Raw genomic sequence first — 57,110 nt, forward strand, 5'->3', positions numbered from 1 at the left:
GCGAAATGTTGCCCCGCGCGTGGACATACATCAGGCCGTATTCGGGTTCGACGGAGGGGAAGAATTCAATGCCCGCACCGTATTCGCCATAGAAGTGAATGATGCCGCCAAGCAGCGCGATGGTGAGAAGCAGAACGGTTTTGGGAAAGCGCACCGCCTGCTTGACGAGACCCATATACCAGCCGTCCGGCTTCTCCTCTTCCTCGACATGCGCCTTGGCGAAGAGCGCGCCGAGCGTGGGCGTGAAGATCAGCGCATAGATCATCGAAGCGCTCAGCGTCACGATCAGCGTGATCGGCAGATATTTCATGAACTCGCCGACAATGCCCGGCCAGAACAGAAGCGGCGAGAAGGCGGCGATGCGGGTCATGGTGGCGGCGATCACCGGGCCGGCCATGCGCTTGGCGGCCAGCTCGAAGGCCTGCGCCTTGTCCATGCCTTCCGACATGCGCCGCTCTGCGAATTCGGTCACGATGATGGCGTCGTCCACCAGCATGCCGACGGCCAGAATGAGGCTGAACAGCACCACCATGTTGACGGTGAAACCGCCCAGAGAAAGAGCGTAGATGCCCATCAGGAAGGACGCGGGAACGGCAAGGCCGATCAGCAGCGAGGCCCGCCCCGACAGCGTGTAGAGAACGACGATGAAGACCAGGATCACGGCGATCAGCACGTGGTTCTGCAGGTCTTTCAGCATGTCGCGGATCATCACCGATTTGTCCTGGCTGTAAGACACGGTGATGTTGGCGTCGCTGCCTTCCTGGAACGTCGTGGCGATGGCTTTCACCGCGTCCACGGTCTCCACCAGATTTGCGCCGACGCGCTTCTTGACCTCAATGGCGATGGCGTTCTGGCCATTGAGACGGGTGATGGTGCTCGCATCCTTGAAGGTGGAGCGAATGTCCGCCAGATCGCGTGCGCGCACTACCGCGTCGGGGCTCGAGACGATGGGCAGATTGGCCACGTCTTCCACCGTTTCGATCAGCGAAGGCACTTTCACGGCGTAGCGTCCGGCCTGACCTTCCAGCGAGCCGGCGGCAACAAGGCTGTTGGACGCGCCGACACCGGCGATCATCTGGTCGAGCTGAAGATTGTAGGAAGAGAGCTTCATCGGATCGATGAGCACCTCCACCAGCTCGTCGCGCGAGCCCTGCAGCGTGCCTTCCAGAACGCCTGGAATTTCCTCGATCTGGTCACGCAGTTCGCGGGCGGCCGTAGAAAGAACGCGCTCCGGCACATTGCCGGCCAGCGTCACGACGAGGATCGGGAATTCCGAAATGTTGACCTCGTGGACGGATGGTTCGTCAGCGCCCTGCGGCAGCTCGCGCCGCGCATCGGCAACCTTGGCCCGCACGTCCTCGATGGCGTTGGAGAAGTCGTAGCCCGCCTGAAACTCGACCAGCACGAAGCCGCCGCTCTGGAAGGCGGAGGAGCGCATCTCCTTCACGCCTTCAAGGCTTTTCAGCCGCGTTTCGATGGGGCGCAGCAGCAGGCGCTCGGAATCCTCCGGCGAAATGCCCTGATAGCCGAGGCTGACATAGATGATCGGGATCGGAACGTCAGGCTCGGCTTCCTTCGGGATGCTGACATAGGCAAGCGCGCCGGCGATCACGAAGAAAAGCAGGATCGATAAGGTCAGCCTGGCGTTTTGTATTGCAATGCGGACGATGTCCATCGGGCAGTCCTGTCTTGTCCCGTCGGAGCGCAGCCATCAATCTGCGGCGTGGGTGCACCCGGTCTTGTTGTTCCTGCAGTCTCGGGCGGAGATTGCCTCCGCCAACGGGGCTGCCCTAACGGCCGGTCATCTCGGAAGCGAGGACGTCCGCCCATTGCTCGATAAGCTTCTTGTCCGCCGGCTCGGGCTTCACGATATCGCCTTCCGTCACCAGATCCTGTCCGGACACGATGATGTTGGCGTCGGCGGGAATGCCGGCGAGGAAGAGCGCGCGCGGCGTGTCGTCCAGCAGGTCGATGGGATAGAAGATGACCTTGCTGTCCCCATCGACGGCGCGCACGCCCAGCTCCCCGTGCCGGTTCAGCGTCACCACTGAACGCGGCAGCGCAACAGCCTGCACCGGCTCGGCGTGAATGCTGATCTCGGCGGTCATGCCGGCGGGAATTTTCCTGTCGGGGTTCGGGATCGCCACTTCCACGCGGAAGGTGCGGGTCTGCTGCGATGCCTCGCGGCTGACAAAACGAACCGTTCCCTTGACCGTGGAGCCGTTGACCAGCCGCACATCGGCTGCATCGCCCACGTCCACCGAACCCAGATTGTTTTCGCTTACCTCGCCGACCGCGATCACCGGATCGAGCTTGATCAGCGTTGCAATCTCCTGCCCCTGCTGAACCGATGCGCCGAGCTCCACATCGACCCTGTCGATGATGCCGGCAAAGGGGGCGCTTACGGTGATGCGGGCAAGGTCGGCTTCTGCCGCTTCAAGCTGTGAGCGCGCCGTGGCCAGAGCAGAGCGTGCGCCATCAAGCTGAAGGCGGGCCAGATTGCCGGATTTGGCGAGCCGGTCTGCGGCTTCGGCTTCAGCCTCGCGCTGCGCCAGAACCTGGCGCGCTGACTCAACCGCCGATTCCTTGCCCTCGGTCTCAAGCCGCAGGATCAGGTCGCCGGTGGAAAGCAGGTCACCCTTGGAAACCGGCAGTTCGGCAACAATGCCGCTCGCCCTCAGGGCAAGCTCGGAACGCTTGTCCGCCGCAGTCCGTCCCGAAATGCGGATGGTGCGCGAATGATCGACCTGTGGTGCGGACGCAACGATCACGACCTGGGCTTCCGCCGGTTTGTTTTCGGGCCTCTCGGCAACCGTCTGTGCTTCTTCGCTTGCGCTGCCGACCGACGAGAATTTGCCTGTGGCGACCCATGCTGTCGTCGCGACCAGAACGGCAATCGCGGCAATCTTATGCAACCTGAACTTCGGCATGTTGTTTTCCGATGCGGTAAGCCGGCCCGTCGATGAAGGACTGGCGCGATAGTGAGACGATCCGCGCAGAGGTCAATTCACAAAGGCAGTTCCTTGCGGCAAAAGCACGCTCCTATATCGCACGCACGGGCTTTACAAAAGCCAAACGGCTATTGCTCCTGACATCAACGAACGTCGGTCTGGAGCCGAAAAGCACGCGCGCACGACAGCTCTGGCGAGCTGGGTGCGCACCAATTGGGACATGTTGACAAAATTCGTAATTATGTCAACAGTGAAAGAAAAATGAGAGAGCGCAGGCAATGAATCTGATCGCCGGATGCACGGAAGACCCCAAGCGAGAGCGCATCCTCAATGGCGCCATGAAGGTCTTTCTCGCCTATGGTTTTGCGCGGACGACCATGGATGACATCGCCCGTTCGGCAGAGGTTTCGCGCCCGGCGCTTTATCTTCTCTTCCGCAACAAGGCGGATATCTTCCGGGCCATCGGCGTCTGCATTCTCGAGCAGTCGCTTGAGGGCGCGCGTGCCGGGCTGAAGGAAGAGGGCACTTTCGGCGAGCGGATCATGGCGTCGCTCGAGCGCGCCCTTTTCGGCCTGATCGAGATGGTCGACCAGTCGGCGCACGGTCAGGAAATTCTGGATATCGAGAACAAGCTTGCCGCAGACATCATCGCCGAATGGCGTGAAAGGCTGAGTGGCATTGTCGAGGCTGCGGTGGCCGAGGAGGCGGAGCGCTCCAAAGCGGATCTGGAGGCGCTTGGCCTTTCTGCGCGCGGGCTGGCCGATATCCTGCTCGATGGCCTTGACGGCATGCGGGTGCGTGGCATCTGCGGCAAGCCGGCGATTGACGGTGCGCGCCGGCTTGTACGGGTGATGGAGATTTCCCTTCTGGCAGCGCGCCCGGAAGCGCGCATCTGACGAAAGAATTCGGGTTACTGCGCCGTCCACCCGCCATCCATCGGCAGGGCGGAGCCGGTCATCTGGCTTGCATTATCGGACGCAAGAAACACCACGAACGCGCCCAGCTCCTCAACGGTGACGAACTCACGTGTCGGCTGTTTGGCGAGCATCACTTCGCGCACCACCGTATCGCGGTCCATGCCGTGCACCTTCATCTGATCGGGGATCTGCGCCTCGACGAGCGGTGTCAGCACATAGCCCGGACAGATGGCGTTACAGGTGATGCCCGTCTCGGCCAGTTCAAGCGCAACCGTCTTGGTCAGGCCGACAACGCCGTGCTTGGCGGCCACATAGGCCGACTTGAACGGTGAGGCGCGCAGGCCGTGCGCCGAGGCGATGTTGACGATGCGGCCCTTGCCGGCGGCTTTCATGTGTGGCGTTGCGGCGGCGATGGTGTGAAAGGATGACGAAAGATTGATCGCCAGAATGGCGTTCCACTTCTCAATCGGGAAATCCTCGACCGGCGCCACATGCTGAATGCCGGCATTGTTGACCAGCACATCAATGCGGCCGAAACGCTCGACCGCCTGCTCAACCAGCGCGCGGCAGGCCTCCGCCTTAGACATGTCGGCGCTGATATAGACGGCCTCGACACCGTGTTTGGCGGCCAGTTTCCCGGCAGCCGCATGGTCTTCCGGCGTGTCGGAAAACGAGTTGAGCACGATGTTGCAGCCGTCTGCGGCAAGAGCCTCGGCCACGCCCAGCCCGATACCGGAAGTGGAGCCCGTGATGACGGCTGTCCGGTTCTTTTGGTTCGATGCGCTGTTCATGGAGGTGGCCCTTTGTATCGCAAGACGTTATGTTGCGACGCAGCAAAGCGATGGGCGCCGGTGCTGTCAAGCAGGCTGATCGCTGCAAATGGGCGTTCGCGCCATTGACATTCCGGCCGCTGTCGGCCACCTCAAGCGCGACACGGCTGAAAACGGGACAGTTCCCCCATGACCGGAACATTCACGGCCAGCAAATCTATGAGCGGCTATTTTTCTTCGCCCTTTCCGCGGCGTGATGCGGTTGGCGTTGCTGTGGGCAATGTGATCGTCGGTGGTGATGCGCCGGTGGTCGTGCAGTCCATGACCAACACGGACACTGCCGACGTGGATCGCACGGTCGCGCAGGTGGCCGCGCTTCATCGCGCAGGCTCCGAAATGGTGCGCATAACGGTTGACCGCGACGAGGCGGCCGCCGCCGTTCCGCGCATCCGCGAGCGGCTTGAGCGCGTCGGCATTTTCGTGCCGATCGTCGGCGACTTCCATTACATCGGCCACAAGCTTCTTGCCGATCACCCGTCCTGCGCGGAAGCGCTTGCGAAATATCGCATCAATCCGGGCAATGTCGGCTTCAAGGACAAGAAGGACCGGCAGTTCGCCGCCATCATCGAAATGGCGATCAAATACGACAAGCCGGTGCGCATCGGCGTCAACTGGGGCTCGCTCGATCAGGAGCTGCTCACGCGACTGATGGATGAGAACCAGGAGCGCGGTGCGCCGATGACGGCGCAGGAGGTGACGCGCGAGGCCATCGTGCAGTCGGCGCTGCTTTCCGCCGAGCTGGCGGAAGAGATCGGGCTTGGCCGCGACCGCATCATCCTGTCGGCAAAGGTCAGCCAGGTGCAGGACCTGATCGCCGTCTATACCGAGCTTGCCCGCCGTTCCAACCATGCGCTGCATCTCGGCCTCACCGAGGCCGGCATGGGCACCAAGGGCATTGTCGCTTCGTCTGCCGCCATGGGCATTCTGCTTCAGCAGGGCATTGGCGACACGATCCGCATTTCGCTCACGCCGGAGCCCGGCGGCGACCGCACCCGCGAGGTGCAGGTGGCGCAGGAGCTTCTGCAGACCATGGGTTTCCGCCAGTTTCTGCCGGTGGTTGCCGCATGTCCCGGCTGCGGCCGCACCACGTCGACCGTGTTTCAGGAACTCGCCCAGAAGATCGAGGGCGATCTGCGCAAGAACATGCCGGTCTGGCGCAAGAAATATCCGGGCGTGGAAGCGCTCAAGGTTGCGGTCATGGGCTGCATCGTCAACGGGCCGGGCGAATCCAAACATGCCGATATCGGCATTTCGCTGCCGGGAACCGGTGAAACGCCGGCTGCCCCCGTCTTCATCGACGGCAAGAAGGCTGCAACGCTGCGCGGCGAGGCCATCGCCGAGGAATTCGAGCAGATGGTCGGGGCCTATATCGAGCAGCGTTTCGGCGCGCGCACCGACGCCGAATAATCCCCACCCGAGATCATCTTGAGGGCGCACGCCGTACCGGGTGCGCCCTTTGCTTTTCTGCCGGCGCTCAGGCCGTTGCAGCCAGCTTCTGCTCGCAACTGCGCCAGTGGGTGATCTTGTCAGCCAGCTTCTGCGGAGAGATCGGTTTGGGCAGATAATCGTCCATGCCGGCGTCGAGGCACTTTTCCCGGTCGCCCTTGAGCGCATGTGCGGTGATGCCGATGATCGGTGTACGGTCGCCGGTGATGGCTTCCAGCTCGCGGATCGCTGCCGTTGCTTCGTAACCGTTCATCTCGGGCATTGAGATATCCATCAGAATGATGGAGGGCTTCAGCGCGCGGTGCATCTCGGCGGCCGTCTTGCCATTGCCGGCAATCCGGTACTTTAGGCCGAGCCCGTCCAGAACCTGGCTGAACACCAGCTGGTTGACCTCATTGTCCTCCGCCACCAGCACATCCAGCGCGCCATTCGCGCTGCGTGAGCTTGAGAGCCCGCGTTCGATGGGCGAGGAGGCGTGGATCTGGATCGGCTTGGCCGGAACCCTGATTTCCGGTTCGGGTGCAGCCGGTTCCGCCGGGCTCGCCTTTGCCGCACGGCTGCGTTGCATCACAGAGACGAGCGTTTCCAGCAGCATGGAGGAGCGGGTGGGCTTGTTCAGATGCGCAGCGATCCCGCACTCATTCACCAGCCGCGCCGTATCGTTCTGGTCGACCGACGTCAGAAGCACCAGCGGAATGTCCGCAAGCGCCGGGTCCGCCTTGATCATCTTGGCGACATCCGCGCCGTTCATGTCGGGCATCTGGTAATCGAGGATCACGCAGTCGACGCGGGCGTCGAGCTTGGCGGAATGCTGCAGGAAGGCCAAGCCCACCGCGCCGCTCTCGGCTGCGGCGCACTCAAAGTCCCAGCTCTTCAGCTGTTCCTGCAGGATCTCGCGGTTGATCGGGTTGTCGTCGATGACAAAGACGCGCGCACCCGAAACGTCCACCGGCGCGGTCGCCTGCGGGGCTTCCGTGCGGTCGACGGTCAGTGGCACGACGAAGGAGAACACCGAGCCCTTGCCCACTTCGCTGGTGGCCGTCATTGCGCCGCCCATCAGTTCGACAAGCCGCGTGGCGATGGCCAGTCCGAGGCCTGTTCCCTCATGGCGGCGGGTGGAGGAGGTGTCCACCTGCGCGAATTTCTCAAAAACCGCATCGAGCTTGTCCTGCGGAATGCCGATGCCGGTGTCCTCGACGCGCACGGACACTTTCGTAATGTCGCCCTCGATGCGCCCGGAAACGTCGATCAGAACATGGCCGCGCTCGGTGAACTTCACCGCATTGCCGACGAGATTGGTCACGACCTGCCGGAAGCGCCCCGCATCACCCATGAAGGAGCTCGGCAGTTCCGGGTCCACGCGCACGATCAGTTCCAGATCCTTCTCCGATACCTGCGAGGATACGAGCGCCGCCACGTCTTCGATGGCTTCGCCCAGCCGGAAGGACGACTCATCGAGCTGGAGCTGGCCGGCGTCGATCTTGGAGAAGTCGAGAATGTCATTGATGATGGTCAGCAGCGCCGTGCCCGACTTGACGATCACGTCGACGAACATGCTCTGCCGTTTGTCCAGATCAGTGCGCGCGAGCAGTTCGGCCATGCCCATAACGCCATTCATCGGCGTGCGGATTTCATGGCTCATATTGGCCAGGAATTCAGACTTGGTGCGGTCTGCGGACTGCGCTTTGATCTTCTCCGCCGCCAGCGAGATATTGGCGCTGTGCAGCTCCTGATGCGCACGCGAAATGCGATACATCATCGGCACGAAGATGCGCATCGCCAGAAGAAGGCTCGCTGCGATCATCGCGATGGCGACGCCGATCAGGCCCAGCTGCAGCGTCCCGTGGCTTTCGATCATCTGCGCGTTGAGCATGTCGGAGATGCGTTTCAGTTCTGGGCGCACCTGTGTGTTGGCGAGCGCCTGCAGCTCCCTGAACACGCGCTGGGCGGTGGCGTTCTGATAGTCGTTGAAGACTTCCAGCCGGTTTGCCTGCGAGATGACATCGCGGATCTGTGTGCGCAGCGCCTTGTCGCCATCTTCGCCGAGCCAGATGCGCCTGACGGTTTCCGGCACCGCGTGGCCGGTAATGTCGGTGGCGAGCGATCCGGTCTGCAGCACCGGCGCCACTGTTGTTCCGCCGACCTGCCGATAGGTCAGGCGCTGGCTCTCCATCGTAGTCACTTCGCCGCTGATGGCGAAGTCCAGCGCCTCATAGGCGTCGCTGAGCTGATCGAGCGCGTATTCCAGTTCGTCATGGGTGAGGTCCGCCTGGGCGCTGTTCTGCGGGCGAAGCTCTGCCTGCTCGAGGCGCAGCGCATTGTGGATCACGTCATTGGTCACATCGGCCATGTGGCTGATGAATGCACTGAAACGCACCTGGTTCTTCGTGGCCTGCGTTTGCCATAGCAGGATCCCCGTTCCGGCCATGACTGCCATCACAAACCCCACCAGCACGACAATGAGGCGCGCACGCATATACTGCTGTGTAGCTACTGTAGGCATTACTCTTCCCAAGACGTCCCCCAATTCCCGTAAGAATTGAGCATCTGGATTAATGCCCGATTAACGCTAAAAAGATGTGTTTTTCATTCTGCTGATGCTCAACACAAGCAAAGAGAAGCGTGTTTAGAAAGAAAAGATGCAGTTCAGGCCCGGCAATGCGTGGTCTCTTGTCTCCGGTTAAGATGTGCCTGAGCCAAGAAATGCGCGCAAAAGAGCACAACCCGGCGCGGAGCGCGCGGGCGTAAAAAAGAAAAAACGGGTTGAACCTGGTTTAGCTCTGGCGTTCGGCGACGAAACGCGCGGCCTGTTTCAGCGTGTCTGCGCGTTCGCCGAAAGGCTCCAGAATATCCTCGGCCTGGGCAACAAGCCCCCTGAGCTGTTGGCGTGTCCAGTCGATCCCGTGAAGGCTCGCAAGCGTCGCCTTGCCGGCGGCGGCGTCCTTGCCGGTTGCCTTGCCCATCGCTTCGCTGCTGGCCGTCAGGTCGAGCAGATCGTCGGCAAGCTGGAAGGCGAGCCCGATGGCCGCGCCGAATTCGCCGAGTCGTTCGATGTCCGCGTCCTGTGCGCTGCCGATCACGGCGCCCGCCTCGCAGGCAAAGCGGATCAGCGCGCCCGTCTTCATCGCCTGAAGCCGCAGAATTTCGTCTTCGCTGAGGCTGCTGCCCTCTGCGGCCAGATCCAGCGCCTGACCACCGGCCATGCCGCCCATGCCCGAAGCGCGGGCGAGCCTGTTGACCAGCGTGATCTTGGCTTCAGCAGGCAGCGCCGTTTCAGGCGCGCTCACAATGTCGAACGCATAGGTCAAAAGACTGTCGCCGGCGAGAATGGCTGCTGCCTCGTCAAACGCGCGGTGAACGGTCGGCTTGCCGCGGCGCAGGTCGTCATCGTCCATTGCCGGCAAATCGTCATGGACCAGAGAATAGCAATGGATGCACTCAAGCGCTGCCGCAACGCGCAGCGCAGCCGTGTCGTCCGTCGCCTCAAACAGCGCTGCCGTCTCGAGCACGAGGAACGGCCGCAGCCGTTTGCCGCCATTCAGAACGCCATGGCGCATGGCTTTCAAAAGGCGGTCGGGGCGGTAAAGTTCGCCTTCCAGCGGTCGCGTGTCGAGCAGTCGGCGCAGTTCGCCTTCCACCATATCCGCGCCAGCGGCAAGTTTCACTTCAAACGGCAGTGTCATCGTCTCGTCCATGCCGGGAGCGATGCCGTCAAAGGGCGTCCGGGTCAAGTCCGTTTGTTTGCGCCATTGCGCCGAAAGCCCCTGGCGGCTATGCGAAAGGCTGGTTTTGAGGCGTAACGTCACACTGAGGGAAAAACAGGTTTGAGCGGCCCCACAGTCGACCCGGAGAAAAGGACGACGAACAGGCGTGGCGGGCGTCGCGGTCGCAAGGCGGCCGGGCGGCGCGCAGGCGGTCGGGCGTGGCTCGGCTGGTTTGCCCGACGTGTTCTGCTAATTCTTGTGGTGCTGGCGCTCATTCCCGCGCTTCTGACGCTTCTCTATCGTGTGCCGGTGGTACACCCCATCTCGACATTGATGATGCGCGATCTGGTCACCTTCACCGGCTATGACCGCGACTGGAAGTCTCTCGAAGAAATGGGGGATCTGGTCCCGCATTCGGTGATGATGTCGGAAGACGGTCAGTTCTGCGCCCATGATGGCATCGACTGGGCGGCGCTCAACCTCGTCATCAACGACGCGCTTTCGGGCGAGAAGACGCGGGGCGCATCCACCATCCCCATGCAGACGGTGAAGAACCTCTATCTCTGGCAGGGCCGCTCCTTCGTGCGCAAGGGGCTGGAACTGCCGCTGGCGATCTATCTGGATCTGGTTCTGCCGAAACGGCGGATCATGGAGATCTATCTCAACATCGTTGAATGGGGGCCGAACATCTACGGTGCTGAAGCCGCCGCGCAGCATTATTTCGGTCGCCCGGCATCGCAGCTTTCGCGCCGGCAGGCGGCGCTTCTTGCGGTCACGCTGCCCAATCCGCTGGAGCGCAATCCGGCCAAACCCTCAAGCGGGTTGAACCGGCTTGCCGCGAAGATTGAACAGCGTGCGCGCAAGGCCGGCGGGTATGTGGGGTGTTTGAAGCCCTGATCATGCGCTTTCGTTGAAAAAAGCGATGCGCCCCACTGGCCAAAACCTCTTTGGACGTGTATAGGCACGCCGACTTCCAATTCCCGGCCGAAATGCTGGGCCTCTGGATTGAAGGGGCCGCAACGGCCTTTGACCGATTAGCGGAGCAGGACCATGGCTGTACCAAAAAGGAAAACGACGCCTTCGAAGCGCGGCATGCGCCGCTCGGCCGACGCCATCAAGGCGCCGACCTATGTCGAAGACAAGAATTCGGGCGAACTGCGTCGTCCCCACCACATCGACCTGAAGACCGGCATGTACCGCGGTCGCCAGGTTCTGGAGCCGAAGGACGCATAAGCGCCTTTCCTCCTCTGGATGCAAAAAAGACCGGTCACTGACCGGTCTTTTTTTGTTTCAGATGTCCTTGCCGGCTTTTGCCCGTCGCTGCAGCGCCTGCAGGATCGAAAGTGCCTTCTCGGCCATCTCTTCCGGCACGAAGACATGATCGTGATGGTAGGCGGCGACCACGTTGCAGGGGATGGCTTCATCCGCCAGCGCCGTCGCCACGCCGGCCGTCAGCCCCACGCCGTCGAGCGCGGAATAGACTTCAAGGACGATCCGGCGCATCGGCATCTGCGTGTCGAAACCAAGCGTTTCGGCGCGCGCCAGCGGCAGCACGAGCGTCGTGCCTTCCTCTTCCTGAAAAACACCTTCCGATTCCGCATAAAGCGTTGCGGCGCGGTCCCGCTCCACGCAGCAGAAAACGAAAACGCCCGTTGTAAGAACGGGCGTCATTCCTGCCAGCATGGCCTGCGTATCACGAACGGTCCGGGGCATGTCTCTGGCGCTTCAGTCTGTGTTTGCTCCGGGGAAGGGCGGTCAGGAACCGCCCAGGGAGTTGATCTTGCGCTGCATGTCGGCGATCTGCTCACGTAACTCCTTCAGATCATCGGAGCGCGGTGCCTCTTCGCCGGCATTGTCTTCGCGCGCTGCGCCCTGATTTGGGGCAGGGGGCGTGGGCGCGAACATGCGCATGGCGTTCTGGAACATCTCGATGTTGCGGCGGGTCTGCTCCTCGACCATCTTCATCGGGGCCGACATGCCCATCATGTCCATGGATGATCCGCCGAACGCTTTGTCCATCTGCTCGCGCATGCGTTCCTGCTCCTTGGAGAAGGCCATCATGGATTGTTCGAGGAAGCTCGGCACGACCATCTGCATCTGGTCGCCGTAAAAGGCGATGAGCTGACGCAAAAACGAGATCGGCAGCATGTTCTGCCCGTTGCGGTCGTTCTCCAGCTCGAAAATGATCTGGGTCAGGACCGCATGGGTGATGTCTTCGCCGGATTTGGCGTCCTGCACGACGAAATTCTCGTCGCGCTTTACCATCTCGGCCAGATCTTCCAGGGTCACATAGGTGCTGGTGCCCGTGTTGTAGAGGCGGCGATTGGCGTATTTCTTGATGACGATCGGGTCGTCCTTGGCTGGCATTACTGACCTCCCCGTAGCACGGTTGTCTGTGGCATCGCGCCCGGACGTCTCCTGCGTCGTCCGGTTTTCGATGCCTTGGATTCAAGGACTGAGGGCTTTGCAAGACGCCACTGCGCCGTTCCACCGCCCCGTTGCCGGGGCCGTCGGCGCGCACCCCCTGCATTTGCCGGTGTCAGGATATGCGCAAAATCCCATTGAATGAAAGCGCTTTTCGCAGTGGCGAAGAGCGCGGCGCTCCTGTTCGGCGGTGCGCAAGCTTTGTTGCGCTGCACACAACCGTTTGACTCGCCCCTGATTAGCCGCAACAAATGTGAATGAGAGCAGTCCGTCACAAGGGCTGCACATTTGCACGTGTATGCAATTTTCCAAGGGAGAGCCTTTCATGTCGTCAGCCGAAGCCATTGTCGTTGCCAGCGCCGCCCGCACCCCGGTCGGCTCGTTCAACGGTTCCTTCGCCACCGTGCCAGCGCATGAGCTTGGTGCAACCGCCATTCGCGAGGCGCTTTCGCGCGCCGGCGTCGCGCCGGAAGAGGTGAACGAGGTGATTCTCGGTCAGGTGCTCACGGCCGGCCAGGGACAGAACCCCGCGCGCCAAGCGGCCGTCGCCGCCGGCCTGCCGGAAGAAGCCACCGCCTGGGGGCTCAACCAGGTCTGCGGTTCGGGCCTGCGCACCATCGCCATCGGCATGCAGCAGATCGCCTGCGGCGATGCCGACATCATTGTTGCCGGTGGTCAGGAATCCATGACGCTCTCCACCCATTGCGCCTATCTGCGCGCCGGCGTGAAGATGGGCGATTATGCCATGATCGACACGATGATCCGCGATGGTCTGTGGGATGCCTTTAACGGCTACCACATGGGCATCACCGCAGAAAACGTGGCGCGCAAGTTCCAGATCACCCGTGACGAGCAGGACGCTTTTGCGCTCGCTTCGCAGAACAAGGCCGAAGCCGCCCAGAAGGCCGGGCGCTTCAAGGATGAAATCGTCCCGGTCACCGTGAAGAGCCGCAAGGGCGAAACCGTGGTCTCGGACGATGAGTACATCCGCCATGGCGCGACCATCGAGGGCATGCAGAAGCTGCGTCCGGCCTTCGACAAGGAGGGCACGGTCACTGCCGCCAATGCGTCGGGCATCAATGACGGTGCGGCCGCCGTGGTGCTGATGCGCGAGAGCGAAGCCCAGCGCCGTGGTCTGACGCCGCTGGTGCGGATCGCCTCCTGGGCGACGGCTGGCGTCGATCCGGCAATCATGGGCACGGGGCCGATCCCGGCATCGCGCCGCGCGCTGGAGAAAGCCGGCTGGAAGGCCGAGGATCTCGATCTGGTCGAGGCCAACGAAGCCTTCGCCGCACAGGCCTGTGCGGTCAACAGGGACATGGGCTGGAACCCGGATATCGTGAACGTGAATGGCGGCGCCATCGCGATCGGCCATCCGATTGGCGCTTCGGGTACCCGCATTTTCAACACGCTGGCCTTCGAGATGCGCCGCCGTGGCGCGAAGAAGGGACTGGCCACGCTTTGCATCGGTGGCGGCATGGGCGTCGCCATGTGCGTGGAAGCGTTGTAGGCTTTGAGCTGGCGCGCGGCGTTTGTGCCGTGCGCCAGCCGGATTATCGCCCGGTCTCAACAGGGCGAAGGCGGCGGGGAACACTCACCTGAGGGAGACGAACTGCATGAAAACGGCACTTGTTACGGGTGGAACACGCGGCATCGGCGCGGCGATAGCGATGGCTCTGAAAGAGGCGGGCTATCAGGTCGCGGCCAATTATGCGGGCAACGATGAGGCCGCCGCGCGCTTTACCGAAGAAACGGGCATAGCCTCCTACAAATGGTCGATTGCCGATTACGACGCCTGTGCGGACGGCGTGGGCCGGGTCGAGGCCGATCTCGGGCCGGTCGATGTTCTGGTCAACAATGCCGGCATCACGCGGGACGTGATGTTTCACAAGATGACGCCAGAAGACTGGCGTGCCGTGGTGGATGTGAACCTGAACGGCGTCTTCAACATGACCCATCAGGTCTTCGCCGGCATGCGCTCGCGCAAGTTCGGTCGCATCATCAGCATTTCGTCCATCAATGGTCAGAAGGGCCAGATGGGCCAGACCAACTATTCCGCCGCCAAGGCAGGAGAGATTGGCTTCACCAAGGCGCTGGCGCAGGAAGGCGCGCGCTTCAACGTGACGGTCAATGCGGTTTGCCCCGGCTACATTGCCACCGACATGGTGATGGCGGTGCCGGAAGTGGTGCGCGAGAAGATCATTTCGCAGATCCCGGTGGGGCGTCTCGGCGAGGCGTCTGAAATCGCGCGGTCCGTGCTGTTCCTGGCCTCCGACGATGCGGGCTTCGTCACGGGCTCCACGCTCACTGTCAATGGCGGTCAGTACTTCATCTGACGAAAAGTCACGTCCTGTGCATTCATTTTTCGGGGCGCTGTGGGTAACCCGCAGCGCCCTGTTTCGTTAAAATGCGTATCAATTTGAAACAGCTTCGTTAACGCGGCATTCAGGCTGCGCGGCTGCGTTTGTGGATAAACTGTGCGCTGTCTGCCCGGAACCGGTGGAAACCACCAGATATTGCGGTGAACGTAGCGGGAACATCTGGATATCAGTGATTCGTAGCCGATTCGTTCCGGGTTTGGTCGAAGTGTTAACGCCATGCGGCATGGCGGGGCCGTAACCCGTTAACGGCTTCGCAAAAATTCCTAACAAAATCTTATGCTTGCACCGTTGCCTGGCAGGCCCGTCGCGCCTCCCGCGCAAATCCTTAACGCGCGACACGCGTTTTCCGGCTTTGCGGAACATGCCCGATTCAGCATTTGGGTGTCTTTACGTTGCGTCATACTCTATCTTGTGGTGAACAAAACGGGAAACAACGCAGGTCAGTGATTCGTAGCCGATTCGTTCCAGACTCGTTCCAAATCTTAATGGCCGGAAACGGTTTGGGTCATTTTTGGCAGTCTTTGTCGGTGGAGCGGCAGTCTTGCCTTGGAATGCGCATGCAAAGCATGCTAACCCGTGTGCTCGCCTTTTTTCGCTGAGGTAGACGGCTTTTCAGGCCCTATGAATTTCCAAAAACAGAATGCCAAGCCGAGAGTGTTGTCGGGTCGTGACGTAACGGCCATCCTCGGGCCAACAAATACCGGCAAGACGCACCTGGCCATCGAGCGCATGGTTGCGCATGGCACGGGCGTGATTGGCCTGCCGCTGCGGCTGCTTGCGCGCGAAGTCTATTCCCGCGTCGTCGCCAAGGTCGGCGAGCAAAATGTCGCGCTTGTCACCGGCGAAGAAAAAATCTCGCCGCCCGGCGCGCGCTATTCGGTGTGCACGGTCGAGGCCATGCCGCGCGAGACCGACGCCGCCTTCGTGGCGATCGATGAGGTGCAGCTCGCCGCCGATCTGGAGCGCGGCCACATCTTCACCGACCGCATTCTGCATCTGCGCGGCCGTCAGGAAACGCTGCTTCTGGGCGCTGGCACCATGCGCGGCATTCTTGAAAAGCTGCTGCCGGGCCTCTCCGTCATCACCCGTCCGCGCATGTCGGTGCTCAGCTATGCCGGTTCGCGCAAGATCACGCGTTTGCCGCGCCGCTCGGCCATCGTGGCCTTCTCGTCGGACGAGGTTTACGCCATTGGCGAGCTGATCCGCCGCCAGCGCGGCGGGGTGGCTGTCGTGCTTGGCGCGCTCAGCCCGCGCACGCGCAACGCGCAGGTAGCCCTCTACCAGTCGGGTGATGTGGACTATCTCGTGGCGACCGACGCCATCGGCATGGGCCTGAACCTCGATGTCGATCATGTCGCCTTCGCGCAGAACCGCAAATTCGACGGTTTCCAGTATCGCGACCTCAACCCTGCGGAGCTCGGGCAGATCGCCGGCCGCGCCGGCCGTCACCTGCGTGACGGCACGTTTGGCGTCACCGGCCAGGTCGATCCCCTTTCCGATGAACTCGTTCACCGCATCGAGGCGCATGATTTCGACCCGGTGAAGGTGCTGCAATGGCGCTCCGCCGCGTTTGATTTTTCCAGTGTCGATGCGCTCAAAGCCTCGCTCGACGTCACGCCCCCCGTGGAAGGCCTTACCCGCGCTCTGCCCGCTGCCGACGCCAAGGTGCTCGAATTCCTGTCGCGTGACGGGGATGTGTGTGCGCTGGCCGACGCCCGCGAGCGTGTGGCCCTCCTGTGGGACGCCTGTGCGCTGCCGGACTACCGGCGCATCGCACCGGCCCACCACGCAGAAATTGTTGGTGCAGTCTTTTCTGATCTGGCGCGAACGGGCCATGTCGATGAAGACTACTTGGCTGAGCAGGTTCAGCGCGCCTCGTCCACCGAGGGGGACATCGACACACTGTCGCAGCGTATTGCGCAGATCAGAACATGGACATTTGTCTCGCACCGGCCCGGATGGCTGGCCGATGCGACACACTGGCAAGAAAAAACACGAGAGATAGAGGACAGTTTGTCCGATGCGTTGCATGAGCGATTGACGAAACGCTTTGTGGACCGCAGGACATCCGTGCTCATGAAGCGCCTGAGAGAGAATGCAATGCCGGAAGCAGAAATCAGCCCCGTTGGCGAAGTCCTTGTCGAGGGGCATCACGTTGGTGAGATGCTAGGGTTCCGTTTCACCGCCGACCGCTCTGCGGAAGGTGAGGACGCGCGCGCCGTCAAGGCTGCCGCCCAGAAAGCACTCGCTGCCGAATTCGAAACGCGGGCAGACCGCTTTGCCGCTTCCGGCAATGGCGATCTGGCGCTGGATTCCGAGGGACTTCTGCGCTGGCTCGGCCAACCGGTGGCGACGCTGGTTTCCGGCGAGGAAGCGCTGCGCCCGCGCGTCGTGCTTCTGGCCGACGAGCAGCTGACCGGCCCGGCGCGCGACAAGGTCGCCGCCCGCGCCGAGCGTTTCGTGAACTATCAGATCGAATCGCTTCTGAAGCCGCTGGTCGATCTGCGCGATGCCGAGAGCCTTTCGGGCATGGCGCGCGGGATCGCGTTTCAGGTTGTCGAGAGCTTCGGCCTTCTGAACCGCCGCACCGTGGCAGAGGATGTGCGTGCGCTCGATCAGGACGCCCGCGCTTCGCTGCGCCGCCTCGGCGTGCGCTTTGGCGCTTACCACATTTTCGTGCCGGCGCTGATCAAGCCTGCGCCTGCCGGCCTTCTCACCCTGCTCTGGGCGCTCAAGAACGACGCCAAGGACAAGCCGGGCTATGGCGATGTGGTCAATGCGCTTGCCGCCGGTCGCACCTCCATCGTGTCCGATCCGGCTTTCGAAAAGGCATTCTATGGCCTCGCCGGCTATCGCAATCTGGGTCGCCGCGCCGTGCGTGTCGATATTCTCGAGCGCCTTGCCGACCTGATCCGTCCCGCACTTTCGTGGAAGCCGGGTTCCGGCGCACGTCCCGAGGGCGGTTATGATGGCGCGGCCTTTGTGGTCACGCCGGCCATGATGTCCATTCTCGGCGCGACCGCCGATGATATGGAGGCCATCCTCAAGGGACTGGGCTACCGCAGCGAGGCGAAGCCGGCCGAAGAGGTTGCAACGCATCTGAAGTCGCTGGACGACGCTGCCGCCGAGAAGGCTGCTGCACCGGCCCAGGCTGCCGATGCTGCCGCTCCCGCCGAGGCCGAAGCCGAAGCCGCCGCGAAGACGGACGACGCGCCCGCCGATGCAGAGAAGCCTGCTGAAGCTGAAGCGCCAGCCGGGGAAGCGAAGCCCGAAGCCGAGGCGAAGCCGGAAGCTGATGCCAAGCCGGAGGTTGAGACGCCGGTTGCCGCTGAGGCTCCGGCTGAAAAGGCCGCTGACGAAGAGGAAGAGCCCAAGCCCGTCATGATCTGGCGTCAGGCCCGTTTCGACGGTCGCAAGCGTCAGGGCGGCGGCAAGGGCAACAATCAGCGTCAGCAGGGACGTGGTGGCCGTCAGGAGCGCGAAGGCGCACCGCATCGCGGCAAGCCTAACCGCAGCAAGGATGGCGACAAGCAGGGCTTCAAGCGCAAGGGTGGCGCAGGCCGTCCGCGCGAAGAGCGTCCGGCGCGCATCGATCCCGATTCGCCCTTCGCCAAGCTCGCTGCCCTCAAGGATCAGCTGAAGAAGTAGCGACATGCGATGAGCGGCACGGTCTTGGAACGCCAGCGTATCGACAAGTGGCTGTTCTTCGCACGGGTGGTGAAATCCCGCTCGCTTGCCGCAAAGCTCGCCCAGGCGGGCCGTGTGCGGGTCAATCGCAACAAGATCGAGCAGGCCGCCTACCAGATCAAGGTGGGCGACGTGCTCACCATTTCCCTTGAGCGGCACGTGCTCGTCTATCGGGTTCTGGCTCCGGGGGCGCGGCGCGGCCCGGCTGAGGAGGCCCGCACGCTCTACGAGGATCTGACCCCGCCGGCGCCGCCCAGGGATGCCGTCGTCAAGGCGTCGGCGCCGCGGCGCGACGCCGGGGCAGGGCGACCCACCAAGAAGGAACGCCGCGCGCTTGATCGCTTGCGTGACGACCCGTGATGGCGATGTTTGCGCCGTTTGAGATTGGAATGGGATTCCGCCTGCGACGATTGCCGCGCAACAACGGGCCTTGCAACCGCCGTTTAAAGGGGCTACCTCACCACTCGACATTTTAAGAAGCTGTCAGCCGAGAACACCCATGACCTATATCGTCACCGACAATTGCATCAAGTGCAAGTACATGGACTGTATAGAAGTCTGCCCGGTGGACTGTTTCTACGAAGGCGAAAACATGCTCGTCATCCACCCGGATGAGTGCATCGATTGCGGTGTCTGCGAACCGGAATGCCCGGCCGAAGCCATCAAGCCCGACACCGAGCCGGGTCTGGACAACTGGCTTCAGCTTAATTCCGAGTATGCCGAAAAATGGCCCAATATCACCGCTAAGAAAGAGCCTCCGGCAGACGCCAAGGAATTCGACGGCGTCGAAAACAAGCTGGAGCAGTACTTCTCGCCGGAACCCGGTGAGGGAGACTAGATCGCCGCGCGCCCATCGGGGCGCACAAACGACGATCTTGATGATTGACTGAGCATCGGATTAGCCCGAAACCCGAATTCGACTTTTCGGTCCGGTGCTCTGAGCCCACAAATTGACGTGGGACATAATGCGAATAGATGGGGCGGTCGCGCAGGAAACTGCGGCGACATATTCGCACATGCGGCAAAATCTTGATTCTTTCGGCTTTTTGTGGTAGCTTCACAAAATCATGCCGGTGACAACACGTCTAATTATGGCGCACACACACTAATCACTGAAAGGTGGGGCTCCAAATCCAGGCCAGGGCAATCTGGGTCAGGATGTTTTGGTTTGCGTGGCGGGCCTTCGGTGCAGGCGCAGTCACCATCTTCCGGAGCTTGAACTCTTTCATGCACACGACAAGCCGGCAGGCGTTTTTGGGTACGGGGCATCGCCGAGGCGAGGCGTTGCTCACATACCCCTTTAGAACAGGAGTGTTAGGCGGATGACCACCCAGCAGAAAAAATCGGCGCAGCGCCAGGGTTTCAAGACTGGCGAATACATCGTTTACCCGGCGCATGGCGTCGGCCAGATCGTTACGATCGAAGAGCAGGAAGTCGCCGGTCACAAGCTGGAATTGTTCGTCATCGATTTCGAGAAAGACAAGATGCGCCTCAAAGTGCCGGTCGCCAAGGCGACGTCCATCGGCATGCGCAAGCTTTCCGAAACCGATTATGTTGATCGCGCTCTCAAGGTCGTTCAGGGCCGTGCCCGCGTGAAGCGCACCATGTGGTCGCGCCGCGCGCAGGAATACGATGCGAAGATCAACTCGGGCGACCTGATCTCCATCTCGGAAGTCGTGCGTGACCTTTACCGCGCCGACAACCAGCCGGAGCAGTCCTATTCGGAGCGTCAGCTTTATGAAGCCGCGCTCGACCGCATGGCGCGCGAGATCGCAGCCGTCAACCGCATGTCGGAGACGGAGGCTGTCCGCCTGATCGAGACCAACCTCAACAAGGGCCCGCGCCGCGGTGCGAAGGCCGACAATGAGGAAGCCGAAGAGAAGGAAGAAGCTGCATAAGCTTCCCACCTTATCTGTTTTGAAAAACCCGGCTGTTTCAGCCGGGTTTTTTATTGCCGGCTACTAAACTGTAATCGGCTGGAACTTTTTTCGTCTGCGACTCGTTACTCTAGGTGATGTCTCGTTTCTTCGGTCGAGATCACCGCTTTTTGCAAAGCCTGGTCGGGGTCCCGGGATGTCCGTCATTGGCGTGTTTCTGCACCAGCAGATGCCGCGTCAGGGCGCTCTGACACGTGTAACCGCGCATCGGCAATTGGGCCTGTGCGTATGGGCTGACCGGCTTGGAATCCTCTCCTTAAGAAAGGGGCCAAGCCAGAGCATCGGACCGAAAAGTGGGAACCGGTTTTCGGATCATCCGATGCTCCATCAATGGTTTGGATCGCCCTTTATGCGTCCGGACGGGCGCATGGCGATCCAGAAACGCGGGAGAGCATCATGCAAGACCGGGCGGAACGCAAACTCATAGAAAAGGCCATGAAGGCGCCTTATCTGGCGCTGGAGGAAGAGCAGGACCTCGCACAGCGCTGGCACAAGAAGCAGGACCAGCAGGCGCTTCATCATTTAACGGTGGCGCACATGCGGCTTGTCATTGCCATGGCGTCGCGCTTCAGGAATTTCGGATTGCCCGCTGCCGACCTCATTCAGGAGGGGCATATCGGCCTTCTGGAAGCGGCGGCCCGGTTCGACCCGGAACGGGGTGTGCGCTTTTCCACCTATGCGACCTGGTGGATACGCGCCTCGATGCAGGATTATGTCCTGCGCAACTGGTCCATCGTGCGTGGCGGCACGAGTTCGGCGCAGAAGTCGCTGTTTTTCAAATACCGCCGGCTGAGGGCCAAATTGCAGAAAAGCATGGGCTCACCCAGCGAAATTCATCAGGAAGCGGCCAAGCTTCTCGGCGTTTCGCCTGCGGATGTGGCGATGATGGACGCGCGGCTTTCCGGCCCGGATCTGTCGCTTAACGCGCCGGTGCGGGATGAAGGCGAGGCTTCAGCCGAGCGCATGGATTTCCTGCCCTCCGATGAGGCCCCGGTCGACGAGACGGTCGAACACATGATCGATGAGGAACGGCGGGCGCTCTGGCTGACCGACGCACTCGATGTTCTGGACAGGCGCGAGCTGAAGATCATCCGCGAGCGGCGTCTGGCAGAAGATGGCGCAACGCTTGAAGCGCTCGGTTCGGCGCTGGGCATCTCCAAGGAGCGTGTGCGGCAGATCGAGACGCGGGCCATGGAAAAACTGCGCACGGAGCTCACGCGCGAGCATCCCGCGCTGTCCGGCAGCACGGCCTGATCGGCTGGCCTCGCGCCAGCCGTAATTTAGCGATCAGTGACGATCTTGACCTTGCTCCCGGCCGACGGCGTTGCGCCGGGGCCAAGTGCGTTGAGGAGCCGGAAAAGCTCCACCTTGCGGTCCACACCGCGCATCTGCGCTGCCAGCGAACCGAGCGTCTCGCCCGGCTGAACCGTCACGACACGCACGCGCAGCGGCTTGAGCGCAGCGCGCTCCGCCTGATTGAGAATGCGGAAGCTCTGCCCGACGGAATTGGCAACCCGTTCCAGATCGTTGCTCGTCGCAGGCGCTGCCGTCAGCAGGCGGTAAACCTGCCCGCCGGAGCGGATCACCGTCACGTCGAACTGCCAGCCATCGGCGCTCGCGCGTCCCTTGGCTGCCGGATATCCATTGATCGTGAACGTGCGGATGGTTTCGGGCTCCAGACCCGCAACCCAGCCGCTCGTCAGATAATCCGTCAGCGAAGTGCGCTGAGGCACCGTCGCTCCGTCGAAGCGCACCGCGATGTCGTCCGGCCCGACAGCCGTCACCGCCTTGGTGGAATTGTCGATGATGAAGCCTTCGGGCACCTGGAAGGCGACGCCCAGACCCGGATGCAGGAAGTCGCGCCCGCGCACATAGCCCTCTTCCGGCGAATCCCCGTAGATCATGCCGTCAATGCCGGCGAGGAAGGAATCGCGGTCGCGCTTGCCTGCGGCGTCCGGCTGCTGCATCTCGCGCGCATGGCGCTGCGCGAGTTCGATGCGCCGTGGTGCGTTGGGGTGGCTGGCGAGGAAGTCGAGGCTGGCGTCGGTCGCGCCGCTCACACTGCGGAAGCCCTGATAGGCGTCCATGGCCTGCAGGAAGCGCGCAGCCGCGAATGCATCATAGCCCGCATGGGTTGTGGTGCGGATGCCCAGACGGTCCGCTTCCAGCTCCTGATTGCGCGAGAACTGCGCGAGCCTCAACTTGCCGCGTACCAGCGCTGCCTGCGCCGCCTGATCGCGCCCGTCGATCACCTCGCTCACCACTTTCGAGGCGAACTTTTCCTGCGCTTCGAGCTTCTGCCGCTCGATGCCGTGATTGGCTGTGACGTGCGCCATTTCATGCGCGATGACCGCTGCAAGCTCAGCCGAATCATTGGCGAGCGCCAGAAGACCGCGCGTGACATAGAGATAGCCGCCCGGCAGCGCGAATGCGTTGACGTTGGGCGAATTCAGAATGGTGACCGTGTAGGCCGCACCGGTGTTCTGCTCATCCAGCGTCAGAGACCCCACCACCTTGGCGACCATGCGCTCCAGCTTCGGATCGGAGTATTCGCCGCCATAGGTCTGCAGAATGCGGGGATGCTGCTGGCGTGCAAGCCGTGCAAGACGGTTGCCGCGCGTCACCGAATCGACCGTGACCGGGTTCGACGACGGCATGAAGCTGCCTGTGTCCGTGGGCACCATCTGGCAGCCCGACAGGAGGACTGTGAGCGCTACGGCGAGAATGGCTTTGCGCGGTATGGCTCGCGCTGATGGCTGGAAATTCATGGTAGCGGGCGCTTCATTGGACAGGGTGGTGTCCTTCCGGTTGATTTTGTCCAAAGCATGACCGTCATTAATGCCCAAGTCACGCACTTGGTTCCCTCAACATGGCGTGATGTCCCGTCCGAGCCACGGTCTAGCGCATAAGCTGCAACAGTGGAATCAATTTGTTGTAGAGTAATTTATTTCCCGCCGTGCGCCTATGTAGCGATTGAAGGCTTCTGAGGCATCGCCGGCGATGAACGCTGCGGTTGTGCCGCTCGCGGCGACCTGCCCCTCTTCAACAAAGATCATCGTCCTGCAAAGCCGTTCCGCGTCGCGCGGGTCATGCGTTGCCATCAGCACCGTCATCTGCTGTTCCGCATGCAGGGCGCGGATCAGGTCCAGCATCTCGTCGCGCAGCGCCGGTCCGAGCGAGGCGAAGGGTTCGTCCATCAGGAGCACCGGACGCTTGCGGATTAAAACACGCGCCAGCGCCACCCGCTGGCGTTCACCGCCCGAAAGCGCCCGTGGCAGCCGGTCTTCCTTGCCGGCAAGCCCGGTTCTGGCAAGCGCATCGGAGACCGCCGCGCGGTCTTCTTCCGTCAGCTTCAGCGCAGGCGAGCGCCCCAGCCCCACATTCTGCGCGACCGTGAGATGCGCGAAGAGATTGTTTTCCTGAAACACCATGGAGACGGGCCGGCGATGCGGCGTCAGCCCGGAAACATCCTTTCCGTCGATCATGATGCGACCGGAGGTCGGTGTCTCGAAGCCGGCGATCAGGCTGAGAAGCGTCGATTTGCCAGAGCCGCTCGGGCCCATCACGGCGACGATGTCGGACGGGGAGATGGTCAGGTCGAACGCCATTTCGCTCCCGCCCGGATAGGCAAAGCGCAGCTTTTCGAGTGTGATCCCCGCGCCGTGTGCGGCGTCAGCCTTGGTCATGTCTTCTCCTTGCCGAGACGGTCGGCCACGAACATCAATGCCAGACAAAGAAGCCCGAGGAAAAGGGCAATGCCTGCGGCATCCGCCGTGCGATAGCTGCCCATGCGCTGCAACAGAAGATAGGGCAGGGTCTGCACCTGATCGGAGCCGAACAGCGCGATCACGCCGAGATCGCCGAGCGAAAGAGCGGCGGCGAAGGCGAGCGCGGTCGCGGCAGGGCGGCGCAGCGCCGGCCAGTCGACGAGGCGTAGTCGTGTCCAGCCAGTGATGCCCAGCGACAGGCAGAGCCGCTCATGGCGGGCGCTGGCAGCGTCATAGGCCGGGCGGATTGCGCGGATTGCAAACGGCATCGCCATCACCGCGTTGACGGTGACGACCATCGCCGGTGCAAAGGCAAAAACATCGCCCACATGCCGCAGCAGAATGAACCAGCCGGCACCGATCACCAGCGGCGGAATGATGAGCACCATCGCCGCCCCGCTGTCGGTGGCGCGTTCAAGCAGGCCCGCAGGCAGCGCGCCGCGCTTCATTTCGAGCGCCCGGCGGGCCGCCACCAGCGCCAGCGAGAGAACAAGGCATAAAAGCGCGGAGAGGCTGGCGAAAAGCAGGCTGGTTGTTGTGGCCGAGAACACCGCGCTCTCGGTGGCAAGCCGCGCCAGATCCGCCTTCAGACCGGCGATCACGGTCGCAGCCATCGGTCCGGCGACGAAGAGCAGCCCCGCGACGATGATGACGGTGTTGAGAACCGTCTCCAATGGCGTGTGCCAGACAATGCGGCGCGGTGCGACGGGCAGGTTGGCATCGCCGCTGAGCGACGCGCCGAGCCGGCTTAACGCCAGAACAACGCCGCCGGCCAGCGCCAGCTGCACCAGCGTCAGCACCAGTGCGCGGGCCGGGTCGAAGTCGAACCGCAGCGCCTGATAGATCGCCACTTCCAGCGTTGTCGCGCGGGGTCCGCCGCCAAGCAGCAGGACGATGGTAAACGAGGTCACGCACAGCATGAACACGAGGCCGGCAATGCCGGGAAGGGCCGCGCGCATGGCCGGCCATTCGAGAAACCGGAACGAGGCGCGCGCGCCCATGCCGAGCTGGGCCGCAAGACGCCATTGGTCGGCGGGCACGCTTTCCAGCGCGTTCAGGAACAGGCGCGTGGCAAGCGGCAGATTGAAGAAGACATGGGCGACCAGAATGCCCGAAAGCCCGTAAATGCCGGGCCAGTGCTCATTGAAGAGCACGGACAGGAAAGGCGCGAAAATCCCCGCTCTTCCCAGAAGCGCCAGAATGCCGAGCGCCGCCACAATGGCGGGAAGCGCAAGCGGCACGGCAAACAGGCGCAGAATGAAGGCGCGCCCCATAAATGCGGGATGGCGCGCCAGCGCGCGCGCCAGAAGGATCGCCGGCACGACTGATAAAAGCGTCGATAACAGCGCCTGCCAGAGCGTGAAGCGGGCGATCCGCAGCAGATAGGCGTCGAAAGCTGCAAACGCGCCCGTACCCTGTTGCAGGGCCTCCACGGCAAGGCCCGCAAAGGCCCCGCCGATCAGCAGGCCGACAGCGGCCAGCGCAAGCCGTCCCGCTGCGATACGCCTGTCCATCAGGGGGCGTCTTTCCATGTCGGGCGCGCGCGAAACGGTCAGCGGCTCATCACCGAGAGCCACTCATCGACCCAGGCCTTGCGGTTTTCCGCCACCTCTTTCGATGAGAATTCGAGCGTCTCGCCCGGCTTCACCAGAGTGTCGAACACCGGGTTGAGCGGCTCCGATGTCTCGCCGGCCGGGAACATCCAGTTGGTTTCGGGAATCGCGTCCTGAAAGCCGGGACCGGTCATGAAGGCGAGGAATTTCTGCGCCAGCGGGTTTTCCGCACCCTTCACGGTCTGTGCTGCCACTTCCACCTGAAGATAATGCCCTTCTTCAAAGCCCGCCGCCTTGTAGCGCTCGGAATCTTCGGCAATCTGGTGATAGGCGGGCGAGGTGGTGTAGGACAGCACCATCGGCGCTTCGCCGCTGGTGAACAGGCCATAGGCCTCGCTCCAGCCCGGCGTCACCGTCAGCACCTTGTCCTGCAGTTTGCCCCAGGCGTGCGCTGCGTCGTCGCCATAGACGGCCTTCATCCAGAGCAGCAGTCCGAGGCCCGGCGTGGAGGTGCGCGGGTCCTGAATGGCGATCTTCAGATTGCTGTCGCTCTCCACCAGCTCCTTCAGGCTTGCCGGCGGGGTCTCGATGGCCTCGGTGTCATAGACAAAGGCGAAATAGCCGTAGTCGAACGGAACGAACATGTCGTCCTCGAAGCCGCCCGGCACGTTCACCCTGCCCATGTCGACGCCATGCGGCGCAAACAGGCCGGTCTCGCGGGCCTCGTGCACGAGGTTGTTGTCGAGACCGAGCACGATGTCGGCCTTGGTCGATTTGCCTTCGAGCTTCACGCGGTTCAGAAGCGCCACGCCATCGGCCACGGAAACGAAATCCACGTCGCAGCCGCATTCCGCCTCGAACGCCTTCTCCACCGCCGGGCCGGGGCCCCAGTCGGAGGTGAAGCTCTCATAGGTGTAGACGGTGAGCTTGTCTTCGGCCGCCGCATGGCCGGCCATGGCCAGCGTGCCAAGCGCCATGGTGGAAAGCAGTGTGGTCGCGCGCATCTGCGCCTCCTCTCGTTTGGTTGGGGAATGAGGCGCTGTGCGAAAAGCGTCTAATCCCTCCGCCGGTGCAAACCGGATCAGGTTCAGCGGGTTGGCCGGGTTCCACTGATGCGGCTTTCCTTTGATCAAGGCAAAGCTGCATCCGTTTCAACCACTGGGCCTCTCAGCCGGCAATCCGCCGGCACCCCGTTAGAGCGACCGGGAAAATAGGGCGCGGCAGGGGCTGGCGCAAGAGGCGGAATGGCGCGAACGCCGTTGGCGCTTGCCCGCCGGCATGATATGGGCCTCGACCATGAGCCTGTTTACCCTTCTCCTGGGCGGAGATCTCACACGCACGCCGGCACTCGATGCCGAAATCGCCGACAGCCGCATCATCGCGGCTGATTCAGGCATGCGTCACGCAGCGCTTCTGGGCGTTATGCCGGAGCTGTGGGTCGGCGATTTCGATTCCGAGCCGGACGGCATGGCCGAGGCCTATGCCCGGGTGCCGCGCCGCGCCTTTCCCGCCGACAAGGACAAGACGGACGGGGAACTCGCCATCGCCGCAGCGCTGGAAGCGGGCGCGACGAGCCTCGTTCTCGTGGGTGCTTTCGGCGGCGCGCGGCCCGATCACATGTTCCTGCATCTCGCGCAGGCGCTTCAGCTTTCAGAACAGGGCATTAAGACGCGGCTGACAAGCGGCGTGCAGGAAGGCGTGCCGCTGCTGCCCGGAAAACGCCATCGCTTCGACTATCCGCAGAAAACGCTGTTTTCGATCCTCGGCTTTTCGGCCCTTTCCGGCCTCACCGTGGAAGGGGCCAAATGGCCGCTCGATGCGGTCGAGGTTCCTTTCGGCTCGTCGCTGACCCTTTCCAATGTGGTCGATGGCGAACTCGCGGTTACCCTCAAAGAGGGCAGGGCGCTTCTGGTCGCCCATCTTTCCAACGACGGAGAACACTGATCCATGGCGCCGCCTCTTTTAAAGCTTGATGGCATTCGCCTGACCTTCGGCGGCACGCCGCTGCTCGATGGCGCATCGCTGATGGTCGGCCCCGGCGAGCGGCTTGCGCTGGTCGGGCGCAACGGCTCCGGCAAGTCGACACTTCTGAAGATCGCCGCCGGCCTCGTGGAGCCGCAGGATGGCGAGGTGTTCCGCCAGCCGACGGCGACCGTGCGCTATCTGCCCCAGTCGCCCGACTGGCAGGGTTTTTCGACCGTGCGCGCCTATGTGGAGGCCGGTCTCGGCCCGGCGGACGACATCAACCGCGTGGCGCTGGTCATCGATCGGCTGGGCCTGTCCGGCGATGAAGACCCGGCAACGCTGTCGGGCGGCGAGGCGCGCCGTGCCGCGCTCGCCCGGGTGCTTGCGCCCGAGCCTGATCTGCTGTTGCTGGACGAGCCGACCAACCATCTCGACCTCGCCACCATCGAATGGCTGGAAGAAGAGCTGCAGCGCACGTCTTCAGCCCTTGTCACCATCTCGCATGACCGTCGTTTTCTCGAACGCGTGAGCCGCGCAACCGTCTGGCTCGACCGTGGCGTGACGCGCAGGCTCGACAAGGGCTTTGCCCATTTCGAGGACTGGCGCGATCAGGTGCTGGAGGAGGAAGAGCGCGATCAGCACAAGCTTGCCCGCAAGATCGAGCGCGAGGAACACTGGCTGCGCTATGGCGTCACCGCGCGCCGCAAGCGCAATGTGCGCCGTCTGGGCGAGCTGCATGCGCTGCGCGAAAAGCACCGCAGCCATCGCGGTGCGGAAGGCGTGGCGACCATGACGGCCAGCGACGCCGCCGAATCCGGCAAGCTGGTCATCGAGGCAAAGGGCCTCGCCAAGTCCTATGACGGGCTTCAGGTGGTGAAGGATTTCTCCACGCGCATCCTGCGCGGCGACCGTGTTGGCCTTGTCGGCCCCAATGGAGCCGGCAAGACGACGCTGATCAATCTTCTGACCGGCAAGCTCGAGCCGGACGAAGGCTCGCTGCGGCTGGGCGCAAATCTGGAAATCGCAATTCTGGACCAGAAACGTGCACTGGACCCGCTGGAGACCCTGTCTCATTTCCTCACCGATGGCCGTGGCGACAGCGTCGTGGTCAACGGGCAGGAGCGGCATGTCGTCTCCTACATGAAGGACTTCCTGTTCAAGCCCGAGCAGGCCCGCACGCCGATCCGCGAGCTTTCCGGTGGCGAGCGCGCGCGGCTTGTGCTCGCCCGCCTTCTGGCCCGCCCGGCCAATCTTCTCGTGCTCGATGAGCCGACCAACGATCTCGACATGGAAACGCTCGATCTCCTGCAGGAGCTTGTCGAGGGCTTCCCCGGCACCGTGCTGCTCGTCAGCCATGACCGCGACTTCCTCGACCGCACGGTCACGAGCACCATTGCGCCGGCCGGCGATGGCCGCTGGATCGAATATGCCGGCGGCTATGCCGACATGATGGCGCAGCGCAAGGGCGAGGAGCTGGAGCGGCGCAAGGCGCGCACGGCAGAGCAGCAGAAGACCAGGTCAGCCGGCAATGCAGGTGCGCCGAGGGCAGCTTCGAAGAAGCTCTCCTACAAGCAGAAATTCGCGCTGGAGACCCTGCCGAAGAAGATCGATGAGCTGGCTGACGAAATCGCGGCTCTGGAGAAAAAGCTCGCCGATCCCAACCTCTACACGCGCGATGCCGCCGCCTTTCAGCGCTTTTCCAAGGAGCTGGACGACGCGCGCGCCAGCAGCGAGAAGATGGAAGAAGAGTGGCTGGAACTCGAAATGCTGCGCGAGGAAATCGAAGGCGCTTAGCGGTTTTTGCTGAAGCACCAACTTCAAGGCCCCCTTCTCCCCGCAAGCGGGGAGAAGGAAGCTGTCATCCCGCACGCCTTCACCGGCTGCTAACCAGACTGGTTCACAATGCTTCCCATGAACCAGGAATTTCTCGTTTCCGCAAAGCCCGACCTTCAAAAGGCCCGCACCGCATGGCTTGCCACGCTTGCCGGTGAGCGGCGTCTCTCCGCGCTCACCGTCGATGCCTACGAGCGCGACACGCGGCAGTTTCTGCAATTCCTGACCGGCCATTGCGGCGATGCGCCGGGCCTCTCCGATATTGCCGAACTGCGCCCGGCGGATCTGCGCGCCTTCCTCGCCTTTCGGCGTGGCAACGGGGCCGGCGCGCGCACGCTCGGTCGCGGCCTTGCCGGGGTCCGCTCCTTCCTGCGCTACCTTGAGCGCCGCGGGCTTGTGAATGCGGCCGCCGCCGCAGCGCTCAAAGCGCCGCGCGCACCCCGTGCATTGCCCAAGCCACTGACGGCGGTCGATGCCCGCAAGGTCGCTTCCGGCGCCGGGCAACTGGCCGAGGAGCCGTGGATCGCCGCGCGCAATGCAGCCGTCTTCACGTTGCTTTACGGCGCGGGGCTGCGCATTTCCGAGGCGCTGGGGCTTCTGTGCAGTCAGGTTGCCGACATGCGCCAGGGTGCGCTGCGCATCACCGGCAAGGGCGGCAAGACGCGGCTCGTGCCCGTCCTGCCCGTCACGGTCGAGGCGGTCGCCGAATATCAGCGTCTCTGCCCCTGGCATGGTGAGGCCGACAAGCCGCTCTTTCGCGGCGCGCGGGGCGGCGCGTTGCAACCGGCCATCATTCAGCGCGAGATGAAGCGCATGCGCTCGGCGCTCAATCTGCCGGAAACGGCCACACCCCACGCACTGCGGCATTCCTTCGCCACCCATCTTCTGGGGCGTGGCGGCGATCTGCGCGCAATACAGGAACTGCTCGGTCACGCCAGCCTCTCCACCACGCAGGTCTATACCGGTGTGGACACGGCGCGGCTTCTGGAAATCTACGATGCGGCCCACCCGCGCGCCTGAAACATTCCCCCGCAACCACTGGGTTCCCACGAAACCGCGCGGTTCGATTAACGCTTTGGCCGTGATTTGCGTCTAGCGTGGCCGCATGAAAACGCACGTCAAAGCCACCGCCATTCCCATGGCAGAACGGTTCGCAGATCGCCTCTTCCAGCTGGCGGCTGCCTTTCCGTTGCTTCTCCTTCTCGCGCTTGTCGTCGGCCTCGTCACGGCCACCCCGGCGAAGTCCAGAGAGATTGTCTGCGCGGGCAAGAACCTTCTGACCGAACTCGCAACGGACGATCCCGCAGCGCTCGAAGAGGTGCGGCGGCAGGCGGCCGAAACGCCCAATGGCAGTGGCCTTCTGTGGCGGGTCGAAAAGGAGGGCGTGGAGCGCTCTTATCTTTTCGGCACCATGCATATGAGCGATCCGCGTGTCGTGACGCTGACGGAAGACGCGCAGGCGGCTTTCGATGCCTCCGAGCGTGTCGTGATCGAGACGACCGACATTCTCGACCAGTCCAAAATGGCGGCCGCCATGTTCAAGCGGCCTGAACTGATGATGTTCACCGGCGACGAAACGCTGGCCGATCATCTGAGCGAGGAAGACCGCGAAGCGGTTTCAGAGGCGCTAACCGAGCGCGGCGTGCCCTTTTCCAGCGTCCAGAAGATGAAACCCTGGATGCTGATTTCGCTGGTCGCCCTGCCGGGCTGTGAGCTTGAGCGCAAGGAAGCGGGCATGCCTATCCTCGACATCAAGCTTGCCGCCGATGCGGAAGCCTCCGGCAAGGAGGTGCTTGGTCTCGAATCCGCTGTCGAACAGCTCGACGCCATGGCTTCGCTGCCGCTCGACCTGCATATGCGCGGTCTGGTGGAAACGCTGGCGCTGGGCGATGGCCTTGATGACGTGATGGAGACCATGGTTGCACTCTATGCGCAGGGCGAGACGGGCATGTTCTGGCCGCTCATTCGCGTCGCCATTCCTCAGGAGGAAAGCGCCGGCGACGACTATGCCGCGTTCGATGAGGCGATGATCAAGGTGCGCAATGGAACCATGGCCGAGCGCGCCGCGCCGATCCTCGACCGGGGCAGGGCGTTCATCGCCGTTGGCGCACTGCATCTGCCCGGTGAGGAAGGTCTCATCGAATTGCTGCGCGCCGAGGGCTATGTGGTCGAACCCGTTCTGTAATTCCAGGGTTCCGGCTAACTAATTGCATGTTATCGTCTGGCCAGCGCTGGGGAGCGCCATCTGGAGTGCGATCATGCGCGACGACAACGATAATGAAAAAAACGGGGATAATGAAAAACCCGGGCGTCATTCCGCCGGGTCGGCCGGGGCGGTGAGATCGGAAGGAACGCGCGGCTTCGTGCTCGGTGCAGTGGGCGCCGCGATCATCATCCTCGTCATCATGGCGTTTTCCGGAACGGGCTTCTTCGGCGGTGACGACCCGCCTGCCGACGATGCGGGTGTCGTGCCCTTGGGCGATGGCGGCTAAGGCGCTTTCTGTCCGGCGAGATGCCTGACACGGCACACATCAAAACTCGTAAACCCGACCTGAAACGAAAAAGCCCCGCAGCTTGCGCCACGGGGCCTTTGTCTCACGCAAATGCGCGGGATCGGATCACATGTGGATCGGCTTGGCGAAGGTCGCGAGAGCCGCTTCCTTGACCGTTTCCGACATGGTCGGGTGGGCGTGGCAGGTGCGCGCCAGGTCTTCCGAGGAACCACCGAACTCCATGAGAACAGCAGCCTCGTGGATCATTTCGCCAGCACCAAAGCCGACGATGTGAACACCCAGAACACGGTCCGTCTTCTTGTCGGCAAGCACCTTCACGAAGCCGTCCGTCTTCAGCATGGAGCGCGCGCGTCCATTGGCCGAGAAGGGGAATTTGCCGGCGTTGTATTCCACGCCAGCCTTCTTCAGCTCTTCCTCGGTCTTGCCGACGGAAGCGACTTCAGGGCTCGTGTAGACCACGCCGGGGATCACGTCATAGTTCACGTGTCCGGCCTGACCCGCCAGGATCTCGGCCACGGCAACGCCTTCATCCTCGGCCTTGTGCGCAAGCATCGGTCCGGCAATCACGTCGCCGATGGCGTAGACGCCCTCCACATTGGTGCGGAAGTGACCATCGGTCTTCACGCGGCCGCGCTCATCGAGCTCGATGCCAACCGTGTCGAGGCCGAGACCATCGGTGTAGGGCTTGCGGCCCGTCGCCACCAGAACGACGTCGGCTTCCAGCGTTTCGGCGTCGCCGCCCTTTGCCGGCTCGAAGGTCACCTTCGCGCCCTTGCCGGCCTTGGCCACATCCGTGACCTTCGCGCCGAGCTTGAACTCGAAGCCCTGCTTGCCCAGCATGCGCTGGAACTGTTTGGCCACTTCGCCGTCCATGCCGCCGAGGATCGTGTCGAGATACTCGACCACCGTCACCTTGGCGCCCAGACGCGCCCAGACGGAGCCAAGCTCGAGACCGATCACGCCGCCGCCGACAACGATCATGCGCTCCGGCACCTTGGAGAGTTCCAGCGCGCCGGTGGAGGAGACGATCACCTTCTCGTCGAACGTCACGTCGACGCCCGGAATGCCGGCCACGGCCGAGCCCGTGGCGATGACGATGTTCTTCGCCTCCACGGTCTCTTCCTTGCCGTCATCGGCCTTCACGGTCACCTTGCCTTTGCCGGCAATGCTTCCGAAGCCGCGAAAGATGTCGATCTTGTTCTTCTTCATCAGGAAGTCGAGACCCTTGGTGTTCTGCTCGACTGTCTTGACGCGGTGCTCCATCATCTTCTTGAGATTGAGCTTCGGCTTGCTCACCTCGACGCCGAGATCGGCAAGACCATGTCCTGCCTCCTCGAACAGCTCCGTGGCGTGCAGCAGCGCCTTGGAAGGGATGCAGCCCACATTGACGCAGGTGCCGCCATGGGTGGGCAGCTTCTCGACCACGGCCGTCTTGAGGCCAAGCTGCGCCGCCTTGATGGCGCAGACATAGCCGCCGGGGCCGGTGCCGATCACGACGAGATCATAGGTGTTGGACATGGGTCTTTTGCCTTTTTCTGCTCGGTGATCGCCTAGAGGTCGAGAACCAGACGCTCGGGATCCTCAAGCACGTCCTTGATGCGCACGAGGAAGGTCACGGCTTCCTTGCCGTCCACGATGCGGTGATCGTAGGAGAGGGCGAGATACATCATCGGACGGACGACGATCTGGCCGCCGACCACCATCGGCCGCTCCTGGATCTTGTGCATGCCCAGAATACCCGACTGCGGGGCGTTCAGGATCGGGGTCGACATCAGCGAGCCGTACACACCGCCATTGGAGATGGTGAAGGTGCCGCCCTGCATGTCGGCCATGGAAAGCTTGCCGTCGCGGGCAGCGAGACCCAGACGACCGATTTCCTTCTCCACCTCGGCAATCGACATCTGGTCGGCATCGCGCACCACCGGCACGACGAGGCCGCGGTCGGTGCCGACGGCAACGCCGATATGGCAGAAGTTCTTGTAGATGATGTCCGTGCCGTCGATCTCGGCGTTAACGGCCGGGATTTCCTTCAGCGCATGGGTCACCGCCTTGGTGAAGAAGCCCATGAAGCCAAGCTTGACGCCGTGCTTCTTCTCGAAGAGCTCCTTGTACTTCTTGCGCAGCTCCATCACGGCCGTCATGTCCACCTCGTTGAAGGTGGTCAGCATGGCGGCTGAGTCCTGCGCGTCCTTCAGGCGGCGCGCAATGGTCTGGCGCAGACGCGTCATCTTCACGCGCTCTTCGCGAACCTCGTCCTCGGCCGGGGAGGCCGGGCGGGCTGCCTTCGGCGCTTCGGTGCGGGCGCTGGACGATCCGCCTTCAATGGCGGCGATCACGTCGCCCTTGAGCACCTGGCCACCCTTGCCGGAGCCGGCAACGTCGGAAGCCTTGATGCCCTTTTCGGTCATCATCTTCTGGGCCGAAGGTGCTGCCGGGCGGCCGCCGTCTTCGTCCTTCTTCGCAGCAGGCGCCTCGGCCGGCTTGTCGGCCTTGGGAGCGGCGGCAGAAGCGGTTGCGCCCTGCTCGATGCGCAGCAGCAGTGCGCCGACTGCAACTTCATCACCCGTGGTAACCACCATTTCGGTGATCACGCCGTCGACCGGAGACATCACTTCCTGTGCTGCCTTGTCGGTCTCGAGTTCGAGAAGCGCTTCGTCGGTCTTCACCGCGTCGCCGACCTTCTTGAAGATCTCGCCGACCTCGGCCTCGGTGACGGACTCGCCCGCCGATGGAACATTCACCTCGACGATTTTTCCGCCGGCCATGGTTGCCTCCTGATTTTCAGAGCTGCCGGACGAAGCTTCGCCGGACTGTTTGGTTTCTGCTTTTGCTTTGCTGGCGCTACCGCCTGCGGCAATCATGCCGAGCAGTGCGCCGACTTCGACGGTTTCGCCTTCCTTGACCACGATCTCGTCAAGCGTGCCGGCTGCGGGAGCCGGCACCTCGATGGAAACCTTGTCGGTTTCCAGTTCGACGATCGCTTCATCGGTGGCGATGGTGTCGCCCACCGATTTCATCCAGCGGGCGATGGTTGCCTCGGTTACGGACTCGCCCAGTGTGGGAACCCGAATCTCGGTCGCCATGTGGTTTTTCTCCGTCGCTTGCTATTCGCCAAGCGCATCTTCGAGGAATGCCTCGAGCTGCGCCAGGTGTTTCGACATGAGGCCCGTCGCCGGCGATGCGGCGGCCGGACGGCCCGTGTAGCGAACGCGGGTGTTCTTTGCCTCGATGTGCTGCAGAACCCACTCAAGATACGGCTCGATGAAGGACCAGGCGCCCATGTTCTTGGGCTCTTCCTGACACCACACCATTTCCGCGTTCTTGAAGCGCGAAAGCTCGTTGATCAGAGCCTTGGCCGGGAACGGGTAGAGCTGCTCGACGCGCAGCAGGTAGACATCGTCCAGCCCGCGCTTCTCGCGCTCTTCATAGAGGTCGTAATAGACCTTGCCCGTGCACAGCACGACGCGGCGGATCTTCGAATCCTTCACCAGCTTGACGCCGTTCGCATCCTGATGCTCCGCATCGTCCCACAGCAGACGGTGGAACGCGCTCTCGCCGGAGAGTTCGGCCAGCGTCGAGACGCAGCGCTTGTGGCGCAGCAGCGACTTCGGCGTCATCAGGATCAGCGGCTTGCGGAAGTCACGCTTCAGCTGACGGCGCAGGATGTGGAAGTAGTTTGCCGGCGTCGAGCAGTATGCGACCTGCATGTTGTCCTCGGCGCACATCTGCAGCCAGCGTTCGAGGCGGGCGGAGGAGTGCTCCGGACCCTGGCCCTCATAGCCGTGCGGCAGCAGGCACACGAGACCCGACATGCGCAGCCACTTGCGCTCACCAGACGAGATGAACTGGTCGAACACCACCTGCGCGCCGTTGGCGAAGTCGCCGAACTGGGCTTCCCACAGCGTCAGCGCCCGCGGTTCTGCAAGCGAGAAGCCATATTCGAAGCCGAGCACGGCTTCTTCCGAAAGCATCGAGTTGATGACTTCGTAATAGGCCTGCTGCGGTCCCATATTGTTGAGCGGGATGTAGCGGTTCTCGTCGCGCTGGTCGTAAAGCACCGAGTGGCGCTGCGAGAAGGTGCCGCGCTCGGAGTCCTGACCGGAAAGGCGAACCGGGTTGCCTTCGAGCAGGATCGAGCCGAAGGCAAGCGCCTCGGCCGTCGCCCAGTCGATGCCCGCGCCCTCGTCGATCATGCCCTTGCGGTTCTTCATGAAGCGCTGGATCGTGCGGTGGGCTTCAAAGTCCTCCGGCACTTCGGTCAGCTTCTTGCCGATCTCCTTCAGCGTCTTCACCGGCACGGCGGTCTTGCCCCGGCGCTGCTCGTCCGCATGGTCGGCCTTCTTCAGACCCGACCACACGCCGTCCAGCCAGTCGGCCTTGTTCGGCTTGTAGGCCTGGCCCGCATCGAACTCCGTCTCCAGGTTCGAGCGCCATCCAGCACGCATCTCTTCGATGTCGGCTTCGGTAACGAGGCCTTCGGCCAGCATCTTCTTCGCGTAGATTTCGCTGGTCGTGGGGTGCTTGCGGATGTTGCTGTACATCAGCGGCTGCGTGAACGCCGGCTCGTCGCCCTCATTGTGGCCGTAGCGGCGGTAGCAGAACATGTCGATGACCACCGGCTTGTGGAAGGTCATGCGGAATTCGGTCGCAACCTTTGCCGCATAGACCACCGCTTCCGGGTCGTCGCCGTTCACGTGGAAGATCGGCGCTTCGATCATCTTCGCCACATCCGAAGGATAGGGCGAGGAGCGCGAGAAGCGCGGATTGGTCGTGAAGCCGATCTGGTTGTTGATGATGAAGTGCACGGTGCCCGCAACGCGGTGTCCGCGAAGGCCCGAAAGACCGAAACACTCCGCCACCACACCCTGGCCGGCAAAGGCGGCGTCGCCGTGCAGGAGCAGCGGCATGACGCGCGCGCGCTCTTCCGGCGGCACGATCTCTTCGCGCTTGCGGCCAAACACCTGATCCTGCTTGGCGCGGGCCTTGCCCATCACCACAGGGTTCACGATTTCCAGGTGAGACGGGTTGGCGGTCAGCGACAGGTGAACATTGTTGCCGTCGAACGCACGGTCGGAGGAAGCGCCGAGATGGTACTTCACATCGCCCGAACCTTCCACGTCGTCAGGTGCGAAGGAGCCGCCCTTGAACTCGTGGAAGATGGCGCGGTGCGGCTTTTCCATGACCTGTGCGAGCACGTTCAGGCGGCCACGGTGGGCCATGCCGAGAACGATTTCCTTCAGGCCCATCTGGCCGCCGCGCTTGATGATCTGCTCGAGCGCAGGGATCAGCGCTTCACCGCCGTCGAGGCCAAAGCGCTTGGTGCCCTTGTACTTGACGTCGATGAACTGCTCGAAGCCTTCGGCCTCGATCAGCTTCTGCAGGATCGCCTTCTTGCCGTTGGCGGTGAATTCGACGCCCTTGTCCGGACCCTCTATGCGCTCCTGAATCCAGGCTTTTTCGGCGGGGTTGGAGATGTGCATGAACTCGACGCCCAGCGTCGAGCAATAGGTCCGCTTGAGGATGTCGAGCATCTCGCGGATGGTCGCCGTCTCCAGACCAAGCACATGGTCTATAAAGATCGGACGGTCGTAGTCTGCCTCGGTGAAGCCATAGGCCTCTGGCGACAGCTCGTTGTAATCTTCCAGCGGCTTGGCAATGCCAAGCGGGTCGAGATCGGCATGCAGATGGCCGCGCATGCGATAGGCGCGGATCATCATGATGGCGCGCACGGAATCGCGGGTCGCCTGCAGCGTCTCTTCGGGAGAGAGCTTGGCCCCGGCCTTCGCAGCCTTGTCCTTGATTTTGCCGTCGAAGTGTTTTTCGACCGCGCCCCAGTCGCCATCAAGCGCCGAGACGAGTTCGCCATTGGCGGCCTGCGGCCAGCCCTTCTTCTTCCAGGACGCGCCGGCGGCGTTCTTCTTCACATCGGCTGCGTCGTCCTTGAGCGCGCCGAAGAAGTCCCGCCAGTCCTCGCTGACCGAGGCTGGATTGTCCTGATAGCTGGCGTAAAGCTCCTCGATGTAGGCAGCGTTGCCGCCATACAGGAACGAGGTGAGCGACATTTGGTCGTTGGCCTGATCTTGCCGTGCCATATCACTTCCCGGAACGACGGTTCCGGCTCCTTGGTCGCCGGCAATAAAAGCCGGACAGTCACATTGTTCCCGGCTGCCACTTGTGTGGCAAGCCGGGATTGATCGTCCTCAACCCTTGATCGCTTCGACGAGCGTCTGGCCAAGGCGCGCCGGGGAGGGCGATACCTTGATGCCAGCAGCTTCCATCGCTGCAATCTTGTCTTCTGCGCCACCCTTGCCGCCGGAAATCACGGCGCCTGCGTGGCCCATGGTGCGTCCGGGAGGAGCCGTACGGCCCGCGATGAAGCCGGCCATCGGCTTCTTGCGGCCCTTCTTGGCCTCGTCGCGCAGGAACTGGGCTGCTTCTTCTTCTGCCGAACCGCCGATCTCACCGATCATGATGATGGATTCGGTCGCGTCGTCGGCAAGGAACATCTCCAGCACGTCGATGAACTCGGTGCCCTTCACCGGGTCGCCGCCGATGCCAACGGCCGTCGTCTGGCCGAGGCCGGCATTGGTCGTCTGGAACACGGCCTCATAGGTGAGCGTGCCCGAGCGCGACACGACGCCAACGGAACCCTTCTGGAAGATGTTGCCCGGCATGATGCCGATCTTGCACTCGTTCGGCGTCAGGACGCCGGGGCAGTTCGGGCCGATCAGGCGCGAGTTGGACTTCTCGAGCTTCGCCTTCACATGGACCATGTCCATCACCGGAATGCCTTCCGTGATGCAGACGATGAGCGGGATTTCCGCCTCGATGGCCTCGATGATGGCCGCGCCTGCGCCTGCCGGCGGAACGTAGATCACGGACGCGTTTGCGCCGGTCTTGTCCTTGCCTTCGGCAACGGATGCGAAGATCGGGAGCTCTTCACCGCCCTGGCCGGTCCAGGTGGAGCCGCCCTTCTTGGGGTGAATGCCGCCGACCATCTGCGTGCCGTGATAGGCGAGCGCCTGTTCGGTGTGGAAGGTGCCGGTCTTGCCGGTCAGGCCCTGCACCAGGACCTTGGTGTCTTTGTTGACGAGAATGGACATCTTGGCTCAGCTTCCCTTAACGGCTGCAACGATCTTCTTGGCGGCGTCGTCGAGATCATCGGCGGCGATCACGTTGAGACCGCTTTCGTTGATGATCTTCTTGCCAAGATCGACATTGGTGCCTTCGAGGCGAACCACCAGCGGAACCTTCAGACCCACTTCCTTGACGGCAGCGACAACGCCTTCAGCGATGACGTCGCAGCGCATGATGCCGCCGAAGATGTTGACCAGAATGCCTTCCACTGCCGGATCGGCGGTGATGATCTTGAACGCTGCCGTCACCTTCTCCTTGGTGGCGCCGCCACCAACGTCGAGGAAGTTGGCAGGCTCGGCTCCGTAGAGCTTGATGATGTCCATCGTGGCCATCGCAAGACCGGCGCCGTTGACCATGCAGCCGATATTGCCGTCCAGCGCCACATAGGCGAGGTCGTATTTCGAAGCCTCGATTTCCTTCGCGTCTTCCTCGGTCGTGTCGCGCAGGGCAACCACGTCCTCGTGACGGAACAGCGCGTTGCCGTCGAAGGAGACCTTGGCGTCGAGAACGCGCAGACGGCCATTGTCCATGACGATCAGCGGGTTCACTTCCAGAAGGCTCATGTCCTTCTCGGTGAACGCCTTGTAGAGGATCGGGAACAGCGTCTCGCCGTCCTTCGCCGCGTCGCCCTCGAGCTTCAGCGCCTCGTTGAGCTTCTTCACGTCGTCAGCCGTCACGCCCGTATCCGGGTCGATGGGGAGCGTGAGGATCTTCTCAGGCGTCTCTTCTGCAACGGCCTCGATGTCCATGCCGCCTTCCGTCGAAACGACGAAAGCCGGACGGCCGACCGTGCGGTCGATGAGGATCGAGAGGTAGAGCTCGCGGTCGATGTCCGCACCGTCCTCGATGTAGAGGCGGTTCACCTGCTTGCCGGCCGGGCCGGTCTGCTTGGTGACGAGCGTGTTGCCCAGCATCTCGTTGGTGTGAGCGACAACTTCCTCGACGCTCTTCGCAAGGCGCACGCCGCCCTTTGCGTCAGCGCCGAGTTCGGTGAACTTGCCCTTGCCGCGTCCACCGGCGTGGATCTGGCTCTTCACCACATAGAGCGGACCGGGAAGCTGCTTTGCAGCAGCTTCGGCTTCGCCCTTCTCGAACACCGGCACGCCATCGGCCACCGGTGCGCCATAGCTCTTCAGAAGCTGCTTGGCTTGATACTCGTGAATGTTCATGGCGCGGCCTACTCCTACTTTTTCAGGTTGGGCGCGATGTTGGCGCAGGCCTCGCAAAGACCGGCGACGGCCTCGACGGACTGGTCGAACATCTTCTGCTCGTTCTTGTTCAGGTCGATCTCGATGACGCGCTCGACGCCGCCGGCGCCGATCACCGTCGGAACACCGACATACATGTCCTTGACGCCATACTGGCCGGCAAGATGCGCTGCGCAGGGCAGGACGCGCTTCTTGTCCTTCAGGTAGCTCTCGGCCATGAGAATTGCCGAGGAAGCCGGAGCGTAATAGGCGGAGCCGGTCTTCAGCAGGCCGACGATCTCTGCGCCGCCGTCACGGGTGCGCTGTACGATCTGGTCGATCTTTTCGTTGGAGGTCCAGCCCATCTTCACCAGATCCGGGATCGGGATGCCGGCAACGGTGGAGTAGCGCGTCAGCGGAACCATCGAATCGCCGTGTCCGCCCAGCACGAAGGCCGTCACGTCTTCGACGGAGACCTTGAACTCTTCCGACAGGAAGTGGCGGAAACGGGCCGAGTCCAGCACGCCGGCCATGCCGACCACGTGGCTCTTCGGCAGGCCGGAGAACTTCTGCAGCGCCCAGACCATGGCGTCGAGCGGGTTGGTGATGCAGATCACGAAAGCGTTGGGGGCGTATTTCTTGATGCCCGCGCCAACCTGCTCCATGACCTTGAGGTTGATGCCCAGAAGGTCATCGCGGCTCATGCCCGGCTTGCGGGCGACGCCGGCGGTGACGATGCAGACATCCGCGCCTTCAATGGCGGAATAGTCGTTGGCGCCAACCATCTTTGCGTCAAAGCCTTCGACCGGAGCCGACTCGGCGATGTCCAGTCCCTTGCCCTGGGGAATGCCCTCGGCAATGTCGAACAGGACAACGTCGCCCAGTTCTTTCAAGCCCGCCAGATGTGCGAGCGTTCCACCGATCATGCCGGAGCCGATTAGAGCGATCTTGTCGCGTGCCATGTGGATAGAATTCCCCCTTGTGTCGAAAGGATAGGTGGTGAGATTTGTCTAAAGAGAAAATGCGCGCGTCGCGTTTTGCCTGTGCCGTGTCACACCGATGCATTCGGGCCTACGTCCCGCCACGGACCTTTGTTCAAAGGCGCGGCAAATTCGTGGCGTGGCCCGCTCTGTAAGCCTCTCTGGAATAAGCATACTGGCAGGAAAATTCAACCGGTTCTTACACGGCCAGAAATTTCAATCGTTTAGACAGTTTGGGAGTTACGTAAACGTAAAAATTTTGCCCGATTAATGTGCATATCTGCAGACTCTCCGGTGTTCTGGCCGATCTTCTGGCTGCTTTTTCGCGCTGACCGGTCGTCAGTCTTTCTTTCCGGCCTGATCGTCGTCCGTCTCAGTCCGGTCACGGCTTTTCGCGGTGGTCCGCTCAAGCCAGTCCCGGCTCTGCATTTCGATCAGGCGCGAGGCCGTGCGGTCGAACTCGAAGGCTTCCGTGCCGTTGCTAGCCGTATATAGAGCCTCCGGTGCGGCTTGGGCAGAGACAAAGAGCCGCGCTTCGGCGTCATAGAGCGTGTCGATCAGCAGGATGAAGCGCTTGGCCTCGTTGCGGCGCTTCATGTCCATGGTCGGCACATTGTCGATGAAGACCGTGTCGAACGCCCCGGCAATGGCCAGATAGTCGCGCGCGCCCAGCGGCTTTTCGCAGAGATCGGCAAAGGCAAAGCGCGCTGCCGATCCGGAAGCCTGCGGCACCGCCACCGCGCGTCCCTTCACCGTCAGCGTCGCCGGCTCGACGGGCTGCCCGTCCACCACCGTGTTCCAGGCTTCATCCATCTGCTCCCGGGCCGCCGCGTCGTCGGGCGTCATGTAGACGGGAATGCGGTTCAGCTTCTGCATCCGGTAATCGGTATCGATGTCGAGTTCCAGGACGCGGGTGTGATCCTTGAGAATGCCAATGAAGGGCAGGAAAAGGCCACGGTTGAGCCCGTCGCGATAGAGGTTGTCAGGTGCGACATTGGAAGTCGCGACCAGCACCACGCCGCGTTCGAACAGCGCCGAGAAAAGCCGCGACAGGATCATCGCGTCGGCAATGTCGGTCACCGTGAATTCGTCGAAGCACAGCACCCATGCTTCCTTCGCAAGGGCGGCCGCAACGGGCGGGATGGGATCCGTTTCCTGCGTCTCGCCGGCCTTCAGCGCCTCGCGGTGCCGGCCGATGCGGTCATGCACGTCGGCCATGAAATCGTTGAAATGCGCGCGTCGCTTGTGTTCCACGGGCACGAGTTCATGGAAAAGGTCCATGAGCATGGTCTTGCCGCGCCCGACGCCGCCATAGACATAGAGCCCGCGCACGGGCTCCTGCACCTTGCGGCGTTTGGCGAACAGCCAGCCAAGCGCGCTCGATTTGCGCGCCAGTCTTTTGTCGCTGATTTCGCCGATCAGCTGGTCGAGCGCCGCCGCGATCTTTTCCTGCACGGGGTCGCGCGCAATCGCACCGGTCTCGACCAGATGGTCGTAGCGCTTTGTGACGGAGGGATGGGTCACGAGACCGTCACGCAATGTCATGTCAGACTTTCAAGCTTGGCCTTTCGGCCGAAATGTGTTGGCGGTCTTGCTTTAGCGCGACAGCGAAATCGGCTGACCGTTGCTGGTCTGACCATCGAAACGGCCTGCGCCCGACGAATAGAGCGTTGCCAGCACGCTGCCATTGGCGTCGTAGAAAGCGAGCTGCTTGCCCTCGACATTCCACGATTTCACACCGTCCATCGGTGCGGGGCAGCGCAGCGGGCCGGCGCGGTAGCCGGCGCCGAACTTGGTCTGCGGCGTGGCCACGCGGCAGGACTGGCCGGCCACATTGACGCTCCACACGCCGGCAACGCTGCCGGTGGAAACTTCCGCGGCCGTGTTCGGGTCGATCGCGGCCATCTGCGTCTGCTGCGGCGCTTCGGGGAACTGCGACGGATCCGTCTGCGTGGCGGAGGGCGGCGGCAGCTGGTTCGACGTCACGACGCCGGACGGTGCGGACGGCAGCGGCTGCGGCGCGGGGCTGTTCATGGATGAGAAGCGGTCGCTCTGACAGCCGGCAAGCGCCAGCGCCATCAGCGATACTGCCAGAATTGCGGTTTTGTTATGCGGCATTCCGTTTCTCCGTTTGCGCGACCAATGCACGAGCATCCACACCGGTTCCATCTAAATGCCCGATCGTGGCAAAGTTTGGCGATTATAACAGCCCACCCATGGTTAAGAACCGGTTTCGAGCATGTCTGTTTGTAACTGTTTCTTATTGGCAACAGTATCCGCGGGCCTCTTTCACCCCTCTGGGAACCAGCCCGGCCCTCCCGCGTTGATGCAGCTCAACAGGCGCTGGAGCGTTTTGCATGCCGGTCACCATGCCAGAAGGCCGGGTGTCGCATGAAGAAAAGCGGCCGCCCGGCGCTGCAAAAGGAGGGCCGAAAATGCTGAAATGGATTCTCATTCTCTTGATCGTTGCCGCCGTCGCGGGTCTGCTGGGCATGAACAGCCTGGCGGGCGCGGCCATGACCGGCGCAAAACTCTTGATCGCCGTGGTGCTGATCCTCTTCCTTCTCGCCGTGTTGGGCATTGTCGTCATAGCCTGACGCCGCGTGCGATTGATGGGCCGAATGATGGGCCGTTTGTCTGGTAATTTTGCCTGTCATCAGCCATATAGGCGCCTGAGACACAGGGTTTTGGAGCCACTATGGCGCTTGAGGCAGCATTCGCGAAGATGAACGGCCTCGGCAACGCAATCATCGTTGCCGACATGCGCGGGCGCGCGGACAGGGTTTCGCCCGAGGCCGCCCGCGCCCTCAACGCCGATCCCGCGACCCGGTTCGACCAGATCATGGCCATCCATGATCCGCGCGTCGCCGGCACGCACAATTACATCGAAATTCTCAATTCCGACGGCACTCAGGCGCAGGCCTGCGGCAATGGCACACGCTGTGTCGTGCAGGCGCTCGCCGCCGAAACGGGACAGAAGGTCTTCACCTTCCAGACCGTTGCCGGCATCCTCAACGCCGAGGAACATGAGGACGGCCTGATCTCGGTCGACATGGGCAAGCCGCGCTTCGGCTGGCAGGACATTCCGCTCGCCGAAGAGTTTCGCGACACGCGCATGATCGAGCTGCAGGTCGGTCCCATCGATGCGCCGGTGCTGCATTCGCCCTCCGTCGCCTCCATGGGTAACCCCCATGCGATCTTCTGGGTCGAGGGCGATGTCAGTGATTACGACCTGCCGCGCTTCGGTCCGCTTCTTGAAAATCACCCGATCTTCCCGGAGCGCGCCAACATCTCCATCGCTCAGGTCACCGCCGATGACGCGCTGACGCTGCGCACCTGGGAGCGGGGCGCAGGGCTTACGCGCGCCTGCGGCTCGGCCGCCTGCGCTGCCGCCGTGTCCGCCGCGCGCACCGGACGCACCGGTCGCCATGTCACCGTCACCGTGCCGGGCGGGCCGCTCGATATTCTGTGGCGCGAAGACGATCACGTCATCATGACCGGCCCCGCCGAATGGGAATTCTCCGGCCGTTTCGACCCCGCCACCGGGGCCTGGGAGCGCGAGACCGAGGGAGCAGCCTGAATGGCGGTGGATGTTCTGACATTCGGGTGCCGGCTGAACGCCTACGAGTCCGAGGTCATCAAGCGCGAGGCGAAAGACGCCGGGCTTGAGGAGCTGGCGGGCGGCGCGGTCGTCATCAACACCTGCGCCGTGACCGGCGAGGCGGTGCGTCAGGCCCGCCAGGCGATCCGCAAGGCGCGGCGTGAAAACCCCGATGCCCGCATCATCGTCACCGGCTGCGCCGCACAGACGGAGCCGGGCACCTTCGACGCCATGGATGAGGTCGATCTCGTTCTCGGCAACGAGGAAAAGCTCAAGGCCCACAATTACCGCGCCCTGCCGGATTTCGGCGTGAACCAGTTCGAGAAGGTTCGCGTCAACGACATCATGGAAGTGCGCGAGACCGCCTCGCACATGGTCGAATCCATCGAGGGCCGCGCCCGCGCCTTCGTTCAGGTGCAGAATGGCTGCGATCACCGCTGCACCTTCTGCATCATTCCCTATGGCCGGGGCAATTCCCGCTCGGTGCCCATGGGCGCGGTGGTCGATCAGGTGCGCCAGCTTGTCGGCAATGGCTATGGCGAAGTGGTGCTCACCGGCGTGGACCTGACCAGTTTCGGGGCCGATCTGCCGGGCAGCCCGCGCCTCGGGCGGCTTGTCTCCACGCTTCTGCGTGAAGTGCCGGAGCTTGAGCGCCTGCGTCTCTCCTCCATCGATTCCATCGAGGCGGATGACGAGCTGATGCGCGCCCTGGCGGAAGAGGAACGGCTGATGCCGCATCTCCACCTTTCGCTTCAGCATGGCGACGACATGATCCTGAAGCGCATGAAGCGCCGCCACCTGCGCGCCGACGCGATCGCATTTTGCGAGCGTGTGCGCACGCTCCGGCCCGACGCCGTGTTCGGCGCAGACATCATTGCCGGTTTCCCGACCGAGACCGACGCGATGTTTGAGAATTCGCTGAAGATCGTCGAGGAATGCGGTCTCACGCATCTCCACGTGTTCCCCTTCAGCCCGCGCGAGGGCACGCCGGCAGCGCGCATGCCGCAGCTCGACCGCGCGCTGGTGAAGGAGCGCGCCGCGCGTCTGCGCGCCGTGGGCGACGCCGCCTATGCGCGGCATCTTGCATCGCTTGACGGCACCCGTCAGCGCATTTTGATCGAGCGGCCAGGGCTTGGCCGCACAGAGGGTTTCACGCTGGCCGCGCTTGAAGGCGGTCAGCCGGGGCAGATTGTCGAGGCGCGGATCACCGGCCACGACGGGGAGCGGCTCACTGCGGTCGCTGTCACACAGGAAGCGGCGTAGCAGGCATGGCATTCGGATTTATCAAGAAGGTCTTCTCGTTCGGCAAGAAAGAGGCCGGGGAGACACCACCCGAAGAGGTCACCGAGACCGAAACGCCGGACGCCGCCGCTGCGGCGCAACCGGCTGACGCCGCACCGGCTTCCGAACCGTCCGAACCCTTGACGGAAGAGCAGCGTGCTCCCGAAATCGTTCCAGAGCCAGAGCCAGAGCCAGAGCCAGAGCCAGAGCCAGAGCCAGAGGTCGAAGAACCGGACGCAGCGCCTGCGACCCCTTCTCCCCTCCTGAGCCCGTCGAAGGGACGGGGAGAAGGTGAGGATGAGGGGCAGCGCGACGCCGACGACATCAAGCCTGCCGCCGAAGCCGCGCCGACACCCTCGACCGATGACGCCCGCCCCTCATCCGGTCCTGCGGACCACCTTCTCCCCGCTGGCGGAGAGAAGGAAGCGGAGCCCGTTATTGAGGTCACGGAAAAGACCGTTGCCGACGAAGCTCTGGAACCGAAGGCCGAAGAACCGGACGCAGCGCCCGCGACTCCTTCTCCCCTCCTGAGCCCGTCGAAGGGGCGGGGAGAAGGTGAGGATGAGGGGCAGCGCGACGTTGACGACATCACGCCGTCACCTGATGCCGCGCAAGCCGCTGCCGCCGGCAAGGTCGCCGTCTCCAAAGCCGTCGAGCGCGTGGAAGAGAAGGCTCCCGAACAGGAAACGCCGCAGCCGCGCAAGCCATGGTTCCAGCGTCTGCGCGAGGGGCTGTCGCGCTCGTCGCGCGAGCTGCGCGATTCCATTGCCGGCGTCTTCACCAAGCGCAAGCTGGACGAAGACACGCTTCAGGATCTCGAAGACGTTCTGCTGCGCGCCGACCTCGGCCTTGAGACCGCCATGCGCGTGACCGATGCGCTGGCGTCGGGCCGCTACGGCAAGGATGTGTCGGGCGAGGAAGTGCAGGCCGTCATGGCCGAGGAAATCGAGAAGGTCCTGGCGCCGGTCGCCATGCCGCTCGAACTCGACCTCTCGCACAAACCGCATGTCATTCTCGTGGTTGGCGTCAACGGCACCGGCAAGACGACCACCATCGGCAAGCTGGCCGCAAAGCTCACCGAGGGCGGGCTCAAGGTCACGCTGGGCGCTGGCGACACGTTCCGCGCCGCCGCCATCGAGCAGCTCAAGATCTGGGGCGAACGCACCGGCTCGCCGGTCGTTTCCTCAAAACTCGGCGCGGATGCGGCGGGGCTTGCCTTCGATGCCTATGAAAAGGCGAAGGAAGCCGGCTCCGACGTGCTGATCATCGACACCGCCGGCCGTCTTCAGAACAAGGCGGAGCTGATGGCGGAGCTTGAGAAGATCGTGCGCGTGCTCGGCAAGCATGATCCCGATGCGCCGCACACCGTCCTTCAGACGGTCGACGCGACCACCGGGCAGAACGCCCTTAATCAGGTCGAAATCTTCCGCAATGTTGCGGGCGTGAACGGTCTGGTCATGACCAAGCTCGACGGCACGGCGCGCGGCGGTATCCTTGTTTCCATCGCCGCCAAGCACAAGCTGCCGGTCTATTTCATCGGCGTCGGCGAGCAGGTCGACGATCTCGAACCCTTCTCGGCGAGTGATTTCGCCAAGGCGATTGCAGGAGTTGCATAAGCGTGAGCGAGAAACACATCTTTGAACGCGACCCCGCCGATCCCAAGCGCAAGGAGATCAACCCGATCCTCAAGCTGGCGCTGGAACTGGGGCCGCTCATGGTGTTCTTCTTCGCCAATTCGCGCGGCGAGTGGCTGGTCGGGCGCTTTCCCGCGCTGGCGGAGCTCGGTGGCCCGTTGTTCGTTGCAACCGCGCTCTTCATGGCCGCCACGGCCATTGCGCTCGCCGTTTCGTGGGTCCTCACGCGCACCCTTCCCATCATGCCGCTCGTTTCGGGCGTTGTGGTGTTCGTGTTCGGCGCGCTGACGCTCTACCTGCACAGCGAAATCTTCATCAAGATGAAGCCGACCATCGTCAACACGCTGTTCGGCGTGGTGCTTCTGGGCGGTCTCGCCTTCGGCAAGTCGCTGCTCGGCTATGTGTTCGATTCCGCTTTCAAGCTGGATGCGGAAGGCTGGCGCAAGCTCACCCTGCGCTGGGGCCTGTTCTTCATCTTCCTGGCGGTGGTCAACGAAGTGGTGTGGCGGATGTTCTCCACCGACACCTGGGTCGCCTTCAAGGTGTGGGGCATCATGCCGATCACCATTCTCTTCACGATGAGCCAGATGCCGCTCATCATGAAGCACTCGCTGGAAGAGCCCACCAAGTAAGCACGATGCGCAGATTCAACAGGTTAGAGCGTCCTTTGTGCGTCCGAATGGACGCACGGCGCTCTAGCCGGCGGCATCCCGCCTTGCGGCGCTGATGGCGTCGTCCAGCCGGCTGTAGAACCGGAGTGCGGGTGGCCGCATCCCGTGGGTGCGCAGCAATTTGCGCACCGGCTGGCTCGCTCCCGCGAGATAGACATTGGTTCCCTGCTGGCGCGCCTTGCGCACGAAACCTTCAATGGTCGCGGCCGCCGTGGAATCGAGAAAGCTCACCGAACCGATATCGATGACATAGGCTTTCGGCTGGCCGCCGATCCGGTCGAGCGCCGCTCCCACCGCAGCCGCCGCGCCGAAGAAGAACGCGCCGGCAATGCGGTAGACGACCACATCGTCATCCGTCGCGTTCGCCGCCGAATAGGGGCCTTCGCCGCTGTCTGGCTGGTCGCTCAGCGATGAAACGCCATGCTCCACGCGCACCGCTTCCGACATGCGGTGCAAAAAGAGCAGCGCGCCGAGGCCGAAGCCCACCAGAATGCCCTCTGTCAGGTCGCGGAACACCACCAGCAGGAACGTCACCAGAAGCACCACCGCGTCGCCCCACGAGGAGCGCAGCAGTGCTGCAAACTGGTGCTTCTCCGCCATGTTCCACGCCACAACGGCCAGAATGGCGGCAAGGGCTGAAAGCGGGATGAAGCGCGCCAGCGGCGCGGCCACCAGCATGAACGCCAGAAGAAACAGCGAATGCAGCATGCCTGAAACGGGCCCGCGTGCGCCGGCCCGCACATTGGCGGCCGTGCGCGCAATGGTGCCCGTCACACAGAAGCCGCCAAACAGCGCCGAACCGATATTGGCCGCGCCCTGCGCCACCAGTTCGCTGTTGGAGCGGTGCCGGCGGCCGGTCATGGAATCGGCCACCACCGCCGAAAGCAGGCTTTCAATACCGCCCAGAAGCGCAAACGAGAAAGCGGCGGGCAGAACCGCCATGATCTTTTCGGTGCTCAGGTCCGGCAGATGCGGGGCGGGCAGCATTTGCGGAATGCCGCCGAACCGTGAGCCGATGGTTTCCACCGGCAGACCCAGCGCCCAGGCGACCAGCGTGGCCGCCACCACGGCGATCAGAAAGCCCGGCCAGTGCGGCCGCCAGCGGCGCAGCCCGACGATCACGGCCACCGAGCCAAGCGCCAGCAAAAGTGCTGCGGCGTTCACCGTCGGCGCGGCTTCCGCCAGCGCCTGCAATTTGGGGATGAAAGGCCCGGGCTCCGCGCCCGACAGCGTCAGGCCGAAGAAATCCTTGAGCTGGCTAGTCAGGATGATGACGGCGATGCCGGAGGTGAAGCCCACCGTGACCGGGTAGGGCACGTATTTGATGAAGGTTCCCAGCCGCAGAAAGCCGATGGCAAGCAGGATGAAGCCGGAGAGGAAGGTGGCGAGGATCAGCCCGTCTATGCCGTGCGCCTGCACCGTTGCGAAAACGAGCACGATGAACGCGCCCGCCGGTCCGCCGATCTGAAACCGGCTGCCGCCAAGCGCTGAAACCAGAAAGCCGCCGACAATGGCCGTGTAGAGCCCGCGCTCCGGCGGCACGCCCGAAGCGATGGCGATGGCCATCGACAGTGGCAGCGCGATGATCGCAACCGTCAGGCCGGCAACAATGTCGGCCTTGAGCGCGGCAGGGCCATAGCCCTCGCGCAGCACGGTCAGCAGTTTGGGCGTGAAAAGAGCAGTGAAACCGGGGCGCGTGGCGCTCGCCTGCATGGGAAAGCCTCATACCATCGGCAGCGGAAGGCCGTCGGCGTCTTGCAGGCGGTCGCCGTTGCATTTCGTCTCAGACGGATTTCACCTTTGCCGGGGTCGGCTCCCTGAAGCGCACGCCGCGGCCGGTGCCGAGGCTGGGCGCATGGTCACCGATCAGCTCGATGCCGGCGGCGCCCAGCGCCTCGACCACCTTGGACAGCGTGTCGACCACGCCGCGCACATTGCCTTCGCTGGCCTCCATTCGCTGAATGGTGGGCAGGGAAACGCCCGCTAACTCGGCCAGCTGTTTCTGGTCGATGCCCAGAAGGGCGCGGGCGGCGCGCATTTGTGCGGCGGTAATCATTGGCGCTCCGTCTTAGGATGCATATAATATCTTTCACTATTGATGTCTAGTACATCACTTTTGATGCTCTGACATCAATTAATGATGTTTGGAGCCTTGGCCCTAGGCACCCGATAACCCGATAATGCCGCCCATGATCAGCGCAACGCCCAGCCAGTGGCCGGCGTCGATCACGCTCAGCGTCCATCCGAAGCCCTGATAGCGCTGGTTGACGACCACGGTTGTCGCCATGAAGCCGAGCCACAGGAATGCGCCCGAGATAATGCCGTTCCAGAATGTTACCTGGCCCAGGCCCAGATGGCCGATCACGCCGGCCAGCACCCACGCCATGATCAGCTCCGCCACAAACGCGGCAATGACGAGTGGGGGCGTCATCTTTGCCTCTTCGGGCTTGATGCGTGCGGCCTTCATCCATGCCGTTCCCAGCGCGCGATAATAGAGCGCTCCGAACAGGCAGGCGGCCACCGCCGCCACAAAAATGGCAAGAAAATTGAGCCCCGCAAAATCCATCGTGTCCTCCTCCTCCGATGTCTTGAGCCGGGATTGAACCCATGCCCCCCGGAGTGGTCAAGTGAATTGCCAGACTGTGGTGCGTTTCACTTCGGCATCTTCCAGCGCGCGCGTCACCGGCACGGTGTAGACGGCGAGTTCGGAAAGGCGCTCGCGCGGCAGGTAGCTGCGGCCGGGATCACCGACAATCACGGTGGAGCCGGCCCGTGAAAGCCGTTCGAACCATGGCGTCAGCGTCTCGGTCATGGCCCTGTCGTAGAAAACGTCGCCCGCCAGCACCACGTCCCATCCGTCCGTCAGTCCGACGAGATCGTCCTGCGTGGTTTCGAACAATACGTGGTTTTCCGCCATGTTCAGCGCGCAGGCCGGTGCGCTGAACGGATCGATATCCGCCGCCGTCACGCGTTTGGCGCCCGCCATTGCAGCGGCGATGGCGACCAGTCCCGAGCCGGTGGCGAAGTCCAGCACGGTGCGGTCGCGCACGGTTTCGGGATGGTCGAGCACATACCGCGCAAGCCCCTGTCCGCCCGCCCAGGCAAAGGCCCAGAAGGGCGGCGGCAGACCGATTTCGGCAAGTTCCTCTTCGGTGCGTTGCCAGAGGTCGTGCGCCTCGTCGGCCAGATGAAGGGCGATCTCGGGCACATGCGGCGGTCGCGTCAGCGCCGTGTTGGCGCGGATGAACGCCGCCGCATTGTCCGCAGTGATTCGCCTCATGCGCGTTCTCAGAGGATTTTCTTGAGGCCACCCATGCGGCAGATCTCGGCCCATTCGTCCGGCCGCACCGGCTGCACGGAAAGCCTGGAATTGTTGACCAGAACCATTTCCGAAAGCATCGGATTGGCCTTGATCTCCGCCAGTGTCACCGGGCGGGGCATCTCTTCCACCGCGCGAATGTCCACGCATTCCCAGCGCGGGTCATCGGTCGTCGTGTCGGGATGCGCCAGTGCACACACTTCCACGATGCCCACCACGGAGGTTTCCTTGACCGAGTGGTAGAAGAAGCCGCGGTCGCCGAGCTTCATCTCGCGCATGTTGTTGCGTGCCTGATAGTTGCGCACGCCGTCCCACTGCTCGCCCGCGTCGCCTTTTTTCTTCTGCATCTCCCACGACCAGGTGGAAGGCTCGGACTTGAACAGCCAATAGGCCATCATGCGTTCTCCGGATTGTTGAAGACCCAGTTCCAGGCCCGTATTTCAACGGATTCGAACAGGCCCGCAAGGGCGTAAGGATCGGCTGCGGCGATCAGCTCCGCCGCCGCTTCGTCTTCTGCTTCCACGGCCACAAGGCTGCCGCAGGGCTTGCCCTCGGCGTCGAGGAAGGGACCGGCAAACTTCAGCGCGCCGTTTTCATTGAGCCCGTTCAGATACGCCACATGGTCGGGGCGTGTGCCCAGTCTCGTGTCCAGATGGCCTGGCTTGTCCTTGCAGATAATGGCGAAGATCATGGTGTTTCCCTCCGTGTCATGTTTCGCTTTTGAGCGGGCGTGAAAGCAGGGCTTCCATGGCGGCCTGCACGGTCAGCCTGCCTTTGAGAAGCTCTGTCACGCTTTCGATAATGGGCGCTTCGAGGCCGCGTTCGCGCACGATGCGCGCGGCAATCCCCGCCGTATGCGCGCCTTCGGCCAGCGGTCGGCCCTCAAGGCTTTCCCCGCGTCCCAGCGCTGCCCCAAAGGCAAAATTGCGCGATTGTTCCGAGCCGCAGGTCAGGATCAGGTCGCCGAGGCCCGAAAGCCCCATCAGCGTGTCGGGCCGCGCCCCAAAAGCCTCGCCGATCCGCCGCAGCTCCACGAATCCACGAGTGATCAGCGCCGCCGATGCGCTCGCGCCAAGGCCAGCGCCATGGGTCGCGCCGGCGGCGATGGCCAGAACGTTCTTCAACGCGCCGCCAATCTCCACGCCGGTCAGGTCGTCGGTCGAATAGCAGCGAAGGCGCGGCGCGGAGAGCCGTTCGGCGAGCGTCACCGCCAGATCGGCATTCTGCGCCGCAACTGTCACGGCGGTCGGCAGGCCGCTTGCCAGATCGCTGGCAAAGCTTGGGCCGGAGAGGGCGGCCACCGGGTTCTCCGGCAGCGCCTCGGCGGCGATTTCGGACATCAGCCTGCCCGTCTCGCGCTCAATGCCCTTGGCGCAAAGCACGATCGGGACACCCTTTGCCACATGCGGGGCGGCGTCGGCGAGAACCGTGCGCAGCGTCTGCGCCGGCGTCACCGCCAGCACGCAGTCAGCGCCCTCAAGCGCGCTCTGCATTTCGCTTGTCGCCTTAAGCCGGGCATCGAGCGTGATCCCCGGCAGATACCTTCTGTTGACGTGATCGTCATTGATCGAGCGCGCCAGCGCTTCGTCACGGGCCCAGAGCCGGGCGTGATGGCCGCCGGTCAGCATGGTCGCGCCGAGCGCCGTGCCCCATGCGCCTGCGCCCAGAACGGCGATGGTCCATTTCTGGGCCGATGACTTGGATGACGTCTGGGACGATGTCTCGCTCATGCCTTGGCTCCCCGTTTTCCGGTGCCGAAAAGTGGTGCTGCTGCCTGATCCAGCGGCCAGCGCGGGCGTGGCGCGAAGCCGAGCGCATCGTCCTCGCCAAGCTCTGCTTTGAGCCGCTCCAGACCCGCCCAGGCGATCATCGCCGCATTGTCGCCGCACAGCCGGATCGGCGGTGCGATGAGGCGGAAACCGGTTTTGTCACACAGCGTGTCAAGCGCGGTGCGGATTGCCTGATTGGCAGCCACGCCGCCCGCCACCACAAGCGCCGGCGTTTCGATGTCGGGATGGGTTTCACGGAAGCGTTCCAGACTTCGCTTCACCCGGTCGCTCAGCGTTTCCGTTACCGCCTGCTGGAAGGAGGCGCAGATATCGGCAATGTCGTCCTCGCCGAGCGGGGCCAGCGCAGAGGCCTCGCGCCGCACGGCCGTCTTGAGGCCGGAGAACGAAAAGTCGGGCCGCGCCTCGCCCTTCAGTGGACGCGGAAAGGCAAAGCGCTTCGGGTTGCCGCCTGCGGCCGCCTTTTCCACGCTGGGGCCGCCGGGATAGGGCAGGCCAAGCAGTTTCGCGGTCTTGTCGAACGCCTCGCCCAGCGCATCGTCGATGGTGGATGCCCAGCGCTGATAGCGCCCCACACCTTCCACATGAACGATCTGCGTGTGCCCGCCTGAAACGAGCAGAAGCAGATAGGGAAATTCGATCCCGTCCGTCAGCCGCGCCGTCAGCGCATGGCCTTCCAGGTGATTGACGGGAACAAGCGGCTTGCCGCTCGCCGCCGCAATCGCCTTGGCGGTGGTCAGGCCCACGATCAGCCCGCCGATCAGACCCGGCCCCGCCGTTGCCGCGATGGCGTCGATCTCGGTGAGCGACACGCCTGCTTCATCAAGCGCCGCCTTGATCACCCCGTCCAGCGCTTCCACATGGGCGCGCGCGGCGATCTCCGGCACCACGCCGCCAAAGGCTGCATGGTCGGCAATCTGGCTAAAAACCACATTGGAAAGTATCTCGGTCTTGCCGCCACGATCATCGATCACGGCGGCTGCCGTCTCGTCGCAACTCGTCTCGATGCCAAGGATGCGCGTCATTCAGCCTTACCTGCTCATGTTGCCGTCGCCGCCAATCCCCGTTAGGGGTGTGGTGCATCCGGTTCGGATGCGGGTTAGCACGGACATGACGGCATGCAAACTGATGTGGTGAAGATCGGCACGCGCGGAAGCGCTCTGGCAGTGGCTCAGGCGGCAGAGGTGCGCGCGCGCCTCATGGCGGCGCATGGCCTGCCCGAAGATGCGTTCGAGATCGTCGTCATCTCCACCTCGGGCGACCAGATTCAGGATCGCCCGCTCTCGCAGGCCGGCGGCAAGGGGCTTTTCACCAAGGAGATCGAGGAAGCCATGCTCGATGGCCGGATCGATCTGGCCGTGCATTCCTCCAAGGACATGCCCACCGTTCTGCCCGACGGGCTCGAAATTTCCGCCTTTCTCGAACGCGAAGATGTGCGCGATGTTTTCATCGGCCGCTCCATCGCCAGGCTTGAGGATCTGCCGCAGGGCGCCAAGCTCGGCACATCGTCGCTGCGCCGTCAGGCGCTGGTCCTGCGGCTGCGCCCCGATCTCGAAGTCGGCATGTTCCGCGGCAATGTGCAGACGCGCCTGCGCAAGCTGGATGAGGGCGTTGCCGAGGGCACGCTTCTCGCACTTGCCGGGCTCAACCGGCTGGGCGTGCCGCACATCGCCACCGAAATCATGGACCCCGAACGTTTCCCGCCCGCACTCGGGCAGGGTGCAATCTGCATTGAAAGCCGCATCGGCGATGCGCGCATCGGGCCGATGATCGCCGCGATCCATCATCCCCAAACGGGCGATGCGCTTCTTTGCGAACGCGCTTTTCTCGGCGCGCTGGACGGTTCCTGCCGCACCCCCATTGCCGGCCTTGCCCGCATCGAGGGTGACATGCTGCGCTTTTCCGGTCTGGTGCTGACGCCCGACGGGCGTGAAGTGCATGACATCGAGACCGAAGGCCGGGCAGCGGATGCCGTTCGTCTCGGCGCGGAAGCTGGCGCCGCCGTGCGCGAAAAGGCGGGCACGCGGTTCTTCGACAGCTGGCTCTAGCATGCGGCGGGTGCTGGTCACGCGCCCTGAACCGGGCGCATCGGAAACAGCCAGACGGCTTGCCGAAATGGGTTTCGAGCCGCTCGTCCTGCCGCTCACCGAAACCGTGCCGCTTCCTGCCGCCATACACGCCGAGGCGGTGGATGTGGTGGCTGTCACCAGCCCCAATGCCATCCGCCATGCGCCGCAATCCGTTTTCGACGCGCTGAAGGGCAAGCCCGTCTACGCCGTTGGCCGCCGCACGGGCGATGCCGCACGTGCTGCCGGGCTCCATGTGGTGGATGATGAGGCGGGTGACGCCGAACGGCTTTCCCGACGCATCGACGCCGCCTTTGCCGCCCCCTGTCATGTGACGGTGCTTTGCGGCCGAGTGCGCCGTGACGTACTCGAAACGCGGCTGATGGAAGCCGGCCACAGGCCGCGCCTGATCGAGATCTACGACACGCTGCCGCTTGAGCCTTCCGACGCCGCCGTCCAGTCGCTCATCGGCGACCGTCCGGTCGATGATGTGCTGCTTTATTCGGCCAATGGGGCCTTCCAGCTTGCGCGTCTCATGGCGCGGTCGGGCGTTGGGAAAAAATTAGCGGCTGCGACATATTATTGCCTCTCCGAGCGCATTGCCGAAGCTTTGGGGCCTGATGTCGCAAAAACCGCCCGAATTGCGGATTTTCCGGCGGAAGACCGTTTGCTGCTTCTGCTAAAGACGTAACGTCAATTGCGCTCGCCCCTGTTTTCACCACATGCGGGTGTGATAGGAACTTATATGCACTGCACATAGTGCAGGAACAGCCTTTTGCAGCGGAGTTGCCTGATGGTCAAAACGCCGAGAACGCGTCATTCCAAAACCCAGAAGGAGCCGGTGACCATCGATCTGGATCCCGATCAGGTAAAGCGGGAGAAGGTGGAAACGCCCGACGCGCCCGGCGATACCAGCAAGCAGGAAGCCAAACCGGAAGCGCCGAAGCCGTCTGACGCCGCCAGGGACAGCGCAAAGCCGGAGGCTACGAAGGCCGAAGCTGCCGCAAAGCCGGCTTCTTCTGCTGCTGCGAAGGACGACAAGGCCGCCACTTCGCCCAAAGACAAGCCCGCGTCGAAGGATGCCGGTTTCGGTCGGGACGCGAAAACCGGCAATGCCGGTGCACGGCAAGACGATCAGGCAGCGAAGTCCGCAAAGCCTGAAGCCTCCACCCCCGCCACCCCCGCCCCGGCCAAGAGCGGCGGCGCGGGTCGCGTCCTTGCTGGCGGTGTGGTCGGTGGCGTCGTTGCGCTCGCCATTGCCGGTGGCCTTCAATGGGCTGGCGTTCTGCCCGCGCTCGACACGAAGAGCAATGCGCCCGACCCGGCGGTCGAGGTGCTTCGCCAGCAGGTTGCAGCACTTGAGAGCAAGCTGAACGAACAGCCCGCCGCCGGTGGCGAAAGCGAAGCCGTCACCGCCGCTTTGAGCGAGGCCAGCGCCCGCGCCGGTGCGACCGAGCAGCGCCTTGCCGAGCTGGGCGATGAGATCACCACCCTGCGCGAATCGATGTCGTCCGGTGCGGCAGGCGAGGGGCCGGGGCT

At 63.1% G+C, this 57,110-nt stretch carries 51 protein-coding genes and 1 riboswitch (2 of these 52 only partly in view); of the genes, 24 read left to right on the forward strand and 27 right to left on the reverse strand.

Annotation, left to right across the window (positions count from 1 at the left end; translation table 11 throughout):
- A protein-coding gene (locus tag NDI72_RS06020) for an efflux RND transporter permease subunit (protein WP_206546098.1) crosses the window boundary here: on the reverse strand, positions 1-1,675 show its 5' portion. Its footprint begins 1,487 nt before the window's first position; only the first 1,675 of its 3,162 coding nucleotides appear in the window; its start codon is at positions 1,673-1,675; the stop codon falls past the left edge of the window.
- A 115-nt stretch (positions 1,676-1,790) separates the two neighbouring features.
- The gene (locus NDI72_RS06025; RefSeq protein ID WP_206553935.1) at positions 1,791-2,930 is read right to left on the reverse strand and encodes an efflux RND transporter periplasmic adaptor subunit; all 1,140 of its coding nucleotides are present in this window, start codon (positions 2,928-2,930) and stop codon (positions 1,791-1,793) included.
- A 299-nt stretch (positions 2,931-3,229) separates the two neighbouring features.
- Between NDI72_RS06025 and NDI72_RS06030 the strand changes: the two genes are divergently transcribed.
- The gene (locus tag NDI72_RS06030; protein WP_113153300.1) at positions 3,230-3,847 is read left to right on the forward strand and encodes a TetR/AcrR family transcriptional regulator; all 618 of its coding nucleotides are present in this window, start codon (positions 3,230-3,232) and stop codon (positions 3,845-3,847) included.
- A gap of 14 nt (positions 3,848-3,861) precedes the next feature.
- On the opposite strand, the gene NDI72_RS06035 is transcribed toward NDI72_RS06030, so the two are convergent.
- Entirely contained in the window at positions 3,862-4,659 is a 798-nt protein-coding gene (locus NDI72_RS06035; RefSeq protein WP_283799934.1) for a 3-hydroxybutyrate dehydrogenase, read from the reverse strand.
- A 198-nt stretch (positions 4,660-4,857) separates the two neighbouring features.
- Here NDI72_RS06035 and ispG point away from each other — a divergent pair, with 198 nt between their 5' ends.
- The gene (gene ispG / locus NDI72_RS06040; RefSeq protein WP_113156052.1) at positions 4,858-6,105 is read left to right on the forward strand and encodes a flavodoxin-dependent (E)-4-hydroxy-3-methylbut-2-enyl-diphosphate synthase; all 1,248 of its coding nucleotides are present in this window, start codon (positions 4,858-4,860) and stop codon (positions 6,103-6,105) included.
- Between the two features lie 67 nt (positions 6,106-6,172).
- On the opposite strand, the gene NDI72_RS06045 is transcribed toward ispG, so the two are convergent.
- Together NDI72_RS06045 and NDI72_RS06050 are read right to left on the reverse strand one after the other, a co-directional pair.
- Positions 6,173-8,647 carry a hybrid sensor histidine kinase/response regulator gene (locus tag NDI72_RS06045; RefSeq protein ID WP_283799935.1) on the reverse strand — a complete coding sequence of 825 codons (2,475 nt, stop codon included), beginning with the start codon at positions 8,645-8,647 and terminating at the stop codon, positions 6,173-6,175.
- Positions 8,648-8,918: 271 nt separating this feature from the next.
- Positions 8,919-9,839: a polyprenyl synthetase family protein gene (locus NDI72_RS06050; RefSeq protein WP_390906827.1), complete on the reverse strand. Its 921-nt coding sequence runs from the start codon at positions 9,837-9,839 to the stop codon at positions 8,919-8,921.
- A 129-nt stretch (positions 9,840-9,968) separates the two neighbouring features.
- Between NDI72_RS06050 and mtgA the strand changes: the two genes are divergently transcribed.
- Positions 9,969-10,745: a monofunctional biosynthetic peptidoglycan transglycosylase gene (gene mtgA, locus NDI72_RS06055; RefSeq protein ID WP_502888375.1), complete on the forward strand. Its 777-nt coding sequence runs from the start codon at positions 9,969-9,971 to the stop codon at positions 10,743-10,745.
- A 153-nt stretch (positions 10,746-10,898) separates the two neighbouring features.
- On the forward strand, positions 10,899-11,081 hold the full coding sequence (gene rpmF / locus NDI72_RS06060) for a 50S ribosomal protein L32 (RefSeq protein WP_007007560.1): 183 nt from the start codon (positions 10,899-10,901) through the stop codon (positions 11,079-11,081).
- A gap of 57 nt (positions 11,082-11,138) precedes the next feature.
- Here the strand turns inward: rpmF and NDI72_RS06065 are convergent, their stop codons facing one another.
- The gene (locus NDI72_RS06065) at positions 11,139-11,561 is read right to left on the reverse strand and encodes an ACT domain-containing protein (protein ID WP_283799936.1); all 423 of its coding nucleotides are present in this window, start codon (positions 11,559-11,561) and stop codon (positions 11,139-11,141) included.
- A 42-nt stretch (positions 11,562-11,603) separates the two neighbouring features.
- A complete protein-coding gene (phaR, locus tag NDI72_RS06070; protein ID WP_113153295.1) occupies positions 11,604-12,215 on the reverse strand; it encodes a polyhydroxyalkanoate synthesis repressor PhaR in 612 nt (203 codons plus the stop codon).
- A 382-nt stretch (positions 12,216-12,597) separates the two neighbouring features.
- On the opposite strand from phaR, the gene NDI72_RS06075 reads away from it, so the two are divergent.
- The 7 genes from NDI72_RS06075 to NDI72_RS06105 all read left to right on the forward strand — a co-directional run bounded on the left by NDI72_RS06075 (position 12,598) and on the right by NDI72_RS06105 (position 21,531).
- Positions 12,598-13,782, forward strand: coding sequence for an acetyl-CoA C-acetyltransferase (locus NDI72_RS06075; protein WP_113153294.1), 1,185 nt, complete (start codon positions 12,598-12,600; stop codon positions 13,780-13,782).
- Positions 13,783-13,888: 106 nt separating this feature from the next.
- Positions 13,889-14,608 (forward strand): acetoacetyl-CoA reductase, encoded by a 720-nt coding sequence (gene phbB / locus NDI72_RS06080; protein WP_113153293.1) that lies wholly within the window; start codon positions 13,889-13,891, stop codon positions 14,606-14,608.
- Positions 14,609-15,274: 666 nt separating this feature from the next.
- The gene (locus NDI72_RS06085) at positions 15,275-18,301 is read left to right on the forward strand and encodes a helicase-related protein (RefSeq protein WP_283799937.1); all 3,027 of its coding nucleotides are present in this window, start codon (positions 15,275-15,277) and stop codon (positions 18,299-18,301) included.
- 9 nt (positions 18,302-18,310) lie between these two features.
- A complete protein-coding gene (locus NDI72_RS06090) occupies positions 18,311-18,700 on the forward strand; it encodes an RNA-binding S4 domain-containing protein (RefSeq protein ID WP_283799938.1) in 390 nt (129 codons plus the stop codon).
- Positions 18,701-18,839: 139 nt separating this feature from the next.
- Positions 18,840-19,178, forward strand: coding sequence for a ferredoxin FdxA (gene fdxA, locus NDI72_RS06095; protein ID WP_113153290.1), 339 nt, complete (start codon positions 18,840-18,842; stop codon positions 19,176-19,178).
- Positions 19,179-19,662: 484 nt separating this feature from the next.
- Complete coding sequence (locus tag NDI72_RS06100) at positions 19,663-20,238, forward strand: CarD family transcriptional regulator (protein ID WP_113153289.1); 576 nt, start codon at positions 19,663-19,665, stop codon at positions 20,236-20,238.
- A gap of 435 nt (positions 20,239-20,673) precedes the next feature.
- Positions 20,674-21,531, forward strand: coding sequence for an RNA polymerase factor sigma-32 (locus NDI72_RS06105; protein ID WP_283799939.1), 858 nt, complete (start codon positions 20,674-20,676; stop codon positions 21,529-21,531).
- A gap of 26 nt (positions 21,532-21,557) precedes the next feature.
- Here the strand turns inward: NDI72_RS06105 and NDI72_RS06110 are convergent, their stop codons facing one another.
- The 4 genes from NDI72_RS06110 to thiB all read right to left on the reverse strand — a co-directional run bounded on the left by NDI72_RS06110 (position 21,558) and on the right by thiB (position 26,601).
- The gene (locus NDI72_RS06110; protein WP_113156049.1) at positions 21,558-23,045 is read right to left on the reverse strand and encodes a M48 family metalloprotease; all 1,488 of its coding nucleotides are present in this window, start codon (positions 23,043-23,045) and stop codon (positions 21,558-21,560) included.
- Positions 23,046-23,201: 156 nt separating this feature from the next.
- Positions 23,202-23,963 (reverse strand): thiamine ABC transporter ATP-binding protein, encoded by a 762-nt coding sequence (gene thiQ / locus NDI72_RS06115; protein WP_283799940.1) that lies wholly within the window; start codon positions 23,961-23,963, stop codon positions 23,202-23,204.
- Complete coding sequence (gene thiP, locus NDI72_RS06120) at positions 23,960-25,558, reverse strand: thiamine/thiamine pyrophosphate ABC transporter permease (protein WP_246746378.1); 1,599 nt, start codon at positions 25,556-25,558, stop codon at positions 23,960-23,962. The genes thiQ and thiP overlap by 4 nt, the downstream gene beginning before the upstream one ends.
- A gap of 38 nt (positions 25,559-25,596) precedes the next feature.
- Positions 25,597-26,601, reverse strand: coding sequence for a thiamine ABC transporter substrate binding subunit (thiB, locus tag NDI72_RS06125; RefSeq protein ID WP_283799941.1), 1,005 nt, complete (start codon positions 26,599-26,601; stop codon positions 25,597-25,599).
- Between the two features lie 37 nt (positions 26,602-26,638).
- Positions 26,639-26,800, reverse strand: a riboswitch (TPP riboswitch).
- Between the two features lie 93 nt (positions 26,801-26,893).
- On the opposite strand from thiB, the gene NDI72_RS06130 reads away from it, so the two are divergent.
- From NDI72_RS06130 to NDI72_RS06150, 5 genes are all read left to right on the forward strand, one after another.
- On the forward strand, positions 26,894-27,541 hold the full coding sequence (locus tag NDI72_RS06130; protein ID WP_206548412.1) for a thiamine diphosphokinase: 648 nt from the start codon (positions 26,894-26,896) through the stop codon (positions 27,539-27,541).
- 3 nt (positions 27,542-27,544) lie between these two features.
- On the forward strand, positions 27,545-29,356 hold the full coding sequence (locus tag NDI72_RS06135; RefSeq protein WP_206548411.1) for an ABC-F family ATP-binding cassette domain-containing protein: 1,812 nt from the start codon (positions 27,545-27,547) through the stop codon (positions 29,354-29,356).
- Between the two features lie 117 nt (positions 29,357-29,473).
- The gene (locus tag NDI72_RS06140; protein WP_283799942.1) at positions 29,474-30,415 is read left to right on the forward strand and encodes a tyrosine recombinase XerC; all 942 of its coding nucleotides are present in this window, start codon (positions 29,474-29,476) and stop codon (positions 30,413-30,415) included.
- Between the two features lie 85 nt (positions 30,416-30,500).
- A complete protein-coding gene (locus NDI72_RS06145) occupies positions 30,501-31,580 on the forward strand; it encodes a TraB/GumN family protein (protein WP_283799943.1) in 1,080 nt (359 codons plus the stop codon).
- Positions 31,581-31,653: 73 nt separating this feature from the next.
- Positions 31,654-31,887 (forward strand): hypothetical protein, encoded by a 234-nt coding sequence (locus tag NDI72_RS06150; protein ID WP_283799944.1) that lies wholly within the window; start codon positions 31,654-31,656, stop codon positions 31,885-31,887.
- Between the two features lie 126 nt (positions 31,888-32,013).
- On the opposite strand, the gene lpdA is transcribed toward NDI72_RS06150, so the two are convergent.
- The 8 genes from lpdA to NDI72_RS06190 form a co-directional block, all read right to left on the reverse strand.
- Positions 32,014-33,426, reverse strand: coding sequence for a dihydrolipoyl dehydrogenase (gene lpdA, locus NDI72_RS06155; RefSeq protein WP_283799945.1), 1,413 nt, complete (start codon positions 33,424-33,426; stop codon positions 32,014-32,016).
- Between the two features lie 32 nt (positions 33,427-33,458).
- Complete coding sequence (gene odhB / locus NDI72_RS06160; protein WP_283799946.1) at positions 33,459-34,991, reverse strand: 2-oxoglutarate dehydrogenase complex dihydrolipoyllysine-residue succinyltransferase; 1,533 nt, start codon at positions 34,989-34,991, stop codon at positions 33,459-33,461.
- Between the two features lie 21 nt (positions 34,992-35,012).
- Positions 35,013-38,000: a 2-oxoglutarate dehydrogenase E1 component gene (locus NDI72_RS06165; RefSeq protein ID WP_283799947.1), complete on the reverse strand. Its 2,988-nt coding sequence runs from the start codon at positions 37,998-38,000 to the stop codon at positions 35,013-35,015.
- A gap of 108 nt (positions 38,001-38,108) precedes the next feature.
- Positions 38,109-39,011, reverse strand: coding sequence for a succinate--CoA ligase subunit alpha (gene sucD / locus NDI72_RS06170; protein WP_113153281.1), 903 nt, complete (start codon positions 39,009-39,011; stop codon positions 38,109-38,111).
- Between the two features lie 6 nt (positions 39,012-39,017).
- Positions 39,018-40,214, reverse strand: coding sequence for an ADP-forming succinate--CoA ligase subunit beta (sucC, locus tag NDI72_RS06175; protein WP_206548406.1), 1,197 nt, complete (start codon positions 40,212-40,214; stop codon positions 39,018-39,020).
- Positions 40,215-40,228: 14 nt separating this feature from the next.
- A complete protein-coding gene (mdh, locus tag NDI72_RS06180; protein WP_113153279.1) occupies positions 40,229-41,194 on the reverse strand; it encodes a malate dehydrogenase in 966 nt (321 codons plus the stop codon).
- Positions 41,195-41,551: 357 nt separating this feature from the next.
- On the reverse strand, positions 41,552-42,757 hold the full coding sequence (gene zapE, locus NDI72_RS06185) for a cell division protein ZapE (RefSeq protein WP_283799948.1): 1,206 nt from the start codon (positions 42,755-42,757) through the stop codon (positions 41,552-41,554).
- 51 nt (positions 42,758-42,808) lie between these two features.
- Positions 42,809-43,330 (reverse strand): protease inhibitor Inh/omp19 family protein, encoded by a 522-nt coding sequence (locus tag NDI72_RS06190; protein ID WP_113153277.1) that lies wholly within the window; start codon positions 43,328-43,330, stop codon positions 42,809-42,811.
- A 317-nt stretch (positions 43,331-43,647) separates the two neighbouring features.
- Here NDI72_RS06190 and NDI72_RS06195 point away from each other — a divergent pair, with 317 nt between their 5' ends.
- From NDI72_RS06195 to NDI72_RS06215, 5 genes are all read left to right on the forward strand, one after another.
- Positions 43,648-43,809 carry a DUF1328 family protein gene (locus NDI72_RS06195; RefSeq protein WP_009450858.1) on the forward strand — a complete coding sequence of 54 codons (162 nt, stop codon included), beginning with the start codon at positions 43,648-43,650 and terminating at the stop codon, positions 43,807-43,809.
- 101 nt (positions 43,810-43,910) lie between these two features.
- On the forward strand, positions 43,911-44,792 hold the full coding sequence (gene dapF, locus NDI72_RS06200) for a diaminopimelate epimerase (protein WP_283799949.1): 882 nt from the start codon (positions 43,911-43,913) through the stop codon (positions 44,790-44,792).
- Positions 44,793-46,076: a tRNA (N(6)-L-threonylcarbamoyladenosine(37)-C(2))-methylthiotransferase MtaB gene (gene mtaB, locus NDI72_RS06205; RefSeq protein ID WP_283799950.1), complete on the forward strand. Its 1,284-nt coding sequence runs from the start codon at positions 44,793-44,795 to the stop codon at positions 46,074-46,076.
- 5 nt (positions 46,077-46,081) lie between these two features.
- Positions 46,082-47,710 (forward strand): signal recognition particle-docking protein FtsY, encoded by a 1,629-nt coding sequence (ftsY, locus tag NDI72_RS06210; protein WP_283799951.1) that lies wholly within the window; start codon positions 46,082-46,084, stop codon positions 47,708-47,710.
- A gap of 2 nt (positions 47,711-47,712) precedes the next feature.
- Entirely contained in the window at positions 47,713-48,360 is a 648-nt protein-coding gene (locus NDI72_RS06215) for a septation protein A (protein ID WP_162742206.1), read from the forward strand.
- Positions 48,361-48,423: 63 nt separating this feature from the next.
- Here NDI72_RS06215 and NDI72_RS06220 read toward each other — a convergent pair whose 3' ends face one another.
- From NDI72_RS06220 to tsaD, 8 genes are all read right to left on the reverse strand, one after another.
- A complete protein-coding gene (locus NDI72_RS06220) occupies positions 48,424-50,112 on the reverse strand; it encodes a SulP family inorganic anion transporter (RefSeq protein ID WP_206546116.1) in 1,689 nt (562 codons plus the stop codon).
- A 70-nt stretch (positions 50,113-50,182) separates the two neighbouring features.
- Positions 50,183-50,455: a helix-turn-helix domain-containing protein gene (locus tag NDI72_RS06225; protein ID WP_113153272.1), complete on the reverse strand. Its 273-nt coding sequence runs from the start codon at positions 50,453-50,455 to the stop codon at positions 50,183-50,185.
- 102 nt (positions 50,456-50,557) lie between these two features.
- Positions 50,558-50,965: a DUF1761 domain-containing protein gene (locus NDI72_RS06230; RefSeq protein ID WP_206546117.1), complete on the reverse strand. Its 408-nt coding sequence runs from the start codon at positions 50,963-50,965 to the stop codon at positions 50,558-50,560.
- A gap of 57 nt (positions 50,966-51,022) precedes the next feature.
- A complete protein-coding gene (locus NDI72_RS06235) occupies positions 51,023-51,679 on the reverse strand; it encodes a class I SAM-dependent methyltransferase (protein ID WP_283799952.1) in 657 nt (218 codons plus the stop codon).
- A gap of 8 nt (positions 51,680-51,687) precedes the next feature.
- Positions 51,688-52,113 carry an EVE domain-containing protein gene (locus NDI72_RS06240; protein WP_283800039.1) on the reverse strand — a complete coding sequence of 142 codons (426 nt, stop codon included), beginning with the start codon at positions 52,111-52,113 and terminating at the stop codon, positions 51,688-51,690.
- The gene (locus NDI72_RS06245; RefSeq protein ID WP_206994923.1) at positions 52,113-52,409 is read right to left on the reverse strand and encodes a YciI-like protein; all 297 of its coding nucleotides are present in this window, start codon (positions 52,407-52,409) and stop codon (positions 52,113-52,115) included. Before NDI72_RS06245 ends, NDI72_RS06240 begins: the two co-directional genes overlap by 1 nt.
- A gap of 16 nt (positions 52,410-52,425) precedes the next feature.
- Positions 52,426-53,448 (reverse strand): NAD(P)H-dependent glycerol-3-phosphate dehydrogenase, encoded by a 1,023-nt coding sequence (locus NDI72_RS06250; protein ID WP_283799953.1) that lies wholly within the window; start codon positions 53,446-53,448, stop codon positions 52,426-52,428.
- On the reverse strand, positions 53,445-54,530 hold the full coding sequence (tsaD, locus tag NDI72_RS06255; protein WP_283799954.1) for a tRNA (adenosine(37)-N6)-threonylcarbamoyltransferase complex transferase subunit TsaD: 1,086 nt from the start codon (positions 54,528-54,530) through the stop codon (positions 53,445-53,447). The genes NDI72_RS06250 and tsaD overlap by 4 nt, the downstream gene beginning before the upstream one ends.
- A 93-nt stretch (positions 54,531-54,623) precedes the next feature.
- Between tsaD and hemC the strand changes: the two genes are divergently transcribed.
- The 3 genes from hemC to NDI72_RS06270 form a co-directional block, all read left to right on the forward strand.
- Positions 54,624-55,553 (forward strand): hydroxymethylbilane synthase, encoded by a 930-nt coding sequence (hemC, locus tag NDI72_RS06260; RefSeq protein WP_113153266.1) that lies wholly within the window; start codon positions 54,624-54,626, stop codon positions 55,551-55,553.
- Between the two features lies 1 nt (position 55,554).
- Positions 55,555-56,262, forward strand: coding sequence for a uroporphyrinogen-III synthase (locus NDI72_RS06265; protein WP_283799955.1), 708 nt, complete (start codon positions 55,555-55,557; stop codon positions 56,260-56,262).
- A gap of 102 nt (positions 56,263-56,364) precedes the next feature.
- Positions 56,365-57,110: the start of a phage tail protein gene (locus NDI72_RS06270; RefSeq protein WP_283799956.1), read on the forward strand. It continues 763 nt past the right edge of the window; only the first 746 of its 1,509 coding nucleotides appear in the window; the start codon lies at positions 56,365-56,367; its stop codon lies beyond the right edge, outside the window.

The organism is Nitratireductor sp. GZWM139, assembly GCF_030068685.1.
Taxonomy (GTDB): domain Bacteria; phylum Pseudomonadota; class Alphaproteobacteria; order Rhizobiales; family Rhizobiaceae; genus Nitratireductor; species Nitratireductor aquimarinus.

Coding starts and splice junctions, on each gene's coding strand:
- NDI72_RS06025 (WP_206553935.1), bottom strand. CDS start 2,930: ATGCCGAAGTTCAGGTTGCATAAGATTGCCGCGATTGCCGTTCTGGTC.
- NDI72_RS06030 (WP_113153300.1), top strand. CDS start 3,230: ATGAATCTGATCGCCGGATGCACGGAAGACCCCAAGCGAGAGCGCATC.
- NDI72_RS06035 (WP_283799934.1), bottom strand. CDS start 4,659: ATGAACAGCGCATCGAACCAAAAGAACCGGACAGCCGTCATCACGGGC.
- ispG (WP_113156052.1), top strand. CDS start 4,858: ATGAGCGGCTATTTTTCTTCGCCCTTTCCGCGGCGTGATGCGGTTGGC.
- NDI72_RS06045 (WP_283799935.1), bottom strand. CDS start 8,647: ATGCCTACAGTAGCTACACAGCAGTATATGCGTGCGCGCCTCATTGTC.
- NDI72_RS06050 (WP_390906827.1), bottom strand. CDS start 9,839: ATGGACGAGACGATGACACTGCCGTTTGAAGTGAAACTTGCCGCTGGC.
- rpmF (WP_007007560.1), top strand. CDS start 10,899: ATGGCTGTACCAAAAAGGAAAACGACGCCTTCGAAGCGCGGCATGCGC.
- NDI72_RS06065 (WP_283799936.1), bottom strand. CDS start 11,561: ATGCCCCGGACCGTTCGTGATACGCAGGCCATGCTGGCAGGAATGACG.
- phaR (WP_113153295.1), bottom strand. CDS start 12,215: ATGCCAGCCAAGGACGACCCGATCGTCATCAAGAAATACGCCAATCGC.
- NDI72_RS06075 (WP_113153294.1), top strand. CDS start 12,598: ATGTCGTCAGCCGAAGCCATTGTCGTTGCCAGCGCCGCCCGCACCCCG.
- phbB (WP_113153293.1), top strand. CDS start 13,889: ATGAAAACGGCACTTGTTACGGGTGGAACACGCGGCATCGGCGCGGCG.
- NDI72_RS06085 (WP_283799937.1), top strand. CDS start 15,275: ATGAATTTCCAAAAACAGAATGCCAAGCCGAGAGTGTTGTCGGGTCGT.
- NDI72_RS06090 (WP_283799938.1), top strand. CDS start 18,311: ATGAGCGGCACGGTCTTGGAACGCCAGCGTATCGACAAGTGGCTGTTC.
- fdxA (WP_113153290.1), top strand. CDS start 18,840: ATGACCTATATCGTCACCGACAATTGCATCAAGTGCAAGTACATGGAC.
- NDI72_RS06100 (WP_113153289.1), top strand. CDS start 19,663: ATGACCACCCAGCAGAAAAAATCGGCGCAGCGCCAGGGTTTCAAGACT.
- NDI72_RS06105 (WP_283799939.1), top strand. CDS start 20,674: ATGCAAGACCGGGCGGAACGCAAACTCATAGAAAAGGCCATGAAGGCG.
- NDI72_RS06110 (WP_113156049.1), bottom strand. CDS start 23,045: ATGAATTTCCAGCCATCAGCGCGAGCCATACCGCGCAAAGCCATTCTC.
- thiQ (WP_283799940.1), bottom strand. CDS start 23,963: ATGACCAAGGCTGACGCCGCACACGGCGCGGGGATCACACTCGAAAAG.
- thiP (WP_246746378.1), bottom strand. CDS start 25,558: ATGGACAGGCGTATCGCAGCGGGACGGCTTGCGCTGGCCGCTGTCGGC.
- thiB (WP_283799941.1), bottom strand. CDS start 26,601: ATGCGCGCGACCACACTGCTTTCCACCATGGCGCTTGGCACGCTGGCC.
- NDI72_RS06130 (WP_206548412.1), top strand. CDS start 26,894: ATGAGCCTGTTTACCCTTCTCCTGGGCGGAGATCTCACACGCACGCCG.
- NDI72_RS06135 (WP_206548411.1), top strand. CDS start 27,545: ATGGCGCCGCCTCTTTTAAAGCTTGATGGCATTCGCCTGACCTTCGGC.
- NDI72_RS06140 (WP_283799942.1), top strand. CDS start 29,474: ATGAACCAGGAATTTCTCGTTTCCGCAAAGCCCGACCTTCAAAAGGCC.
- NDI72_RS06145 (WP_283799943.1), top strand. CDS start 30,501: ATGAAAACGCACGTCAAAGCCACCGCCATTCCCATGGCAGAACGGTTC.
- NDI72_RS06150 (WP_283799944.1), top strand. CDS start 31,654: ATGCGCGACGACAACGATAATGAAAAAAACGGGGATAATGAAAAACCC.
- lpdA (WP_283799945.1), bottom strand. CDS start 33,426: ATGTCCAACACCTATGATCTCGTCGTGATCGGCACCGGCCCCGGCGGC.
- odhB (WP_283799946.1), bottom strand. CDS start 34,991: ATGGCGACCGAGATTCGGGTTCCCACACTGGGCGAGTCCGTAACCGAG.
- NDI72_RS06165 (WP_283799947.1), bottom strand. CDS start 38,000: ATGGCACGGCAAGATCAGGCCAACGACCAAATGTCGCTCACCTCGTTC.
- sucD (WP_113153281.1), bottom strand. CDS start 39,011: ATGTCCATTCTCGTCAACAAAGACACCAAGGTCCTGGTGCAGGGCCTG.
- sucC (WP_206548406.1), bottom strand. CDS start 40,214: ATGAACATTCACGAGTATCAAGCCAAGCAGCTTCTGAAGAGCTATGGC.
- mdh (WP_113153279.1), bottom strand. CDS start 41,194: ATGGCACGCGACAAGATCGCTCTAATCGGCTCCGGCATGATCGGTGGA.
- zapE (WP_283799948.1), bottom strand. CDS start 42,757: ATGACATTGCGTGACGGTCTCGTGACCCATCCCTCCGTCACAAAGCGC.
- NDI72_RS06190 (WP_113153277.1), bottom strand. CDS start 43,330: ATGCCGCATAACAAAACCGCAATTCTGGCAGTATCGCTGATGGCGCTG.
- NDI72_RS06195 (WP_009450858.1), top strand. CDS start 43,648: ATGCTGAAATGGATTCTCATTCTCTTGATCGTTGCCGCCGTCGCGGGT.
- dapF (WP_283799949.1), top strand. CDS start 43,911: ATGGCGCTTGAGGCAGCATTCGCGAAGATGAACGGCCTCGGCAACGCA.
- mtaB (WP_283799950.1), top strand. CDS start 44,793: ATGGCGGTGGATGTTCTGACATTCGGGTGCCGGCTGAACGCCTACGAG.
- ftsY (WP_283799951.1), top strand. CDS start 46,082: ATGGCATTCGGATTTATCAAGAAGGTCTTCTCGTTCGGCAAGAAAGAG.
- NDI72_RS06220 (WP_206546116.1), bottom strand. CDS start 50,112: ATGCAGGCGAGCGCCACGCGCCCCGGTTTCACTGCTCTTTTCACGCCC.
- NDI72_RS06225 (WP_113153272.1), bottom strand. CDS start 50,455: ATGATTACCGCCGCACAAATGCGCGCCGCCCGCGCCCTTCTGGGCATC.
- NDI72_RS06230 (WP_206546117.1), bottom strand. CDS start 50,965: ATGGATTTTGCGGGGCTCAATTTTCTTGCCATTTTTGTGGCGGCGGTG.
- NDI72_RS06235 (WP_283799952.1), bottom strand. CDS start 51,679: ATGAGGCGAATCACTGCGGACAATGCGGCGGCGTTCATCCGCGCCAAC.
- NDI72_RS06240 (WP_283800039.1), bottom strand. CDS start 52,113: ATGGCCTATTGGCTGTTCAAGTCCGAGCCTTCCACCTGGTCGTGGGAG.
- NDI72_RS06245 (WP_206994923.1), bottom strand. CDS start 52,409: ATGATCTTCGCCATTATCTGCAAGGACAAGCCAGGCCATCTGGACACG.
- NDI72_RS06250 (WP_283799953.1), bottom strand. CDS start 53,448: ATGAGCGAGACATCGTCCCAGACGTCATCCAAGTCATCGGCCCAGAAA.
- tsaD (WP_283799954.1), bottom strand. CDS start 54,530: ATGACGCGCATCCTTGGCATCGAGACGAGTTGCGACGAGACGGCAGCC.
- hemC (WP_113153266.1), top strand. CDS start 54,624: ATGCAAACTGATGTGGTGAAGATCGGCACGCGCGGAAGCGCTCTGGCA.
- NDI72_RS06265 (WP_283799955.1), top strand. CDS start 55,555: ATGCGGCGGGTGCTGGTCACGCGCCCTGAACCGGGCGCATCGGAAACA.